The following is a 57,671-nucleotide window of genomic DNA, read 5'->3' as shown; positions in this document are numbered from 1 at the left end:
TCGAATGGTTTTGTTAAGTAATCATCTGTACCAAGTTCAAATCCCTTTACTTTTTGGGAAAGCTCACTTTTGGCGGTCAGCATTAAAATTGGCATATCCTCATAATATCTGCGTGCTTGTTTACAAAATTCATATCCATCCATTTGAGGCATCATAATATCAAGCACACAAAGATCAATTTTTTCCTCCCCAAGTTTTTCTAATGCATCCCTTCCATTTACGGCCTCAGCAACAGAAAATCCTTCATCTTTTAATACTGTACAAATAAGCTCTCGTATATAATAATCATCATCTATAACTAAAATTTTATTCAAATCTATCACCTTCCTCTTTTGAGTGTAGAATATAAATGTAAATACAATATAAATTGATTTGTTTTTTAGTTTATTATTTTTATATTAAATTACCACCCATCTAAAACAATGGGTGGCAAATAGCTTTCATATAAGATTTTGAAACATTGAAATTACTTTATTGCTTAATTAGCCTAACAACAGTTTCAGCGTGAGGCGTATTAGGAAACATATCCTTCACCTTAGTTTTTATAACTTTGTATCCCTTTTCCGTAAGCACTCTAAGATCATTAACTAATGTCTTTGGATTGCAGGAAACGTATATTATCTCTGGTGCATTAAATTTAATTACATAATCCAAAGCCTTAGGATGGACTCCAGTTCTTGGTGGATCTAATATTATTATATCTGGCTTAACCTTTACTGTTTTTATTATTTCTGCTACATCACCAGCTATAAATTCACAATTATTTAATCCATTTAATTTAGCATTTTCTCTTGCAGCTTCAACTGCTTCTTCAATAAGTTCTATTCCTATTACTTTCTTTGCATTTGGAGCTACTATTTGCCCTATTGTTCCTGTACCACAATAGAGATCAAATACAATTTTTTCTTCACTATCTCCCATAAACTCTTTAACAATAGAATATAGGCTTTCTGCACCTTTTGTATTGGTTTGAAAGAATGAAAACGGAGAAATATTAAATTGTAATCCTAGTAATGTTTCTCTAATATAATCTTTTCCAAATAACACATTTACCTTTTCTGGTATTACTGCATCTGATTTCGAATTATTTTCAGTATGGATTATAGATACTAAATTTCCTTTATAACTTTGTTCTCTTAGCAATTTAACATATTCGCTTAAATCAAAATCTATCTGAGTAGTAGTAACTAAATTAACTAATATCTCGCCAGTATTTTGAGCTTTTCTTATCACTAAGTGTCTTAAATAGCCTTCAGCTTTCATTATTCTATAATAAGGCAAATCTTTCTCTCTAAAGTAATCAGCAGTCAATCTAATAATTTTTCTATAATCCTCATCAACAAGTTTACATTCATCTACAGTTAATATTCCAAAGGATTTTCCTCTCATATGCATACCTAATGAAAGTGGCTCTCCCTTGGCTTCATCACCAAATGTAAATTCCATCTTATTTCTATATTCCCATTGGTTAGGGCTTCCTTGAATGCCTAAATACTCTCCTGTGTCAACATTTGCTTCTCTAAATAATTCTTTAACTTCTTCGCTTAAAAATTCTAATTGCTTTTCATATGGTATACTTTGTGATGAACATCCTCCACAAACTCCAAAATGAGAACATGGAGTTTCAATCTCATAATCAGCTCGTTCATCTACACTTATTAATTTTAACTCCGCATAGTCTTCTTTCTTCCTTTTTACCCTACCTGTAACTGTTTGACCCGGAAAAGCATTCTTAACATATATAGTCTTATCTTCTGCATAACCTATTCCTGTCGATGGAAATTGTAACTTTTCTATTTTAACGCTTAAATCGCTTCCTTTTTTCATCATATACTCCTAAGTACTTATATTTTAAAATTTTATCTCTAATAAAAATTAAGAATATAAAAAGTAATTTTTATATTCTTTAAATTATAATAGTAAATTCAGTTTATAAATTAATTCATATTTAATATCTTTTTCCCAAAAGTATTTTCTAGTTTACTCTTTTCCATTATTGGGCCATAAATACAATTTATAATAAAATATATCATTCCTCCTGCTAAAATTATAGATCCATTATCCCTTACGAACATGTATCCACATAATTTTAAAATTATATCACACAATAGCACTAATAAAGCTGAACAAGCAATCATTAATAACTGATCAAGTGCGTTAGCTAATATAATTTTAGAAGAAGATTGTTTATCTGATTCTTCATCGCTAGTTATTAAACTTTCAACCTCTTTATTAACATTGTTATCTGTTTCTTCTTCAGTATCCGAAATCTTTTTAATTTCGTTTTCTTCCACTTCATCGTTTATTTCATTTTCATTTAAGTTATCTTTTTCCAAGAAATTTTCCCCCTTGTAATCTACTTCATACTCATTTCACCATCAGCAAATTTGTACTTCTTTGTAGATAATTTATATATTATACACGTTTTGGTAGCTAAGATTTCTTCCTTTAAGCCATCAATTGTGTTATTAATCTGAACTTGGTTTTCACCACTTTTTAGTTTATCAATTATTTGTTTATTTATGTCTGAATAATCTCTACCTTCTTGGTCTGTAAATGCTTCTATGTACTTTTTAAAAGATGTCTTTCCTAAGTCAAAATTATTATTTTTTATTGCATTCTCACCATCAAAATTCAAACTCAACTTTAGACTTATATCACCAGTCTCTAAATTATCACCATATGTTTTCATTCCAAAATACATACTTTCAATTTTATTTACTTCTGGCTTTTGATTGTCAAAATATATGGAATTATCATTTACAGATTCATCTTTTTCTTTTCTTGTTTTCTCATCTTTTGTATATTTTACCCCTAAATCCTTGGTTATATTCTCCATCTTTGATAATTTATCTTTAAATAACTTTTGTGTTTGATCTAATGTATAATTTTTTGCCCATTTCCCCTCTAAACTGTCATCATTAGAGTTTGTGCTACTTTCCGTTGTTGTGTCCGTTTTCTTTGTTGAACTATCTGTAGCATTTTTACACCCAGCTAACGATGCTGCAACTATTATGCTCATAAGTATACTTATAACCTTTTTAGACACTAAATTTTCCCCCTTATTTAAATTAGATGTTATTTTTATGTCTAACTAATATACGGCAAATGAATAATACAATTTTACCATCAGTGTATTACAACTATGTGTCAATATTATACCTTTTTTCTTACCTAAATAATATTATGTTCTCTTTTCTAGACTGCTTTTACATTCATTTAATATAATTAGTTTTGATATACCACTGTTTATTATATATTTTTTTACTCTTTCATGCAATTATTATAACGTTAACAAGTATTAATGTAATATATTTGTAAGTTGTTCAAATTTCAATTTGTTCCTTTATTCGCTCAAACATGTTATCTCCTATTCCAGATACATTTTTTATTTCCTCAATTGATTTAAATCCACCGCTTTTTTCTCTATATTCAATTATGCCTTTTGCTTTTGAATCACCTATGCCATTTAATGTCTTTAATTGGTCTAATGTTGCACTATTTAAATTAATTTTTTTATTTGAAATATCTTTATTACTAGAATTTGAATTTACAGTTTGGATTTCCTTGTTTTCATCATTTTTATTTGAAATATAAATCAATTCATGATCTTGCAACTTTTTTGCTCTATTTATATTACTTAAATCTGCATTTTCAGTAAGCCCACCTGATATGTCTATGAGATCCTTTACTATTGAGTCTTCACTCATTGTATAAACATCTGGCTTTTTTACTTCTCCTTTTATTTCTACAACTATGTTCTTATTTTTAGCTACAACTATTTGTTTCTTGCTATCCTTATTATTTGATTTATTATTATTTTTAACATTAACTGATTCATCATTTGATGTATCAGCCTCAATACTATCATCTACAAAGATACTTTCAGTATCATTTTTCTTCAGCTCTTTAAACCCAGATTTCACATATAATCCTATAAGTACAATTACCACAATAAATAGCATACTTAATATGCCGATTTTTTTCTTATCTTTTAAGAACTCTTGTACCACTTCTTTTTCTCCTTTATAATTTCTCCTTAATTATTATTTCCACTTTTTTATTATTTAGACTCTTATTGGAATCTATTTGAACTTTGTATAGCGTAAATTCTTTTTTTTTGATAAAATGTATTTTGAGTACTATTAAAAATATTTAATATAAGTATGGAGAATTTTATGAAAAGAATTTTTAAAACATTTAATATATTATTCTTGTTTCTATTTTGCTTTACCTATAGTAGTGTGCAAGCAGAAACACAGCCTCCACAGATTAACGCTGAGGGTTGCGCTTTAATTGATGCATCTACTGGACAAGTGTTATATGGGAAAAATGAAGAAAAAGTTTTAGAGCCTGCTTCAACTACTAAGGTTATGACTGCAATTATAGCTTTAGAAAAGTGTAAACTAGATGATGAAGTGACAGTTCAAGAAGATTTCACCAAAATAGATGGAACTGCTGTTGGTTTATTAAAAGGTGATGTAGTAACTGTTCGCGATTTGCTTTTAGGGCTTCTTTTGGAATCAGGAAACGATTGTGCAAATGCTTTAGCTGATCACATATCAGGAAGCACAGAAGCATTTTCTAAACTTATGAATGAAAAAGCAAAAGAACTGGGAGCTTTACACACAAACTTTAAAAATCCAAGTGGATTACCAGATCCAGAACATACAACTACTGCTCACGATTTAGCGTTATTTTTAAGAGAAGCTATAAATAATAAAGATTACGTTCAACTATCTACCACACCAAATTACACAATAACGCTTAAGAATAATCCTTCAAAAACTATTGTACTTAACAATAAAAATTATATGATAAATAAGAATTCTAGATATTATTACCCTTTTGCTCTTTGCGGTAAAAATGGTTATACAACAAAATCAAATCATACTTACGTAGCTGCTGCAGAAAAGAACGGACATGTTCTTGTAGCTTCATTTTTAAATGCGCTTGACAAAGATCAAAACTTTCATGATATGCAAGCAGTCTTAAATTACGGCTTTGATAATTATTCTTTAGTTCACCTTTACAAAAAAGGCGATGAAGTTTCACAGTATAAAATAACTAACAATCTTACAATACCTGTTATTGCCTCAAAAGATATTGATTATGATGTTCCTAAGGGTCAGGAAGATTCAGTATCTTCTGAAATAAAAATACAGGATCAGGATTTAAGCAAACAATCATTTAATGAAGGTGATAATATACTAAAAGGTACTGTTTATGTCAATGACAAAGAATATACAACTATGGATTTAGCTGCTGGAACATCTAGAAAGTATGAATTTCCCCTTTCTATTAATTCATTGTCAAACAATGCAAATTCAGAACTCTATATAGGATCTGTCGCTATTGTTTTAGCAGGAGTATTTGGATTAAGGAAGCTTATAAATATAAAATTAAAGAAATAAAAATAAAGGAAGCAACAGATGACTTCCTTTATTTTTATTTAAATATATATTAATTATAAAAATTTACTTTGCATTTAAATATCCACAAGCTTTCAAATATTCAGCTGAAAGAACTCCGCCACCTGCTGCACCTCTTAATGTATTATGAGAAAGACACACAAATTTGTAATCAAATATCTTATCTTCTCGTAATCTTCCCATGGATATTCCCATTCCATTTTCATAATTTCTATCTAAATTAGTTTGAGGTCTATTATTCTCTGTGAAGTATTTCAAAAATTTCTTTGGAGCATTTGGAAGCCCTAGAACTATTTCTGGAACTTTGAAGTTTTCCCATCTACTAATTATCTCTTCCTTCGAAGGTTTGTTCTTAAAACTAACATAAACTGCTGCCAAATGTCCATTTGCTACAGGTACTCTTATACATTGAGTTGTAATAATCGGACTATTAGCATTTATAATTTTACCCGATTCTATTTGTCCCCATATTTTTAGTGGTTCCTTCTCACTTTTCTCTTCTTCACCATCAATAAATGGTATCACGTTATCAATAATTTCAGGACACTCATTAAAAGTTTTACCTGCTCCGGAAATGGCTTGATAGGTGCATGCTAGAATATTTTTAGGCTTGTATTCCATAAGGGCACTTATTGGGGGAACATAACTCTGAATTGAGCAATTAGGCTTTACTGCTATAAATCCTCTTTTAGTTCCTAAACGTTTCTTTTGGCTTTCAATAATCTGTGCATGTACTCCATTTATCTCTGGAATTAACATCGGTACATCATCCACATTTCTATTGGCTGAATTATTTGAAATAACTGGTGTTTCATGTTTCGCATAATCTTCTTCAAGTAACTTAGTTTGTTCCTTATTTAGAGAAATTGCACAAAATACGAAATCTACCATACCAGAGATTTCTTCAACTTTAAATGCATCCTTAACTACCATATCCTTATATTTTTCAGGTAATGGTGTTGTCATCTTCCATCTATTAGCTATTGCCTCTTTATAAGTTACTCCTGCTGAATTTTTACTTGCCGCTAGCACTGTAACTTCAAACCAAGGATGATTTTCTAATAAGCATAAAAACCTTTGTCCAACCATTCCTGTGGCACCTATTATACCAACCTTCAACTTATCTCCCATTAAAACCACCTCTTAAAATTAATTTTGCTTATCTATTATAAGTATGATATCATTTATGCATATATTAGTAAAATTGATAATTTCTATTAACATAATCAATTATTTTGATGGAGATGATTATATGGACTTTAAACAACTTAATGCTTTCTTAACGATAAGTAAACTTCAAAGTTTTACTAAAGCAGCCGATAACCTGGGCTATGCTCAATCTAGTATAACGACACAAATTAAGCTTTTGGAAAGTGAGCTTGGTGTAAAACTTTTTGAAAGAATAGGTAAAAACATAACTTTAACACATGAAGGAAAGAAACTTTTGCCATATGCAAAACAAATATTAAAACTATCAAGTGATGTAAAAAATGCTGTACTTAATACTGACGTTCCAAGTGGTACATTAACAATTGGTGCTGCTGAATCTTTATGTGTATTAAGACTTCCTGAAATCCTTAAAGAATACAAAAAGCTATATCCTGAAGTGGACATCTCTTTAAAATTTGGAAATTGTGCTGAATTTAAATATTTCTTAAATGATAATATTATTGATGTAGCATTTTCATTAGGTGTAAAAATTAATTCAGCAGAATTTATATCAGAAATCGAAATTCCAGAGCCAATGTTGCTTTTAGCATATCCAGGCCATCCCCTTATAAATAAAAAAGAAGTATTTCCAAAAGATATCGAGTCAGAACCACTTATATTAACAGAAATGGGATGTAGCTACAGAGCTACATTAGAAAATATATTAAACAGTTGCAATATAAAGCCAAATGTAGCTATAGAAACAGGAAGTGTTCAAGCTATTAAACAATTTACAATGAGTGGTCTTGGAATAACCTTACTTCCAAAGGTTGCTGTTGATGATGAAATAAATAGTGGTAAACTTGTTCCTCTAAATTGGGAAGGTCCTGACTTCGGAATAATATCTCAAGTACTTTATCACAAAAACAAATGGATTTCTCCTGCTCTAAAAGAATTCTTAAATTTATCAAGAAGTTTTATGGAATCATACTTACAATAGAATAATTCAAAAGTTCAAGCAACTTATTAAATTAGATGCTTGAGCTTTTTACATTGTTATTTATCATATTAAATTTATTTCAATTTACTAATTAAGTCTTTCATATCATCTGGAAGTTCTGCTCTTAATGAAAGTATTTCTCCACTCCTTGGAGATTTAAAATCTAATCCAAATGCATGGAGAGCCTGCCTTTTTATTAAATCTTCTTCATCCCCATCTCCATATAATGTATCACCGTAAATAGGATGACCCAAGTGACTCAAATGCACTCTAATTTGATGGGTTCTTCCAGTCTCAAGTTTGCATTCTACTAAACTTGATTCATTGTATTCTTCAACAACTTTATAGTGGGTTATGCTCCTTTGGCCTCTCTCATCAATAACTCTCCTAATGCCATTTTCAATTCCTTCAGGTTTATATATTGGTAGATCAATTGTCCCCTGTTTTTCTTTCATAATTCCATGAACTAATGCTAAATATTTTTTTTCTACCTTATTTTCACTCATTTCTTTAGATAGCATTCCATGAGAAAACTGATTTTTAGCAATTATAATAAGACCTGATGTATTCATATCTAATCTAGAAACTAATCTAACTATACAATTTTGACCGCTCTCCATAAAATAATTTATTACTCCATTTGCAAGAGTCCCACTTTGATAACTTTTAGTTGGATGCACCACCATAAAAGGTTTCTTGTTGACTACTAAAATATCTTCATCTTCATAAACTATATCTATATCCATTTTTTCTGGAGCTATATCCTGACTTTCATCTTTAGCCAGATCAATTTTAATAATTTCTCCCTCATTTAGAACTCTATTCATTTTTACAACTTCATCATTAACAAATATTCTTTTACCAAGAGATGCACTTCTAATTAATCTTGTTGATAATCCAAGTTCCACTTTCAAATATTCTCTTATTTTAGTGCCCTTCTCTATGTTAACAACCTGCTTTTCTAAAATACTCATATAATTTATCTTCTCCTCATATAGTATAATTTAGGAATATGTCAAATTGATGATGCACAATAACGATAATACTCCTTCTAATATCTTTGTATTTTTACTAACCATATACATCTATTAAGTTTATGTGCATCACTATACTAGAAATAAGCAACATACATTGAGCCACCACAAAACTCTAATTCACTTTACTTACCAAAGGTTTCAAAATCCTTACCTAAAATTATAATCACATCGTAATCTTTATATTCTTTCTTGTTCTCTTTTTCATCATTTTCTTTTATGTTTAAATCCTGTTTAATAGTCTTTAATTTATCAGCATCATTACTAAGTATTTCACTTTTATCACTAAGTTCAGTATTGCCAGTATCAACTTTTGTATACCCAGCATCATTTAATTCCTTTGCTACTTTTGCCGCCAATCCATTAATCTTTGTGGCATTTAAAACCTTAATTCTTATATCATCTTTTGCTGCTCCTTCTGCTGATTTATTAGATGCAGAAGATGAAGTAAGTGATGATAATATATCTTTATTTTCAATTTTATCAACTATTAAAAATGACTCTCCATTTATAGTTTTTGGTGTTCCACTTACAGTTGCCATTGTTACATTTTCCTTTTTTATACCAATAAATTTAAACCCATATCCTAAAATATCAGTTGGTGACAGATTAGTTTCTACATTATCTCCTAATGCTGTCATTATTTTAGGTGCTCTAAATATTACAAAAGGACTTGTACATTTTTCAATAACCTTAGAAATAAATTTTTGTTGATTTTCTATTCTATCTAAATCTCCATTAGCAAGTCCACTTCCATCATTATTTTTTCTCCACCTAAAAAATTCCTCTGCTTTCTTACCATCTAGAGTTACAGTTTCACCGGCTTTAAAATTTATATGAAGATTCTGACCTTCATCATCATAAATCATATTTCTATCGATTTTCATTTCAATTCCTCCGATAGCATCAATGATTTCACGAAAAGCATTGTAATCAACTTTAACTATATAATTTATATTTATATTCAGTAGATTTTCAACTTCTGATTTTATCTTCGGATATCCACCAATTGCATAAGCTGAATTTATTTTAACATTTCTATCATTTATACTTATTAGTGTATCTCTTGGAACAGACACAATACGAATACTTTTTGTTTGAGGATTATAATTAGCTACAATTATTGTATCCGTTCTCTTTATTGATTGATTATTTACCTGCTTCGGATCTCCTATATCCATACCAAGTAACAAGATATTTACTGGCTGATTAAATGATACACTTGCACCACTTGGCATTGACTTGCTCTCAACCTTCATTAAAGCATAAACCCCAGATACCATTGATACTATAACAAAAGTTATTATAAGAGATATAATACCTAAAACTAACTTTTCAAATACTGTTGTAGAATCATTATCCTTTTTAAAAATTTTTGAGAATGCTGTATCTCTCTTTTTATTAGTTTTCCTTCTCATGCACCCACCTCTTATAAATTTTCTTTACTTAATATAATATACATTAAGTAACCTCTCTAATCTCATTAAATAAGTCGAAATTTCTATTTATATCAATACTTATAATTTAAATTCAGGATTAAATAGAAAATAATTTCGTGCCTTTATAGTATTTTCATCAATTAATAAGTTCTTAGCCAATAATATTTTTATGCTACTAGTCAAACCAAAATAGACTCCTTTATCCAAGTTATCAAATGTAGCTCTTCTTATCTCATCAACCCCATCAAAATTTCTTCCAGGTTCTATCATATCTGCTATATAAATAATCTTTGTTAAAGTGGACATATCCTCTTTACCTGTAGTATGCCATCTTATGGCATCCAGTATTTCATCGTCATCAATTCCAAGTTTATCTTTTGCCTCTATTGGTGCAACAATACTGTGCCATAAATTCATATTCTTTTCTTCTATCTCAGAGATAATAACATTATTTTCTTTCATCATTTCTCTCATTTTATCTATAGATAAATTTTTAGCAACATCATGAGCAAGACCTGCAATTTCAGCCTTCTTTTCTGAAACTCCATTTAGTTTTGCTAACCTCTTTGCTGTGTCTGCAACCCCTAAAGTATGCATATAACGCTTTTCTAATAAATTAGATTTAAGATACAAATTCATTTCTTCTATGGATAACAATATAACTTCCTCCTAAAATTAAATATATTTCTAAATGAATCAACTTATATTTCTATAAGTCACCAGAGCATTAGCTTTATGAAATTCTATCTATATAGTCTATTTTTATAGATAATATCCGAAACTCTCTCTGGCACAAAAAAATCTATTCTCTTATTTTCATGTACTCTATTTCTTATATCAGTTGATGATATTTCAAGTTCTTTCAAATCTAAAACAATTATTTTTCCATTATACTTTTCTTCTATCATATGTTTCCTATTTATCATATCACTTTTGTTTATTCCTCCTCTTGAGAACACCACAAGAGTTGCTAGTGAAAAGATTTTTTTTACTTCTTTCCACTTTTCCATGCTAAACAAACAATCTGCTCCGGTTATAAAAAACAATTCATTATCTTTATCTCTATCACTAATCTTATTTTTGAAATACTCTAATGTTTCATGAGTAAAACTAAGTCCGCCCTTCTCTATTTCATAATCTGATACAGAAAACTCGCTAAAGTGCTCTATTGCTGCTTTAACCATACTATACCTTAATCCAGGATCTGTAATTATATTATTGGCCTTAAGCGGCTGTATTCCTGCCGGCATAAAGATCACTTCATCTAAGCTTAATTTTTCTTTAGCTTCATAGGCTATATATAAATGCGCATTATGAATAGGGTCAAAAGTACCACCTATTATACCAAAGCGTTTCATAAGATTTCCTCCAAAAGTAATATACTTATTATAATCATATTAAAAATTCCTTTTTTATTATATCATGAAGTAAACTTAAATATTATTTTTAATATCTTAATTTTTATAAAAAAAGAAGCTTCTATAAAAGCAGCTTCTCTATTAATTATTTCCTATATATAATTATTTATTAGGTAATTCAATTTTTCTCTTTTTCAAATTGCTAGATTGTTTATATAAAACTATCTTATTACCTATTGCTTGAATTCCTTCACATTTTGCAGCTTTACATATCATATCAGAAGTTTCTCTTGTTTCTAAACCACTGTTCTCTAAAACTTTTATTTTAATTAATTCTCGAGCTTCTAATGCTTGTGAAACTTGTATTAAAAAGTTTTCCTCAACACCATTTTTACCTATTTGAAATATTGGTGAAATATCATTAGCTAATCCTCTTAAATAAGCTCTTTGTTTTCCTGTTAACATATTATTTATTCCTCCTAAAATTTTTCAACATATTTGTTGCATTAATTATCCCTGGGGGTTATTTTTCAACTTATAACTTAAATTTCACTGCACTCAATTATAAGGAGAATATTTTTATATAGCAAATATATAATATTAAATTTAAATTAATTAAAGTATATATTCAAATTCAAAATCATTTAATCTAACCATATCACCGTCTTTTACTCCCATTTCTCTAAGTTCATCAAAAATACCTTTATTTCTAAGAACCTTATGGAAGTATCTTAAAGAATCTGCATCATTTACATTTACTGCACTTAGTAATCTATCTACAAATGTACCTTCAACTATATAAACATCATATCCCTCTTCTTTATTATGTTCAACAGTAATATCATAAGTAAATCTCTTTTCTTCTGGTATATACATTTCATCTTCTGAGATTTCTAATTCTTTAACTGGAATATCCTTAAGTATTCTTGCCGCTTCTTTCATAACAGCATCAACACCTTCATTAGTAGCTGCTGACATCTTAAATACTTTATCAAATCCCATTTCTTGAACTTTCTTTTTAAAATCTTCAAATATGCTTTCATCATAAAGCATATCAGATTTATTAGCCACAACAATTTGAGGTCTATCCCAAAGCTTTACAGAATACTTCTTTAATTCCTCATTGATTTTAATGAAATCTTCAAAAGGATCTCTTCCTTCAACACCAGATATATCGACTATATGAATTAAAAGTCTAGTTCTCTCGATATGTCTTAAAAATTGTATTCCAAGTCCAACACCTTCTGCTGCTCCTTCAATTATTCCTGGAATATCAGCCATTACAAAAGGATCAATTCCATCAACAGCAACAACACCTAGATTAGGTTTTAATGTAGTAAAATGATAATTTGCAATCTTCGGTTTTGCTTTTGTTGTCATTGATAACAATGTTGATTTACCTACATTAGGGAATCCTAATAATCCAACATCAGCGAGTAACTTTAATTCTAAAACTATATTTAACTCGTCTCCTGGCATCCCTGGTTCTGCATAATGAGGTGCTTGCTTAGTAGCAGTAGCAAATTTAACATTTCCCTTTCCACCTTTTCCACCTCTTAATAATACTAATTCTTGCCCCTTATGAGAAAGATCTGCAATTATCTTATTAGTTTCTGCTTCTCTTATAATGGTTCCCATAGGTACCTTTATATATAAACTTTCACCATCTTTACCGTAGCATTTTGAACCGCCGCCATTTTCACCAGATTCTGCAATAAACTTTTTCTTGTATTTAAAGTCTAATAACGTTGTTATTCCAGTTTCAACTTGAAAAATGATGCTACCACCCTTTCCTCCATCTCCACCATCTGGTCCGCCTAGAGGTACATACTTTTCTCTTCTAAATGAAATAGCACCATTACCACCGTTACCAGATTTAACGAAAACCTTCGCCGTATCTATAAACATAAAAATCACCTTTCCTTGTTTGTTTTACTTTATCATCTTAATATAAAATTTTTTAGTTCTATTATTACTTATTCTTTCCTAAAAAATATCGCTTTATTATATAATATTGGATTTAATGTCTAATCTCAATATATATTATCATAAAAATATTAAGGCATATCAAAGAAAATAACATCTAAAATGCTAGTCTATTTCTCTGATATCTGTCACTCTAGACATCGGCACCTTCTTAACTCATTATTTTCTTTCATATGCCTTAAAAAAGCACTCTTAAACTAAGAGTGCTTTATTTCTAAAATAATTATTCAGCTATTGCTTCAACGTCTACTGGGTAAACACTTGCTCTTTTCTTATCTCTACCAAGTCTTTCGAATTTAACAACTCCATCAACTTTAGCAAATAAAGTATCGTCCTTACCTTTTCCAACATTTTCACCTGGGTGAATTTTAGTTCCTCTTTGTCTTACAAGAATGTTTCCAGCAAGAACAAATTGTCCGTCAGCAGATTTAACTCCTAATCTTTTTGATTCAGAGTCTCTACCATTCTTAGAACTACCAACCCCTTTTTTATGAGCGAATAATTGAAGGTTCATAATTAGCATGTGACTACACCTCCTCTTTTATTAAAGTTATATATTCTCTACGTTTCTTTTTCCCTACTAATTGATCAAATCCTAAAATTACACTTTCCAAGCTTTTTTCAAAAGTTTTTAATAAAACTTGAGCTTGATTTAGTTCTTCTAGATTAAAATCTTGAAGGTCTAATTTCAAGTATCCATCTTGTATTTCGTATGTTGAATTAAGTTCTAAAACTTCATCCAAACCAATAATTACACTTTGAGATAAAACTGAAACTGAATTACATATCATATCAAATGCTTCACCTACTAAAGCAGGCTCATTTGAAAAATCTCTGTCATTACCTATAGCGTGACCATTTATTACGAATCCAACAATATCATTATTATGTTGTTTGATTTTTACTTTAACCATAATTTTATTATGCTTCGATCTTTTCGATTACTAGCTTAGTGTAAGGTTGTCTGTGTCCATTCTTTCTTCTATAGTCCTTTTTAGACTTATACTTGAAAACTACAACTTTCTTTGCCTTACCTTGTGCTGCAACCTTAGCTACAACTTTAGCTCCTTCAACTACTGGCGCACCAACTTTGATACCTTCCTCAGTTCCTACAGCTAAAACTTCGTTTAATTCAACTGTTGAGTCAACATCAGCGTTAAGTTTTTCAACGTATATTACGTCTCCTTCTTGAACTCTGTATTGTTTTCCTCCTGTTGCTAATACTGCGTACATTAAAACACCTCCTCATAACGGTCTCGCCACTTTTGGTACAAAGATTCAACTTTGTTTTACATAAAACCTTACGTGCGCGGTCTACAAAAGCCAGTTTATCATATTTCTATTACTTTGTAAAGTATAATCTATAATTTATCCATATAAACATAATTTAGCATGATTGTTAACTGATTTAATACTTTTCTATAACTGTAACTTTATAATCTTTTAAGTTATCTTTTTGCCCCTGAAATATCAGTGGTTCAATTTTATATCCTTCTATATTATCTACATAATTTAGATATATCTCTTTATCTAATCCATCTATTTCTTTCATAAACTCAAAAATATTTTCTCTTATTCTATCTTTATAAACGCTATCCATTTGTATATGAAAACAATTTATAGAACTTTCTTCCTGCATCCTTACTATATCATTTTTTATTAGCCCTTCAATATAAGATAACTTTAGAATTATTCCTCTTCCTTTACATAGGCTGCATTCTTCTTCCATATATTCATATATACTTTTTCCTTGCCTCTTTCTAGCTATTTGAACCAAATCTAGCTGGGTAAATGGGAATATCTTTACATTACCTTTATCTAACCTAAGACTTTCCTTAAGTGCATCCATTACAATATCTCTTTGACTTTTATCTCTCATATCAATAAAATCTATTACTATAATTCCACTTAAGTTTCTAAGCCTAATCTGTTTTCCTATTTCTCTAGCCGCTTCTAAATTAGTTTCCAAAATTGTTTTATTGAAACTTTTCTCCTTTATGTTTTTTCCACTATTAACATCAATAACATACATTGCTTCAGTTCTATCAATTACTATGTATCCTCCACATTGTAGGTTAACTTTATTATGCCTCAACCTTAATATTTCTTTCTCAATTCCATAAAAATCAAAAAGTTTTCTATATCCTTCATACTTCTCTATTTTTAAATTTTCCTGTCCTTTGGCAAAGCTTGATATCTTATCAAAATCAATGCTATTATCAACATAAATTTTTATAATTTCTTCTCCAGAAAAATTCATCAAAAGCTTAGTTAATGTTAAATCTTCACCATAAATCTTTCTTACTCCTAATGAATGTTTCATTTTTTTATCTATATTTTGAAATTCATCATAAAGCTTAGAAATCTCATTTTTAAGAATATTTATATCTACATTTGCACCTTCTGTCCTTACTGTTATGCAAACATCTTTTAACGGTTCAATATTCCTCAATAGTTCTATTTTCTTTTCTTTATCTTCTATTCTCTTAGAAAATTCTATTCCTTGTTCATAACAATTTAAGACAATATATTTCCCGGGAATTGACACCTTTGCAGTTAATTTGGCGCCTTTATCATTAAGAGGCTCTTTTAAAACTTCTACTAGTATATCGTCTCCCTTTTTTATTCCTTTTGCCTTTAATTCATCACTATAATATAGGTAACCTTCTTTATCTAAACCCAAATCAACAAACACTGAGTTTATAGCCGGAATTATATTTTTAATTCTTCCCTTATAAATTTCTCCTATTATCGGTTCATTCTTGCTTTCTTCAACAATGCTTTCTATTAATTCATTATTAGATTTAATAGCTACCCTTAAAATTCTTTCTCTTCTCTCAACAAAAATCTCTTTCATTCTATAACACATCCTAGTCAATGCACAATGCACAGTTCACAATGCACAATTAGTGAGCAATTTCCTTTGAAAATCTAATTATCATATAATTTGATACCTTAGTATTTTGCATTTATTATAATTTTTAAAATCTCTTAAGAGATTTATTCCTTAATTGTGTATTGCGCATTGTAAATTGTGAATTATATATTTATACACATTTATATAATGGTACAAGTTTATTATTCTTGTAAAAATACATTTCTTCTCTTTTGGTATTAACAAACGAATCTAAAATCGCATTTGAAGTTTTTTCTTGGATATAACTAACAAGTAAATCTGCACTTAAATGTTCCCTACTTCCTGTACTTATAACTGCATTAAGAATTAAGAACTCATCTTTAACCCAGAAACTAAACTCCTTAACAAAAGCCCTTATATTGACTTCTCTTTCACCTTTTTTGCTTTTCTTGACTGTATTCCACTCATTAATTTCTAAAAGTTTACCAACTTCCTCTTCTAAATTTGAGACATCAGAATACTTAATTTTTATAGTATATCTTGCTGCATCAATTAAAGCCATAGCTTGAGGAACTTTCTTTTCTCCTTCTTTATAAGGAATTGCAAGTGCACTTATATATTTTATTCCACTTGGCGCGGTCTCATTTAATTTATCCACAATTTCATTTTCATTCACCTCAGTTGTTAACACCATATCCATATACTCACCACTTGAATATACTCCTACTGATAAAGGCTGTGCTATTGATGTATTCATATGTGGATTAAATCCTTGAGAGTATTCTATAGGTAGCCCCGCTCTTCTAATATTTTTTTGAATAGTTTTAAGCACATCTAAATGAGATATAAACTTAATATTTTCCTCTTTAGTAAATTTAGTTAAGTATCGCACCTTCAAAACACTCCCCATCTTTAAAGTTCACATTAATTCCACATCCTGTACATCCTTCTCTACAGTTTTGTGTTAACTCTGCTCTTTTAGCTTTTTCATTTTCTATTTCTAAATATTTTCTATTTACTCCAATATCAATGAAATCCCATGGTAATACTTCATCATAGCTTCTTTCTCTGTATGCATAGAAATCTACATCTAAATTACACTCTTCTATAGCTTCCATCCATACGTCAAATTTAAAGTGTTGATCCCAACCGTCGAATCTAGCACCCTTTTCAAAAGCTTTAATTAAAACATCACATAATCTTCTATCCCCTCTTGCAAAAACAGATTCCATTACTGATGTCTTTTGCTCATGATAGTTATAAACTATACATTTTGATTTAATTGAAGATTTAACAGCCTTGATTTTTTCAGTAACCTCATCAAACTTCGCCATTGGTGACCATTGGAATGGAGTAAATGGTTTCGGTATAAGTATTGATGTACTTACTGTAAGTCTTAAACCTTTATTATTATTTATCTTATTAGGCACTTGTTTATATCTATATACTATTTTTTCTGCTAATTCCCCAATTCCTCTGCAATCTTCAAGCTCTTCATATGGAAGTCCGACCATAAAATAAAGCTTTAAAGTTTTCCACCCAGCTGCAAATGCACTTGTAGCTGCATCTAAAATTTTATCTTCAGTAAGACCCTTGTTGATTATGTCCCTCATTCTTTGAGAACCTGCTTCTGGAGCAAAAGTTAATCCTGTTTTTCTTACCTTTTGGATATCCTTAAGCAAATCTACTGAAAAAGCATCAACTCTTATAGACGGAAGTGCTATACCAACTCTGTCGTCTTCATGCTCATTAACTAAATCTGTAATTAATCCTTTTATATCAGAATAATCGCAAGTACTTAATGACGAAAGAGAAATTTCTTCGTATCCTGTACTTTTAACTAATTTTCTTGCTAAATCCTTTAAATCTTCCCTTGTCTTTTCTCTAACTGGTCTATAGAGCATGCCTGCCTGACAGAATCTACATCCATTTGTACATCCTCTGAATAACTCTAGAACTATTCTATCGTGAACAATTTCTGAATAGGGAACTATTATATCTGTAGGAAAATCTACCTTAGTATAATTATTTATAATTCTCTTTGTAATAGTTTTTGGTACGTCATCATACTTAGGTCTAAATTCTTTAATTGTATTTTCTTCATTGTAAATAACATCATATAAGGAAGGCACATAAATTCCTTGTATTTTAGATATTTCTCTTAGAAATTCTTTCTTCTTTCCTTTTCCTTTATACTTCTTATAAACATCTAAAACATCATTCATCATTTCTTCGCCTTCACCAATTTCAAAGAAATCAATGATATCATATAAAGGTTCTGGATTATATGCGCAAGGTCCACCAGCCATAACTATTGGCTCATCTTCTCCTCTTTCTGATGCTCTTATAGTAATACCAGACATATCAAGCATATTTAAAATATTTGTATAACTCATCTCATATTGAAGTGTGAATCCTAAAATATCAAACTCCTTTAGAGAATCTTTTGTCTCTAATGTAAATAACGGAATATTATTTTTTCTAAGCTGTTCTTCCATATCAGGCCATGGTGCAAATGATCTTTCACAATATGTATCACTTCTTTGATTTATAGTATGATAAAGTATTCTGCTTCCTAAATGTGACATTCCTACTTCATAAACATCAGGAAAGCAAAATGCAAATCTTATGTCAACTTCCTTTAGATCTTTAACAATCTCATTTAATTCTCCACCAGTGTATCTACTTGGTTTTTCAACTTTAAATAAGATATCATCTGAAATTTTATTCATTAATAAATTTCCTCCTTAAAACACACCATCATATGTGCAATTCTCCATAAATGCTTGCCTTTAAATTTTTGTCAAATTTAAAGAATTTAAAACCTTTAGTATTTCAAATACTAAAGGAACCCACTTTTTGCTTATGCATAAATAAAAGAAGTATAAACTCTAATTGCTATACTTCTTATTTGCTATCCCTATTCTAACATAATTAATTCTGAATGGGAATATTCTTATTGTTTCCAATACTATATACAATTTATTTTATTCTACATTTCCTTCAAAGCCTTTGAATTTTTATCATTGTATTTCTTACTATATCTCCAATCAATTATCCATAATATAAATGATAATCCGGCATTTATACCAAATACAAATCCAAACACTCCATAAAGGCGAAGCTTATTGAAAAAGTCTCCTGCAAAGGAATTGAACATTACATCAATTTCCTTTGGATTGAGCAGCTCAATTTGCTTATTGCTGATATTCTTTAGATTTATTTTCCTTAATATTGGCACAATATAATCACCAACTGAATTTAAACCTGTTTCAATAGTTTTACTTATAAGATAATCCTTAGATCTATCTGATATAAAGTAAAAGTTGTTATTAATTGCATTTTGAACTATAGCATCAATTGCAATCATAATTTTTTGGTTAAATTCTGCATTAGCGAAAATATATTTAATAACCCTATCAAGATCATTGCTTAGAGTACTTACATCAATAATTTGTTCTATCTTTAATTCCGATAATGTATTTTCATAGAAACTTTCCATAAACATAGATATCGATTTTTTTGATTCTTCGCTCTCAATAATTATGCTTAAAATATTACTTATACAATTTTCAATTTCATATCTATCAATTCCTTTTAATAATACAGAATTAAATTCAATGTTGAATAAATTTTTCAACATATTTTCATTAAAGAACTTTTCTATTGTTATAGATAATTTATCTTTATTAATATTTATGCTTCTATATATATCTTCTTTTATAATATTGACTTCCTCAAAAAACTTCTTATAAATCGAATCTAAATTGCTTAATCCAAATAATTCAAGATATTCTGAAAGTGGAGCCACAGCTAATGAATCTAAAATTAAATCACTTGCATTATAAATATATCCTTCAAAGTCAACATTCTTATCAAATTGTTCAAATAAATTATTTATTAATATTCGAATATTAAATTCTTCACCCTTTATATTTAATTCACTCAATCTAATAGGGTATATACTTTCATTTAATGCAGCTTTTGTAGTATTAATAAGTTTATCGTTCTCTTCTCTTAGCATTAAAGGAAGTTTTTTATTTAGTATAATATCAACAACTCTATATGCTATGTCATCTCCACCAAAAGTTGCGTAGGCTATCTTCTCAAAGAAATTAAGTTCACTCTTAATAGTTTCTTGTACATTTTCAGTTATAATATTCTGATTATTTTTTAAGTAAACAATTAATTTATTTGAAAAATAAGACGTTATAGGATGCAGATTATTATCAATTACATTCTTGACTCTACCATCAAACATTGATCCCACATCATTATTTTCATCTAAGCCATTACATAAATATTTACTTATCATATTTTCTAAATATATTTTAAAATCATTAGAAAAATATTCATATGCATATTTCCCTATATTAACTTTTGCTTTTTCTATAGAATCTTTACCTATAACCTCTTTACATGATTGTTTTATCGCTACAGAATAATAATCTTTGTATTCTTTTGTAATTAAATCTATAAAATCTACCTTTTCAATAGTACTAAGATTATCTTGTATAAGCTTATTGCCTTCCTCTTGAATATAACTTTGAATTTCAATAAGTATATCTTCTGAAATAACATCACCAATTTTGTAATTTGAAGATATTTTATTTTCTATAAACTTCGTTAAAGAACTTTTACTATTACTAATACTACTTATTATTTTAGGTATTCCATTCTGAATGTAACTTTCCTTGATAAAATTATCAAATTTGCTTTCTTTTAATCTGTTAGTAATTCCTTCGGATAAACCTGAACTACTATTACAATACTTTAAGATTATTTTATAGATATACTTTACAAAATCATTCTTTTTACTTCTAGCAAAGTCAACTAAAATTTGATAATTATTATTTTTAACTAAGGTAGTTAGTACTGAAGACATATTATCCTTATGAGAATTGAAACTTTTATTAATTTCCTCTTTGTTTAATAATTCTTCATCAATTAGTTTCGCCATTCCAATTGCGAACTCATTTTTATGTGCCGGTATATATCCTAATGCAAACTTCTTAAAAAATGGTATTTTAGATATAATTTTATTTTCTTTGTATGGATGGAAAATCATCCACAAGGCTACAACATTTGTTATGTATCCTATAAATGCCATAACTCCAAGTGACAACAATCCATTAAACATATTACTTGGAAATCCGTAAAGTCCAATAGAATTTGGAAATATTAATTGATATATTATCCCAACTACAGTACCTAAAACAGCACCAAAAACAGAAAGTGGTTTAAGTTGACTTCCCATAAAATCTTGAACTATATCGCATATTTCATCCTCGTCATATTTACTTAAACTATTTTTTGCAATTTTTTTAATATTTCCATTTAATAGACTTGGAAGCTTAGATATTAATGCTGGGTAACCTTTATTTATAAGAATATTTGATAATTGATCCTTATTAAATCCTTTATTAACTAATTCCTTAATCTGATAATTCTTATATTTATCCACAGCTTCTCTATAAATTGATACTGAATTATCCACAATATATTCCAATATGTTCACATTATAGTTTGATAATATATCTCCTATTTTAAGTTTTTTAACATTTGATAATATAACCTCTTCTAATTTCTCGCTATATGTATCTTTGTTCTTTCTGAGCAAATTATTAGCCCATATTGAAAATTTATTAGATAAACTAAATACACTTTTATCTTTAAATAATTCTGATAATTTTTTGTGGAATATTTCATCACTCTTTGAATTTATGAATTGTGCAATCAAAGTATTTATGTTTTTACATAATCTCGTTTTGTTTTTAAAAATACTTTCATATAACATTGGCTTAAGCTTTGTATTGAATAATTTTAACAAATCTAACTTAGCAATCTCATTTACTTTCTTTGAAAATTGAGATTTTATTAGTATCCTCAACGTATTCTTTCCATGAGCTGCAAATACTTTAGTAATAATTTCAGCAACATCATCAGATGTAGCTAAATTGTATTTTTCCAATGATTCTACTATGTTTTTAACCTTTGTGTCCTTCAAGTAATCTATAATAGAAGTTACTATTTTATCACTTGATTCATCATCAAAATTATTATTAATATAGCTTATAATTTTATTAACAATATTGTTTTTAGATGAAACATCTCCCATAAGTGCATTCCTAACCTTTGAGATTATAAGCTTCTTTATGCTTTCATCTATATCTTGTATCGCTTCATCAATTGCGGATTCAATCATTTCATCCAAAGATGATTTATTACTTGAAATCCACTCCAAAATATAAGGCATGACCTTAGGAATAGCTATTTTTATAAAATTCGTAAGTGATTTTTTCATCTCTTTAGGAAGTATTTCATAAATAGTAAAATCAATATTTTTCCCAATTGAAACAATCTCATTTGTAATTTTTAATATTAAATCCTTTCCTTCAGAAGAGTTAATAAATTCAGTAATTTTAATGAATAATCTTGAAATAACTTCTTCTTGCTGAGTTTCCGTAATAAAATGATTAATATCCCGACTTCCGATAGAGTCTTGTAATTTGACAAGCGTTGCATCTACATTTATATTTGAAAGCATATTGTCCAAAAACATCTTGCACGACTTTTCATCTGATAAAATATCGTTATTAAATATGTTTTCAACACACTCAATAATATTATCAGTTAATTTTTTCTGGACTTCTTTAGAAAAAATATCAGCTAAAGTAATATTAGAATTTTCCTTGTATAAATCAGAAATAAATCCATTCACTGCATCGGCATTTTCAAATTCGCAAATCAGTAGCTCATAGCATGAATTTATAACTTTTGATATCTGTTTTTCACTTAATATATCTTGTAGATCAACATTACGCATAAGACCATCTATTAATTCTGGTAAGAGTATATTTAGATTATTTCTTATAAATTCTTCACTTTTAAGTATGCTCTCTGAGAAACCATCTATTTCAGCTATTTTAGTATTTCCTAAACTATTGCTTAATTGTTTCTCAAAAAAAGTTTGAGCCATTTGTTTAATATATGTATTTATATTTATATTAGGCATTTCGGACCTTAATGTATCTGCATTTATTATATCTCTTTCTACTAATTCGCTAATCTCTTCAATAAATTTCTCCTTCTTCTTTTTAATTACCCCTCCTAGCTTTAAAGGTGTATATTCTTTAAAAAGCATATCAACTGCATATTTATTTGTGATATATCCAGCTACTCCACCTGAAAACCCCTGAAATGCTAGTAAAAAAATAAATGTTAACATCAGCTATTCTCCCCTTATGTAATATCAATTCTAAACAATAACTTTTTCACATATAAAATATGTTGTTTACATCATATTATACTAATTTATTGACTTTATTTCCACATTTCATACTACACCAACAAAAAGTGCTAATCCTCATAAAAAGATTAGCACTTTCATTAAATCTATTTTCTGTTATTCTTTATTAGGTTATATACAATTACAGCTGCTTCTGCATTGCTTATATTGTGTGACCCATTAAAGTTCCCATTAGTATCCCCTTTAATGATATTAAGAGCATAACACATTGATGCATATCCTTTATATGCGTCTTCTATATTATCTTTAAAAGGACTATTAAATATTTCAGAATGTCCAGCCAATTTCTCATATCCTAGGTATCTTATAATAAATTTTGCGGCATCATTATATGATACTACTGAATTTGGAGCTTTTTCTTCATCTTTAATTACTCCATTTTGAATTAACATATCATAAAATTCATCATCGCTATAGTTATTTTTTACTGGCGAATATATATATTTAAAGAAATTCATTTGAGTAATATTCATATTTGGATTAAATTTTTCTCCATCTATATAATACCCATTATCTAAAAGCTCTTTTACCGTCTTTTCACACCAATGCCCATTTATATCTGTATATTCTGGTAATTTATTTTCTCTATATGCTTTTCCACTATAATCTATCCTTATACCATTTATAGGATCAATAATATAGCTATCATTCTTGTTTATAAAGTCATACACTATTCCAACTTTATTTGGATCTAACATTGTATATTGTAATGAGAATCCTGCTAAATCTTTAATTTTATTAAATGCAGCTTCCTTACTTATAATATTACTAATGTCAGGAAAAGAGGCATTATCATACCAGTTATTATCATAACCAATGATTTTCCCTGTATTCTTATCTACTTCAACATTTAAGTAATTTCCAGAAAACTCTATTCCATTCACTTGACGTACATAGTTAAACATAAACGTATTTTCTTCTATTGGTCTATCAGTAATCTTTAAAATTGGATTATTTATATCCTTAAACTTTGTTTGTGTAAACTTATTAGGTGCTACTTTTTTCAAAAAGTTTTCTACTGTGTTTTGCGCATCTGCCTTAGAAGTATTACCACTTGTTCCAAGTTTATTATAATTATAAGAATGTAACGATATTACTTCTCCAGATTTTGCATTCACTCTTCCATATACACCGTCAAAAGAAATATTCCATGAATATTCATCATCAAGATAGTTTTTATTTAATGATGCATCACTAACTTTCATATCAGCCGTTATTAAATCAGATGTTTCTCTAAGTATACTTTCTGCCTTTTCTTTACTTATAAGATTTGCAACATTCCGAATCGCATCCATCTCTTCTTGTGTCAACTCTTGATTTGCTTTATCCAAATTATTTGCAGAAGCATTTACTAATGAATGATCCTTATTTCTATCATCTAATTTATTATCACTTGAATATGATACTACTTGTCCAGTTTTAGCATCAATAAATTCACTTATATTACTTGGAGCATATCCTGCAAATATATTCATTTTCTTCTTCTCATAATCATAATAAGAATAATATTTTAAATCTATACCTATTTTATCTATATATGCTTTTTCTGCAGTAACAGAATCAATTATCCCACTTAAATTAGGATATTCAGCTCCCTTTACTTCTAAATTGTCATTGCTAAATGATGTCACTTTCCCACTGTATTTATTTACACCAACATTTATATAAATATAGTTAACCGGAATTTCATTTACAAACTTTTGATAAGTAAAGTTATACTCATCTCCTTGAAAAGAAGCTGAATCATTTTTTACTAACTTTATTTCTCCAATATATTCTGGAATTACATTTTTCAAAAAATCTTCTGCTGAAACTTGGGCCTGATCTTTCGTAATATTTGCTAAACCGTCTTTGCTCTCCTTGCTATCCCCATAATAATTACTATATTGATATAAGAATCCATCTTCACCTATTGATGCAGATATTGATCCTTTCTTATCTTCTTTTTCTGCCCAATTTAAATCCCAAATTCTAACTTTTGTCCCCCTAACTTCACGTTCGCTTGAATTATGTGTAAACTCTGTATAATCATCTGGAACTGTTATAATTTTCTTTGCTGATATGATAGCTTGCTCTAAGTTTTTGCTATCTTCATCCGCAGCAAATGTCGGAATAGAAATAGTAGACAATATTAAACATAATGTTAATATCCCGCTTATAATACCTTTCTTTTTCATAAATATCCTCCAATCTTTAATAATGAGTTATTTTTTATACTATCTAAATATAATACGATTCTTCATATGAAAATTTTGCATTAAATTATAATTTTTTCACAAATTTTTATACAGTTACTTTTAAATACCTGTGTTAAAGCAATAAATTAATATTTTAAATTTTGGTAATTCATAAAAAATCTAAAATTTTCTATATAAGAAATGGAGTTAATAATTAATTTTAATTATTAACTCCACACTACTAACTATTATCATACTATGCATCTATTAATACTTTCTTCTACTTTATATTCATCTATATTTTGTTTTATTTTTAATATAGATGACAAAACTACTCTCACTAAAATATTACTAAAAAAAATATCTCGCCTTTTATCTCCTAAATTTCTAATATAAATACTGTGCATATCTTCAATATAATCTACTATATCATTTATAGACTTTAATTCTATTCTGGATTCCTCTGTGCATTCATTCCACACTTCAGATAGCTTTTTCCACCATAAAATTCTTTGAGTTTGCTCATATAATTCATGCCTAATAATATTTCCTTCAAAAGCTTTATTATGTGGAAAAGTAAAAAAATCACATAGGTAATGACTCAATATTCCTAGCTTAATTGAAATATCCTTATTTCTTTTAATTTCACCATAAATTATTTCATCAATAATCCCTATAACCTTCTCCCAATCCTCATTTTTACTATGCATAGTCATTCTATATTTGAGCTTTAAATCAGGTAACACATTTCCATAAATAAAAAAGTTACTATCAATAATATTTGAGTAGCCTCTCTCAATTAATTCCTTGCTAAGAAAATAGCCTATTTTCCCATGAAGTAAAGTATCCATATTAACGCTCCTACCCTTTTTAATCACATTTAGAGAGTAATAAACAAGTAATTGTCTGAATCACAATACAAAAGTGCATTTTCACACATAGAAGATACATTTTTATTATGGTACTAGTTATTACTCTTCATCACATGCTTAAATTATAAAAAAAGTAAGTTAAATCACCATTACGTTTCTGTTATTTTTTAACGAGCTTAATTATTTTTCTTTTTTAATTGTACATACTCTTCTAGTGTTATATTTCCATAATCCTTTAATGCTTTTATAAGCTCATCTTCATGTATTATACTAATGAGTTCCATGTCATCATTAAGAATATAAAAACTGTTAAATTTGTTTTTATCAACTAAAGATAAAACATTAACTAAACCTTTTTTATAATACACAGAAATTGATTTATTCTCTATATAGTTATGCTTTTTTAACTTTCTTATTTTCTTGATCATATCTCCCATTATTATATACATAGTTTTTTCTTTTTCTATAAATGTTGCATATGTGATTAATATGACTGCAAGAAATAAACTTATATTAACTTTATGTAATATCATTATTATAATAAATATTAAAAATAATGTTCCTGAAATAATAAAGCTAAAGATTTCTGTAATTTTCTTTGATCTTTTATATAATAGCTTCTTTGATAATAGTATTTCACATACCCTTGAACCATCAAGAGGATAAGCAGGCAATAAATTGAATGCTCCTAAAAAGAAATTAACTTTTATACTATCTTCAATAATTTGATACTTAAAATATCCATATAAATAGCACATAACCACAGCCATAAAAATATTGAAAAATGGTCCAGCTAAATATAAAATCATTTTTTTTCTTTCAGTTAACTCATCGATGTCACTTAATTCGACTTTAGCACCAAATATGCTAATATTAACATTATTAAATTTGCACCCAAATTTACTTGCAACTATCATATGTGCAAATTCATGCAATATTACCCACAGAAAACTAATAACAATGTAACCTTCATAATCTCCAAGCCACATTAATATCGACAGTTCTAAAATCAATACCATATACCATTTCTTCATTTCTAACCCCTATAATATTGCTATATCAAAATAATTTGCAATGCACAAGTAAAAAATGGAACTTAATCAAATATTAAAATATATTTTATATTCATAATAATATGTTATTTCCTATAAATTTAATTGTTCATATTACTGTTGCTTCTTATATATTCCATAAAATTAAAAGTCCTTAACTTTAAATTTTCAATTTTCAAATCATCTACAGTAAAATTTCCAATCTTTAAATCCTTACCTTTTATATTTCCTATCTGCATTGTACTAAAAGTATCTATATACTCGTTATAATTAAAATTTCGGTTTAATGCTTGTTTACATTTAATGTGCATTTCTTGTACTTGTGCGTAAGGGGTATACTTCAATCCAACAAAAAATAGCAATAAAAGTGTAGCTCCAGTTAGTTCCTTAGTTATTCTCTTAATCAAAACATTTATCATCTTATCGTTACTTTTCATATTACTCCCATATCTTGAACCAATGATAGCATTATTAGCTTTCTTGCCTGAAGTCAAATGGTTCCTTTTATCCTTTCTTCCTTTCGTTGTATTATTAATGTTCTTATAGTAATCCTCATAAGCTGATCTATAGCTGCCCATGATACACTCCTTTCAAATTCATTCACATTAAAGTATATTTACTACTTCATAAAATTATGAGAACAAAATTGTTGCAGAATCTTTGTATTTGCTACATTCCGCAATATTTAGATATCATTTAGGCTGCTTAATTAAAAAAATACACCGCCTAGAATTTTTATGCCACTAATACCTACTCTTCGAAAATCATCTATTTTATAATAAATAATCCTTAAAAATTAAAATAAGATTAATAATTTTATACTGTACTCAAAATTCTTATTTGCAATTTCTACTGTACTGGATAAAATTATTAATCCTATTATTTTATAAATAATTTTGGTATATTCACTATAATTATTTTTTACATTTCCCTCCAAATTGAGCACTCAACTTATTGAAATTATAGCATAAATTTATTATAGCAACATGCATATTCTAAAAGTGTATCTTTTTTCTTCTCATTCCTACATTTATTACTAGTGCTATTGAAATTACTGTTGTAAGCAATGAACTTCCTCCATAGCTAACAAGCGGCAGGGTTATTCCTGTAATTGGTAGTAATCCTATTGTCATCCCTATATTCTGCAATATAGCAAATAAAAAATATGACACTATTCCAACACATATAACTGAGCCAAATATATCTTTAGATGTTCGTGCTACTGAAATCATCTTATATATAAGAAATCCGTAAAGCATTAACAAAACAATTGCACCTAAAAAGCCCCATTGATCTGCTATTGCAGCAAAAATAAAGTCCGTCTGAACTTCTGGTACATTTTGTGCAGCATATGTTGTAACCCCATCTTGAGCCAGCGACGGACTACTTCCAAGTAATCCACCTGAACCAATTGCAATCAACGACTGATTTAAATGATACGTACTTGCATCATCGATGCTTGGATTCAAAAATGCTGTAAATCTTGCTTTTTGATATGTTTCTATGAGTCCTGAATTCCACACAATCACTATTCCAAGTACTAAGCAGGCTAATCCTCCAGCAATAATTCTCGTATCAAACCCCATTGTATAAAATATTCCTAAAACTATAAAGAAACATACCATACTCATTCCCATATCAGGTTGGATTACAATAAATATTACTGGTACTATGCAATAAAATGCTAGTGTTAAAAAATTCTTAACATCATTTATTTTTCCGTCCATCTCATCTAACTTCTTACCCAGCATAAGTATAATTACAAACTTTGCAAATTCTGACGGCTGAAGGTTACCTACTCCTAAACGGATCCATCCTCTAGCACCATTAACTACTATTCCAATCCCTGGAACCATGGTTAATATAAGAAGAACTACAACTCCCCAATATAATATAGGTACATAGTTAAATATTATCTTATAATCTACTGCCACAAAAATATATAACGCTACAAGTGATATTGCAAACCAACCCAGCTGTTGCTTTACAAAACTCAATCCAAATTGTCCTTTTGTGCATAGATATATATTAAATGTTCCGTATAAAATTAAAAGAATTAAAGAAATTAATATAGTCTTATCAATTTCTTTAATTAATTTCATATCTAATTTTAATAGTCTAAACAATATCTCACCTCCTAGTTATATTAATCTTATATAACTCAATCAATCTTAATTATACATTATTATTACCGCATTCTCCATAATAATTATATTGGGTATAAAAAACATAATAATTTTGTAATAATTTAAAGATAATATCTTGTTAAATACCCAAAGTCATCCATATTTAACAAACTTAATTATTATAAAAAAATGAGATGACTTGTTTTAAAGAATTAGCCATACAATTCTTTAAAACAAACATCTCTTATAATTTAAACAAAACAAGTTACTTATCTTCCCTTTATACTTTTAATTGGAATGTTAGCTATTAATGCAGAAGTATTTTCACCTTCTTCATCTCCATTCTTATTTACGGATATTTCAACATCCTCAACTTGTATATCAATATACTTAGAAATTACTTCTAAAATCTCTTCTCTTATTTTCTCAATAATATCTGGGGCAATTTCTCCTCTATCATGTATAAGAATTAGCTTTAGTCTGTCTTTTGCAACTTCTTTAGGTGTTGGCTTACTATTTAAACTCTTAAAAAAACCCATTCTCTCAACCTCCCTTAATTTCGCTTAAATAGCTTCTTTAAGGAGCTAAAAAATCCCTGATGCTCTTCTGTATGTAAATCAATAATAGGAACTTCTTCACCTGTAATTCTTCTAGCTATGTTTCTGAATGCTTGTCCAGCAATCGCACCTTCTTCTAACACAATAGGTTCACCTTTATTAGTTGAAATAGTTATATTCTTATCATCCGGAACTACTCCAAGTAACTCTACTGATAATGTTTCAATAATATCAGCTACATCAAGCATGTCTCCATTCTTAGTCATTTCATAGTTCAATCTATTTACAATAACAGAATGGTCTTCCAATCCCTTTGAATCAAGCTTACCAATAACCCTATCAGCATCTCTAACAGATGTTATTTCTGGATTTACAACAATAATTGCTTTTTCTGCACCTATTACAGCATTTTCAAAACCTTGTTCTATTCCTGCTGGAGAATCTATTAAGACATAATCAAACTCTTCTTTTAATTCATTTACTATTTTTAACATTTCCTGTGGACTTATATCATCTTTATCCTTAGTTTGCGCTGTTGGTAAAAGAAATAAATTTGCAAATCTCTTGTCTTTTATAAGCCCTTGTTTTAATCTGCATCTTCCTTCTATAACATCAATTATTGTATATACTATTCTGTTTTCTAATCCTAGCAATACATCTAAATTTCTAAGCCCTGTATCTCCATCTATAACAACTACTTTCTTACCAAGTGATGCTAAAGCAGTTCCTATATTGGCTGTAGTTGTTGTTTTTCCAACTCCACCTTTACCTGAAGTTATTACAATAGATACTCCCATTAAAAAATCCCTCCGACGTTTTAGTATATATATTTATTTGGTAAATATGGCTCCACTATTATCAACCCATCCCTAATTCTTGCTAATTCTGGATAGCTTGGCTTTTCGATATCATCTGGAGACATAGCTATAACATTTGCAATTTTTAATAGTTCAGGTTGTAGTAGGAATGCTGCTATTACCGCTTTTATATTTCCATTAGTCCCAGCGCTCACTTTACCCCTTATACGTCCTAAAACAATTACATTCCCTGCTGCATATACTTCTGCACCACTATTTATGTCTCCTACTATAACTATGTTTCCTTGGTAATTAATACATTCTCCGCTTCTAACTGTCTTTCTTATAAATTTAGTTTTCCCTTCGTATACACCGGAAAATACCTTAACCTCTTTTTCGTTCACCTGCTCAATTTCCTTTTCTATATCCTCTAGAACAATATCTTTTAATTCAATTTGAGTTAATAATTTTTCTTTAAGAATGCCTACTTCCTTTTTATTAACCAATTTTAAATCTATTCTTAATATTAGAGTTGTCCCTTTATAAAAATGCTTTCCTTTAGAAAGTTTCTTTATTAGTAATACAAGCATATCATCAAAACAAGCAAATTTATTCATATTGATAGTTGTATTTATTCCATCTTTATTTCCCTTTATTAAAATACCATCATTATTATACATTCATTCCCTCCAATGAATTTTGCAGGTTAAAATAGTTAAATTGTTTTGAAAATGGCAACCTCTCTAAAATTATATCATTATACTGACTATTTTTGTATATATGTTTCACTAATTTTTGATTAAATTTTACAAAAGCATATAAAACATCAAAATTTGATAATATGCATTGTATATACCAAAGCATTGAACAGCTATCACACTATAATATTACATCAACATAATCCCTTATATTAATACTGTCTTCATCTACTAAACAGTCTACTGCAACTATATTTACACCATTCTCTTTTGCATATTTTAGTGTATCTCCAAATTCCTTATGAGTCTCTACATTAGGTTCAAAATGAACAACATCTTTCATTTGTATTACAAATATTACGTAAGCATCATACCCTTCTCTAACGCAATCAATGAGCTCTCTAAGATGTTTAACACCTCTTTCTGTAGGTGCATCAGGAAACTTTACAATTCCATTATTCTCTAAAGTCACCCCTTTTACCTCTATAAAAATTTTCTGATGCTTTGTCTCAACATAAAAGTCAAACCTTGAATTCTTATATTTAGTTTCTGGTTTTATTAAAGTCACATCTTTTAAGAGGTTCCCTTTTAATATCCATTCATGAACAACCTTATTAGTTACTTGAGAATCCATATTGATCATTCTGTCTCCTTTTATAACGCCTATAAGAGAAAACTTGGTTTTCCTTTTTGGATTATCATTTTTTTGAATAAATACTGTCGCATTAGATGTCAAAAGTTCCTTGCATCTTCCAGTATTTTTTACATGGCAGACTTCTTCATTGCCATCAATTTCAACATAAGCTATAAATCTATTTGGTCTTGAGATAAATTTTCCTTTCAGAATATTATTATATTTCATTTTTCCCTCACTAAATCTAAATTTTTATAAAAAGGTATCTATAATTAGGTATGCAATTTTTATAATTGCATACCTAATATAGATACCTTACAAATTAATTAATTTTTATCAATTTATATTTAAATACAAAGTCTCTATTATAAATTTTTATTAATGAGTTTTATTTGTATTCGCCTGTGAAGCATTTGCTTCTTGGTTATACGGATTACCTAAAACATATTTTTTCCATGTCTCTGATGATGAAGTATACTGTGTGTCATTCTTTAATTGATCCTTGAAATAAGCATCATAAACCGCCCTTACCACTGGCGCAATACTACTTCCATGGCCTCCATCAAATACTACTGCTGCTACAGCTATCTGTGGATCATTTGCTGGTGCAAAACTGACATATGTTGCGTAAGGTTCCCTTCCTTTTTCTAATTGATCATCTGAAACATCGGCTGTACCAGTCTTACCAGCTGTTGGTATTGGATATCCTAAAAATGTAGAACTACCTGTACCATCTGCTTCTTGGTTAACCGCTGTCATTCCTTGTTTAACGGCATCCTGAGTCTCTTTTGATATTTTAACTGTATTTAAAACTTCTGGTTTAAACTCTTGAACTACATTTCCATCACCATCTGTAATCTTATCTACTAAATGAATCTTATATCTTGTTCCCCCATTTGCAAAAGTTGAGATATACGATGCCAATTGTAATGGAGTAAAGTTATTCATACCCTGACCTATTGATGCTGAAACAAGGGATCCTGGTGACCTTACTTGTCCTGGCTGATCATTAGCTGCAAATTGAGCTAAGGCTTGAGATATTGACGTTGCTTGAGCATCTAAATTTATATTTCTTCCTGCAATACTCGCTTTGTACTCATCTGAATTATTCATCAAATTTAATACATCTTTCCTAATATCTTTAGCAAATGCATCATGACCAACCGCTGTTGGATCATCAACATCTTTATTTATTGTATCTTTAACTTTATCTTTTATAGCTTTCTTAGACTTCCTAACTTCATCATTGTCATCTTCTTTATCCCTTATATTAATTGGAGTAAAATATATTGTATTATTATAATTTCCGCTATCTAGAAAATTAATTATATTATCTGTAGACATCTGTAGCACAGTATTTCTCCATGATGTAAAATTATAAGTTTGACCAAAGTTTTCTCCTATTTCTATTCCTGTCGATTGCTTAGCATTACTATTAGGATCAATCCCCAATCCAAACTGCCAAGCATAGTTTGCTATGGAATTTAAAGCTCTAGCTTTATCTTCAACATTTTTGCTCAAACCACCTGCATTTATATACATCTGAGTAGCAGTTTCATAAAAATAAAAGTTAATCGATTGTGCAATAGCTTTCGTTAAACCTATTGGTCCTTGTGCAGCTTCTAGTCCTCCTGGGTTAAAAGCCGAACCAAAAATTTCTGGGTGAGTATTAAAACTTCCAGTATCATTTATAATTGTACCTGGACTAATTGCTCCCGACTCTAAACCTGCAATAGCTGTAAGTGGCTTAAATGTAGAACCAGGTGGAATTAGTGACTGAGTTGCATAATTAAACGTTGCTTTTGGATATAAATCAAATTTATCCCATCTAGTTCCATTATTTAATTTAGGAAATAAATAATCAACAGTTTTATTAATACCCATTCTTTTAATAAATTCCTGTCCAAACTTTTCCAAATCAGGATTAAAATAATCCTGATACTGCTCAGGAGTTAACTGTCCTGGAACTGTAAATAAATTTGGATTCAAATTAGGATAACTTGTTAAAGCTAATACCCTTCCAGTTTTAACTTCAACTGCTACCAATGCACCTCTGGTTGCATTCAATAGTCTATTTCCTTTATCATCTCTTCCGGTAGCCTGCATATCAGCAATTTTATCTGCTAATGCTTGATCTGCTGCATATTGAATATCTCTATCTATTGTAAGATGCACATCATTTCCTGGATACGGTTCAAGTTTAAATAGCTCTTGCGAAACGCTTCCTTTAGAGTTAACTTTAACAGTTGTTCCACCCTTAACTCCTTTTAATTGTTCTTCGAAAGCCGATTCTATTCCAGACTTTCCTACATAATCTGATGAAACATCATACCCTTTAAGTTCATACGCTGATTTTTGTGTATCATTAATTGAAGATACATATCCTAAAACTGAAGATGCTAAATTATTATATGGATATGATCTTATGGGTGCCGAACTCACATTTATTCCTGGCAAATCATATTTCTTTTGCATTACTACTAATGAAGTATCTTTCTTAATATTCTCTGCAATAGTTACTGATTTATATCCTTTAAAACTTTGCATTTTTATAGCATCTTTTACAAGCATAAATTTTCTAATATCATTTAAAGAATACCCTTCTTTTAAAATCATATCTGTTAAATCCTTGCCTTCCATTTTAGAATAGACATTCTTCTTTTCTTTTGAGTCATAATCTGGGTCTACAAGGCCAATTAAATTATACGATTTAACTAATGCATAAAATGCATCGTCAGGAGTTATTTTCAGAAGTTCTTCATCTAGTTTTGCATTTTGTTCATCCGATAATTCTTCAACATCCTTGAACATTTTGTTTTTTAGAGTGTCATTCAGTCCCCTATCCTTTTTAAATCTCAATTCCTCTATATTTTGGGATTGTTTCTCATTAGTTTTATACTCAAAATATATATTATTATTACCATCAATTTTTAAAGGTAACGAATCCTGAATGCTTTCTCCATTTTCATCCAATATTTTAAAAAGTTCTTTCATAGTTATATAAAACTGTTTATCAGCATCTTTTGTTTCCGTATATGTAATAGTGTATGTTTGAATATTAGTTGCTAAAACATTTCCTTTGTCATCATATATTTTACCCCTTGGGGCTTTTTCTGATATAAATCTTGTTGATGTTACATCTGCTTTATCCTTATATTCATCATAATTAAATACTTGAATATATAACAATTTTAGAATGATCACTGAAAATATAGCTATCATAATTATAGATAAAACTGTATATCTAGAAATCTTCTTTTTCTTTTTATTAGTTGGTTTATTTACTATCATCTAAACCTCCATCTTTGCTTTGAATACTCATCATCATAAACATTCATTACTAATTTATACACAAAAAACATTATTACTCCGTTGTATACCCCCATAATGATACTTTTAGAAAATTGTATTTCAATATTAAAAAAATTAAATATCAACATAACTCCTGCGTATTTAATTATTGTTATAAAAAAAGCCGAGATCACAGGTATCAGTCTCTTAGTCTTTATTATTCCTGCTCCAATAAAACTTGCCAGAAGACATAGAAATAAATTCAATAATGAATTTACACCAAAACCATTAAAAAAGAAAATATCTTGAAGTATCCCACTCATAACACCCATAAATACAGCTCGTTCTTTCTTATTGACTAATGAATAAGCTATAGCGAAAGTAAACAGCAAACTGGGATATGCTCCTTTTATTGAAAAAAACGGAATTAGTGAGTTATCTAATATAACCAATCCTATAGAAATCAAAATAATAATTAATTTTTCCATTATAAACCTCTAATTATATTTAATTTCTCTCGTATCCTTTGGAGAGACAATAAATAATTCTTCTAACTTATTAAAATCTACATATGGTTTTACAACTGCATTCTTCATTACTTTTACTTTATCTTCTTCTACTGAAATTACTTCACCAATTCTAATTTCCTTTGGATAAAGCATTCCTACTCCAGATGTCATTATTACATCGCCTTCCTTAACATCTGAATTCATTGGAAGATCATATACCTTAGCTAAGTTTTCTCCCGTACTATCTTTGAAACCTTTTATATAACCTGTAGCATCTCTAGTACTTTGATCCATAACACTTACTGCTATATTTTCATTAATCAGAGATTGAACTATGCACCAATTACTCCCAACACTGGTTACTTGTCCCACTAGCCCTTGAGCCGCTATAACAATCATACCCTTTTGTATATTGTCATTTTTTCCTTTATTTACCACATAACCATCTAAAAAGTTTCCACCACTATATCCTATAATATCACATGCTACATAGTTATAATTGTTTCTTTCTTCCTGAAAATTCAACACTTGTCTTAATCTATCATTTTCTTCTTTTAAATCTGAATAACTAGCCAACTCATTTTCAAGTTCTTGATTTTCTTTAATTAATTCTTTATTTTGCGCTTTTACTTCTGAAAAATTCAAGAAAAAATCTAAGGTCTCTTTAATCCTACTAGTTCCTGAATATAAGAGACTTTGCACTGGATTTAAAGTACTACCGGCACCACTTTCAATAATACTTCTATTTTCCTTTCTAACTGTATAAACTATTAACCCTAAAAAGCTAACTGACAGTACTATAATAGTTACTGCCAGTTTATTCTTAAGAAGCTTCATATTTAACCTCTTTGATCTCTGCTAATTTTATCAAAATCTTCTAGTGCCTTCCCTGCTCCAAGTACTACGCAATCAAGAGGTGCCTCCGCAATATGTACAGGCATGTTTGTTTCTTTATTTATAAGTATATCTAATCCTTTTAGATATGCCCCGCCACCTGCTAACATTATACCTTTTTCCATAATATCTGCTGAAAGTTCTGGTGGAGTCTTTTCCAATGTTGTCTTAATTGATTCTATAATAGCATATACTGGTTCTTTTAAAGCTTCTCTAACTTGAGTTTCTGAAATTTCAACAATCTTTGGAAGCCCAGTAATCATATCTCTTCCTTTAATCTCCATGACTGTTTCTTCATCTGAAGTCCTATAAGCTGAACCTATTTCCATTTTAACTTGTTCAGCTGTTCTTTCTCCAACCATTAAGTTAAATTCTTTTTTAATATAAGATATTATTGATTGATCTAACTCATCACCAGCTATTCTAAGTGACTTACTAGTTACTATACCACCTAATGAAATAATAGCAACTTCTGTTGTTCCACCGCCAATATCAACTATCATACTTCCTGTTGGTTCGCTTACTGGAAGCCCTGCTCCAATTGCTGCTGCCATTGGTTCTTCCATTAAAATAACATCTCTAGCTCCTGAAAGTTTTGTAGCTTCTTCGATAGCTCTTTTCTCAACTTCTGTAACTCCTGATGGATAACAAACTATTATTCTTGGATTTTTAAATGCATTCTTAGTTGATACTTTTTCTATTAGACTTTTCATCATTGTTTGAGCTGTATCAAAATCTGCAATTACTCCATCTTTTAATGGTCTTATAGCTACTATATTTCCTGGGGTTCTACCAATCATAAGCTTAGCTTCTGATCCAACCGCTAATGTCTTTTTAGTCATAGTGTTCATTGCAACAACAGATGGTTCTCTTAAAACTATTCCTTTACCTTTTACAAATACTAGGGTGTTTGCAGTTCCCAAATCTATCCCCATATCTTTTCCTGATCCAAAAAATCCCATTTATTTTTCCCCTTCCAATTCTATATTAGTCCTCTTTCTTTGAGGCTAACAAATTTATTATTTCCTATTATAATATGGTCTACTAATTGAATTCCTATAATATTTCCACATTCTTTAATTCTTAGTGTTATATTTATGTCTTCTCTGCTAGGCGTCGGATCGCCTGACGGATGATTATGACATATAATTATCGATGCGCTATTCTTACTTATAGCTTGCTTAAAAATTTCTCTCGGATGCACAACCGACGTATTTAAACTACCCTTAAAAACATCTTTAATACCAACAACTATATTCTTGGTATTTAATAAGACAACTTTTAATACTTCTTGATTTAATTCGTTCATTTCTCCCATGAGAAGACTTGATAAGTCTTTTGGTGAAGTTATTTTGATGTCATTATTTATTGCTTTCAATGTTCTAAATCTCTTAAAAAGCTCAGCTAAAGCTAAAATTTGTGAAGCTTTTCCTTGTTTAATACCTTTTATAGATACTATATCATCAAAACTTGCATCTAAAATACCATTTAGCCCTTCTAGCTCAGATAAAAGCCTGCTACACAATTGAAGAACATTCTCTCCTTGTGTTCCAGTCCTAATTATTATTGCTAATAATTCCGAATTACTTAAAGATTCTGCTCCATAAGTTAATAATTTCTCTTTAGGTCGTTCATTTTGTGGTATATCTTTGATTTTAAGGCTACTTTCCATATAATATATTACCTCCAAATATATGATTTCCCCTCTATCCCTAAAATATAATTATTGTATCTCTTTAAGCATAAACTTTAGCTTATTCAGTGGCAGTCCAACAACGTTGTAATAACATCCTCTTATCTCTTCAACAAATATTCCACCTATCCCCTGGATTCCATAAGCGCCAGCTTTATCTAAAGGCTCACCAGTTTTTATGTATTCTAATATTTCATCGTCGCTTATTTCAGAAAAAGTAACTTCAGTAGATAAACTCTCTTGAATCGTCAAATTTTTAGCTGTATTAATCACAACAACACCAGAATAAACCAAATGTTTTCTACCTTGAAGTGATTTTATAATATTAAAAGCATCTTCTTCATCTCTTGGTTTTCCTAGTATCATATTGTCTATGGTGACTACAGTATCAGCTGAAATTATAATCGCATCCTCATCTAGCTTATTCTTAACATTCAGTGCCTTTCCTAAAGCTATGTCTTTAACATATCTATCTATAGAGCCCTCAAAAATAACTTTACTCTCATCAAAATTACTGACAATAACATCAAAATTCTTAATTAATCTACTTAAGAGTTCTTGTCGTCTTTCTGAAGCAGAAGCTAATATTACTTTCATATATTCACATCCTAAAATAAAGAATTTTGGCACATGAAAAATAATAGGCGAGCATAATGATCTCCCATTCTTTGAATGTACCTTATTATATATCATTGACAAATAATATATATTGTAGACATGTTAATTTTTTAACCAAAAACTATTAAATTTTAAAGGTGTAGAAATGATATTCTACCATTTCTACACCTTATAGTTTATCATTTAAGATGTTCTTAAACAAGTGTGTTATATTAAGTTATAAGTTTTTTTATATAAATGTAATTTTGTTGTAATAATTATTAACTAAATCTTTCAGTTTTTAATAAGTTTATATAACTCCTGCATATCATTGCTACTGTTCGTTTTATCCATTTCATCAGGCAGATTTTTTACATAATCATATAATTGGCTTATCTTATTTGATTTGGCTGTGCTTCCTTCATTTACAATTCCATCCGTCCAGGCTTTAAATTCTGCTGTTTTTATACTTTTCACCTGATTATCTTGTAACTTATTCACAATTGTCAAAAATCCATTCATAATTTCTATGAGCTTTTTATTTTCCAAGTCATCACTAGAAGCACCTAAACTAATTTTAGCGACATCAATATTATTGGACTTGAATTCTTCTATCTTTTTTAAGCCATCTTCCTCATTATATATTCCTGCTAAAACTCTATATTTACCATCATCTTCTACTATAAATGGCTGACAGTATTTTGATATTGCAGATAGCGACTCTTTTGCATTCTCCTCTTTTGAATAATAACCACATTGCAGTGCGATGATATTTTTTATTGTACCGTTATAGTCACCTTGAGTTGAAGATTTTGAACTATTTATGCCTACGTTTTGTACACTCTTCCCATCAAAGATAACATTGCTAATAAACACTCCTCCAACTATAGATATCCCAACGATAACGACAACACTACATAAGAATTTCATCCTGCCTGATTTTTTATATTCATATCTTGTGTATCTCATAGTCTCCCCCCTTTTGAACATTCTAAAAATAGCGTGTCAAAAGTTAAGTTTTATATGTCATCAAAACTTATAGAAAACATTATAAAACAGAATAATATTATATATATTTGACCTGCTATTTTTTCAGATTTCTTATATATTAATATTTATTCTGTAAGTTACACATATATGAATTATGTTAAATAAAAAAATATTATATAGGGCATATTTTAAAAATCTAAACTTATATATTTGCAATATTAAGGCTATAGAAAGTCATATTCCTACACTCCTAAGCATACTTATATATCATTTCTAACTATATTATATTTACATTTAGCATCTTAAGTTAACTATATCCATTAGCAAAAAATTCTTCTTGCAGTAGCATATCTTTCTGAATAGTATCCATCACACAATGAACTTACCATTACTGGTTTTCCAGACCTTGGCGCATGTATAAATTCTCCGTTTCCAATATAAATTCCCACATGACTAATTGATCCTTCTGTATTAAAAAAAACTAAATCTCCAGCTCTTAAATTACTTTTATCCACTTTAGTCCCTACATTTACTTGTGTATATGTAGTTCTTGATATATCTACACCAAATTTATTATAAACATATTGTGTTAATCCTGAACAATCAAAAGCATTTGGACCAACCGCTCCATAAACATATGGCTTTCCTAAAAACTTATATGCATAATTTACGACTTCATTTCCCTTACTAATTGCTCCTCTTGATACTGAATCTTCACCATTTGATACTGTTTCTGAATCTGATGGTGCTTTTATCACTTTAGCCGTTTTAAGTTCACTAGTCTTAATTGTAATTCCTCTATTATGTGTTAATGTAGTATCAGCTTTGGCATGTTGCATATTAATAAGAAAAACTCCCGAAAAAATAAAAGTTGTAATTACACATTTCATAAGCCTATTATTTTTAATTTTCATCTTAAATTCCTCTCCATACCTAATCTATATTACCATAAAAGGCATCTTGGTTATCGTTTACACTTTACTGCAAATTTTAAAACATGTTTCTAGTATAGTGATAAGCTAGGTAAAGGTCAAACCTTTTATACTTTTATATTCTTATTTATACCGAAATATCTCTAATTTCCTCAATATTACTATCAATAATGGTCATTTACTGTAAATTTATAATTTTCTGACTTTTGTTTTACATTTTGTTATTTCTTACTCATTATCTTTTTTATAAATAAACTTAAAACTCAAAATTGTGAGAGTAATAAAAAAACAGTAAGTTATCCAATAAATTTTCTGGTTAACTTACTGTTCTAATTAATTTTTTATACTAATTTCTAATTTCTTTGAGAACTTCTAATAAATATTCAAAGCATCTACAAGCAGATGATATACTTAAATGTTCATTTGGAGTGTGTATATCAATGATATTAGGCCCAAAACTAATCATATCTAAATCTCCAAGTCTTTCCTTAAGTATCCCACATTCTAATCCAGCGTGGATAGCTACAACTTCTGCTTCTTTTCCATACATTCTAAGGTATACATCTTTGCATATATCCCTTATTTTTGAATCACTTTTATATGGCCATTCTGGATATCCTGCGGCAGACTCAAATGTACCTCCCATAATTTCAGTTAAACATTTATTTCTTTCAACTATTTCTTCTTTCAATGAAAACACAGAACTTCTAACAGCACTATGATATTTTATATCACTTTCATTGGTTGTTACCACTCCAAGATTTGATGAACTTTCCACTAATCCTTCTATTTCAGAACTCATTGTGTTTACACCATTTGGATACAAATATGATAAACTAATTGCTTTAGTTGTAGTATCATCTGAAAATACTTTTTCTATTTTATCTTTACTTTCAGATAATGTTATCTTAAGTCCTGGATCTTTTGTGCTCAATTCTTTAGAAATATCACTATCTATCTTTGTTTTAGCTTCAATCAGTTCTTTTTCCTTTGATTGATCAATTGAAATAACCGCCATAGCTTCTCTTGGTATTGCATTATCTTTTGCTCCACCTTTTAATGAAACTAAATTAAAAGATACCTTATTTAAGATTTCCCTTAATACTCTTGCCATTAATTTATTTGCATTTCCTCTTTCTAAATGAATTTCAGCTCCTGAATGTCCTCCAGCTAATCCTTTAACTTCAATCACATATTCTTTTGTATTTTCTTTTTTATTTGTCCATTCAATAGGCAAAGTAGATTCAGTTCTAATTCCACCAGCACAGCTGACCCAAAGTTTTCCCTCTTCTTCTGAATCTAAATTCAAAACAATTTTTCCATCTAAATCTTTTGATCGTACAGCTTTAGCTCCAGTCATTCCTGTTTCTTCATCTGTTGTTATTAATACCTCTATAGCAGGATGTTCTATCGATGTGTCCTCCAATATTGCCATCGCATAAGCAACAGCAATTCCATCATCTCCTCCAAGAGTTGTATTATCTGCATATATATAATCATCTTTGACCACTAAACTTATTGGATCTTTTTCAAAATCATGAATTTTATCGTTATTTTTCTCACACACCATATCCATATGACCTTGGATTATAACTGTTGGAGCTTTCTCATACCCTTTTGATGCAGGTTTTTTAATAATAACATTTAGGGCATCATCTTGAATACATTCTAATCCTAAACTCTTTCCAAAGCTCAATAAATAATCACTTATTTGCTTCTCATTTCCAGAACCTCTTGGTATCTTACTTATTTCATTAAAATGATAAAAAATTCTTTTCCCCGTAATATTCTCTAAATTTTTCATTCTACTCTCTTCCTTTCATCAATTATATGATAGAATATGATTATACATATCTTTTCTTAGTTTATCATAAAATATTGCTATATTATGTATATTTTTATTATTTTATGATTAATTATTTCACACACTATAATATATATACAAAATTTTAATGTGAGGTGTTTATATGCAAAAAACAAAAATGATTTTTACTATTGGTCCAGCAAGCGATAATGAGGAGACTTTAAGAAAGTTCATTGAAATTGGGATGAGCGCTGCAAGATTAAACTTTTCTCATGGTACACATGAAACACACAAAGAAAAAATCGAACTAATCCAACGTCTAAGTAAAGAAATGAATTCTGCAACAGCTATAGTTCTTGATATTAAAGGTCCGAAAATCAGAACTCATAACTTTGTAAACGATGGTGTAACTCTTAATGACGGTGACGATTTCGATTTCATATGTGGCGAAGAAATTCTTGGTGATGAGAAAAGATGCTCAATCTCATATGATGTACTTTATCAAGATATAAAAGTTGGCGGAAAAATTCTTGTTGATGATGGTCTTCTAAAATTTAAAGTTACTGGTGTTGAAGGTAAAACAATTCATACAAAAGTTGTTGTAGGTGGTGAAATTAAAAATCATAAGGGTGTAAATGTACCTAATGTAGTTATTAAATTACCATCAATTACAGAAAAAGATATAGAAGATATAAAATTCGGATGTAAAATGGGCGTTGATTTTATTGCTGCATCTTTCATAAGAAAAGCCAGTGATATCTTAGATGTAAAGAAAGTTCTAAAAGAAAACCATGGGGAACATATAAAGGTAATAGCTAAAATCGAAAACCAAGAAGGTGTAGATAATATAGATTCTATCATCGAAGTAACTGACGCTGTAATGGTTGCCAGAGGAGATATGGGTGTTGAAATTCCAATTCAAAAAGTGCCTATAATACAAAAAATGATAATCAGAAAATGTAATGAAGCTGGTAAAGTTGTTATAACTGCAACTCAAATGCTTGATTCAATGATTAGAAATTCACTTCCAACTAGAGCTGAAGCAAGTGATATTTGTAACGCTATTTTTGATGGAACTGATGCAATTATGTTAAGTGGTGAAAGTGCTTCTGGTTGTTTCCCTATAGAAGCAGCAAAGACAATGTCAAAAATTGCTCAAGAAGCTGAAGAATACTTAGATTATAATCACTTAACTGCAAGACTTAGAGAACCATCACTTACTGACTACGCAGCTGCAATAAGTTATTCAGCATGTAGAACAGCTAACATCTTACATGCAAAAGCTATAGTGGCAGCAACTAAGAGCGGTGCTACTGCAAGACTACTTTCAAGGTACAGATCAAAGGCTCCAATCATAGCTATAACACCTTACGAACAAGTAAGAAAAGGATTAAGCTTAAATTTTGGAATCTTCCCAATGCCTTGTAAAATGTTTAACTCAACAGATGAAATATTAACAGAAGCTAAAAACACAGTATTTAGTCTAAATTTCACACAACCTGGAGATGATATAATAGTTGCTGCTGGAATGCCAACAACTCAAACTGGTGGAACTAATATGTTAAAAATAGAAAAGATTTAATTAAAATACTCCAAATAAAATAAGTATGGATGATTATCCATACTTATTTTTCATATTTATACTTCTGTAAATCTACTCAAATTTAAATCCTTTAAGTAAATCCCCCAAAGAGGTTCCACTTTCATCACTATTGTCAATATAATCAAGATATTCTTTATTATTTTCTACAGCTTCTTTTATACTTAATGCTATTCTTTTTTCTTCTCTATTGATACTTAATACCTTGACCTTTACTTTTTGATTAACTTCCAACACATCTGAAGGCTTTGCAATATGTTCATCTGTAATCTCTGTTATATGAACCAAACCTTCTATTCCATCAAATAACTCAACAAATGCGCCAAATGCAGTAAGACGTACAACTTTTCCTTCAAGTATATCTCCTTCATTAATGTCATTGCTATGAACTGTCCATGGCTCTTTAGTTACATCTTTTAATATTAATGATAATCTTTCATTTTTTCTATCCACACTACCTATAAATACTTCTACCTTATCTCCCTCTTTAACTATATCTTCAGGCCTATTTACTCTCTCCCATGATAAATCTGAAATATGAATTAATCCTTCTACTCCTCCAATGTCAACAAATGCTCCGAACTTAACTATTTTCTTAACAACACCGTTTCTTTTCTCTCCATCTTTTAAGTCATCCCATATATTTTTCTTATTTTTGTTATATTCTTCTTCTTCAAGAATTCTTCTTGAAGCTATAACTCTTTTATTGTTAAAGTCTAATTCAGTGATTCTAACATCTAAATCTCTTCCTACCAAATTACTAAGCTGGATTCTTTCTCTACTTGCAAGGGAGCCTGGGATAAAGACTTTTATGTTGCCATAATATGCAATCACTCCACCTTTAGTTTCTTCTTTCACATGTACTTTAACATTCTTTTCTTCTTTAAAGCATTCACTTAATTCTTCTCTATCCTTTATTTCTAAAGCTTTTATTAAAGAAAGTTCAACATACCCCTCACCATCATTTGGAGATATGACATAAACATAAATTTCATCATCTTTACTGACTACTTCCATTGGATCCCTGTCATCTATAGATACCTCTTCTTTAGCTATTAATCCATCGAAAGCATAATCTATATTAACCGAAACCTCCTTATCGTTTACATCTATAACCTTACCTTTTAATACATCTCCTCTATTTAGTCTTTTTACATCATATTGATTTAAAAGTTCGCTCATATTGCTTTCTAATTCTTCATTGGACATAGTATAATTCACTCCTCATTATAATTTTTCTTACTTACAATAATAGTCTAATAGAATCTTTTACACAAGTACGGTTTACTGTGCTACAAATATAATTATAATATAATCATTTTAAATTTAATCCTCATATTATCTTAATATAAAAATCCATATTGTTTTAATCTAATTATTCCCAAAATTATTTGCAATTTCATTATACAGTATCAAATACCATTTAAAAAGATATGAAATAACTATTATAAGAGAGAGATAATAACCTTTATTACGATATACAATTATAATCATCCTTTTTAGTCTTTTTTCATCGCTTTTCCATATTGTGTATAAGGAATCTTTTTTATATAATAAGTACATAATCTTTTAAGGGGTGATCACTATTCGTAAGATTAAAAAAAAATATGTTTTAACTATATTTTTAACATTCATATTTATATTTTCTAATTTATCTTTAGATGCTATGTCATTTATAGGTATAAATACATCTAACAATACTACAGTCGCCTTTGCTAAATCAACTGGTAGTAGCAGTCGGTCAAGCTCCAGCGGCAGCAAATTTAGTTCTGGCAGTTCAAAATCAAGTAATGGATTTAGTTCGGGATCTTTTAGTGGATCAAGTTCTTCTAGTAAATCCTCAACAAACACAAGTGGTGATTCAAGTAGTTCAAAGAGTGGTGAAGGATTTAAATCTGGTAATTTTTCGAATAGTGATTCTTCAAACTCAAATTCAAAGAATTCTTCTTCATCTTCAAGTAGTGGTGGATCACAAGGATTTAGTAGCGGTTCTTATTCTACAACTGATAAAAGTAGAACCACTGACCCTTCAACTTCTTCTAATACAAATGATAATAAAAATACTAATACTCAAACATATAATAGTGGTTCCAACAGACATTCATTCTGGCCATTCTTTGGTGGAGGATACTTTTATAGACCATTTTATTTTGGTTCACCATCAAGTTCATTAATTAACACCTTAGTTTTAGCTGGAGTATTCGTACTAGCTATTATATTAATAAAAAAATATTTAAATAATAAAAGAAAATAAAAATTATTTGGAGGTATAGGCATGGGAATTTTTTCAAGGATGTCAAATATGATTAAGGCAAAAGTAAACAACTCATTAGATGAAATGGAAAATCCAGTTGAATTATTAGACCAAAAACTAAGAGATATGGATGAACAATTCAATAAAGCAAAATTAAGTTCAGCTCAAATTTTAGGTAATGTTCATGAAATTGAGAAAAAACTAGATTCTGCTAAAAAGGAATCTGAAGATTATGATCAAAAGGTTAGATTAGCACTAAGTAAAGGAAATGAGGAATTAGCTAAAAGAGCATTAGCTAAAAAAGTTGAAACAGATAAAAAGGCTGCTTCTCTACAAGCAAGCTATGATAATGCTAAAATACAAGCAGATACTTTAAAGGCAAACTTACGTGCTTTAGAAGAAGAAATAACAAAAACTAGGAGTTACAGAGATGAGGCAGCTGCAAGATTTGCAAATGCTGAAGCTTCTCAAAAAGTTAATGAAGTTCTTGCTAATGTTCAAACTAAAAATAACTCAATACAAATTGATAGTATAGAAAGAAAAATTCAACGTAAAGAATCTCTTGCTCAAGGTTTAGGTGAATTAAGAGACCTAGATGATTTTGATAGCGAATTTAAGAAATTAGATGAAGTTGATTTGGATCTTGAATTAGCAAAATATAAATCTAATTAGGTGATAAGACATGGATAATGATAAGGACCTAAATTTTATCAACGAAGAACGAAGGTATTGGGGCAAAATTTATACAGATATAACTTATGCTATAAGTGAAATATCCCCATTTATTTCAGAAAGAGATTCAAGGATAAGAAAATATTTCTCTAAGTCACCTATTCTTAAGGACTATATGAAGCTTTTAGATTCTGCTGAAGCTGACTGCAAGAAAAAATCCTTATTTTCAATGTTTAAATCTAGTCCTAGCATAAACTTACTTCAAGATTTTAAAGCTAAAAATAGAGAAAACTTTAAACAGTTAGAAAAATGCTCTCATTGTGAATGCTTGAGTTGTGCATTTGATTGTAATTTCAAAAAATGTTCAAGCTGTAGAAGCAGTTCTCTAATTTGCTCCTGTGATAAAGAAAGAGTCAATGTAAGAAAATTTGATAATTTTATGCTAGAACTTACTAACAACGATACTGGTATCTCTTCAAAATATAATGTTTTAGCTGTCGTTGAAGACTGTACTTTAGATAATTTGTATATTCTTCTAGAAAATTCCAACAACTCTAATGATAAGCTAGTACTATACTATTACCCTGGAATAAAAGAAGATAGTTACGGAGAGATAACTGATCCCAACGAATTTGATTTTGTAGTAGAAACTTATCAAAATGCAGAGTAGTACTATTAAAAATCTATTATCTAATAATATAAAAGTTATAGTTCGAAGTTGATTTATAAAAGCAAATCTTTCTCAGAATAAAATGGAGATACGTATCTTTATAATAAAGATACGTATCTCCATTTTTACTAGTTACTCATAAGTTTAAATTTTCAAAATCAATATGATTCTTATATCTATAATACTTTAACCTTCATCATACATTGAAAATTGTTGTATTTCTAATTCTTTTCTCTTTTCCATCTCATTGAAACAATAATTTATTATATCGCTTCTTTTTATTATCCCTATAAAAGTACCATCATCATCTGTTACAGGCACAAAATTTTGACTTACAGCTAACGATATTAAGCTTTCTATATTTGAAGTTATAGAAACAGACCTATGAGTTGTTTTTCTATAAATGTCTTTAACTTTAACAGATTCTATGTTTTTAAAATTCAAATTATGTGTATTTTTTAGCTTCCACAATAGATCTCCTTCTGTTAGCGTTCCAACATATTTTCCTTCTCTATCTATAATAGGAATAGCTGTATATCCGTAGCATTCCATTTTCTCCATAACTTGTTTCATAGTTGCATCTTGATTTTCACATATAACTTCATTTTTTGGTGTAAGAAAAAAGGCTATATTCATAAATAAAATCCTTTCATTCAATGTATTCGTTTTGTTCTTCTTCACAAAACTATTTTATCATATCTCGGATTAAATTTCTTTAACTAAATTCTTACTTATTTCTGAATATATACTGAAATCACCTTTTTTTCTCACTATTCTCTAACTTATAGATATAATTTAAGTACGCTTCATCTTTCAATACACTATTAACTTCGTTATATCCATTCTCTCCTTGAAGAGTCTTTTTAACCAGAACTTCGCATAAAACATTGCACTTACATTTCGGACAAGTGCCTACAGCTGCAAATCTCCAATTTAAAAGCTTTATAGGAGTTTGTAAATCAATTTTTTTTCCACATTTAGGACACTTTAGCATTAATTTTTCTTCTTTTATTTTTATACTCTCAAGATCTGATACCTGTATGGCAGGCATATTATATATATCTTTAACTATATAATTTTTTATCACTCTAGAATTATATACTCTTCTAAATACCTCTACGGTATATTTTGCATCATTTAAAGCATCATGTAATTTTGTATCATCTACTTTAATTTTTAATTCATCTAAAGCTGACTTAAGCCCCAATGCTTTTTTATGAGCTAAAATTTTAGTAACATATTCTTGAATATCGAGATATTCGTTTAACCATCTTAAATCATTATAATTATAATGATGGGCATTAATAATTAATTCTGCAACGTCATCCTTTGCCCATGAACATAAAACATCTCCATCTTCAAACATATCCTTTAATTTACTTATAGCTTCTTCAAAAGATACTCCTTTTTCATTAAGTATATCCATATCTATTTTAGTGATTTCTGTTACTATTGGATTAATTACCGGAAATATTTTAGGCTTAATATATTCCCTAATTTCTTTTATAGGTTTCATATATTTATCTACTTTTACTGCACCTATTTCTATAATTTCATTTTCCAAACTTATTGAATCAAACTCGCCATATTTTTCAAAAAAATCTTTTTGATAATTAGTTATATTTTTTAAATTATTAAATTCTAAGTCAATAATAATGTACCCCATGCTTAATCCTTTCTAATGCTAATTTTTAATTCTTTAAACTCAATTATTTATACTTCTATCCCCGCAAGCTTCATTAAATGAATTGCATTTTGTGTTGTACTTCTTCCTTCTCTAAGAATATAGTCAAATTTGATTTTATTATTTTCATAAAATTCTCTAAAATTATAATTTATTATCTCTTCACTTTCATTTTCTAAATCACATAATTCAAAGTCATGAGTAGAAACAAGCCCAACCCCTCCGTATTTAATTAATTGTTTAATCAATACAGATGCACCAGTATGCCTATCTCTTGAATTAGTTCCCTTAAATATTTCGTCTAGTAGAAAAAATACACTTTCTCCTCTTTTGCACGCCTCTATTAATATTTTTATTCTTAAAATTTCTGCATAAAATGATGAAATATTCTCTTCTAAATTATCTTTTGTTCTCATGCAAGTGTATATCTTCATAATTCCACAAGAAAATTTATCCGCATGCACTGGTGCTCCGATGTAACTTAAAACCAGATTAGTACCAAGTGTTCTTAAAAATGTACTTTTCCCAGACATATTGGAACCCGTGATTAAAGAAACCTTTTGATTACCCGTCATCGAAAATGTATTTTCAACTGCTTTTTCTCCTAATAAAGGATGACCTATATTCACTGCAGTTATTTCATTTTTATCTAAAATAACAGGATACGTCCAATTTTCATTTTCAAATGGCAAATTACATACACTAACTAATGCATCTATTTTATGCATTACTTCTAACCAGCCTTTAAGTTTATTCCCATTCTTTTCTCTCCATTTTTCTAAACTTCTTAATAGAAATACATCAGAAAATAATAGTATATTAAATAACAGATAATATGCATTATATGAACTATTTCCTATCCAATCCAAGATATCAGAAAAAGCTTTCATCTCTTCCTTACAACTTAATTTATCACTTTTCAACTTTCCTTGTAAATTCTTTAAATATTGTGAATCAAAATTTTCTTCTTCTATTAGAAATAAAATTTTACTATACCCATATATGCTATTTTTTATGGATTCAAATAATTTAATCTCTGTACCCATGCTTTTAGATAACACTTTAACAACGATAAAGTTCACCATAAGATTTAAAAGTAGAAATGATTGTGGTATTACCTTTACTATTGCTAAATATATCGAGAAAATTGTTACTAAAATAAAAGTACATGCGATAACAATTCTCAGCGGACTTGATGATTCTGTCCCTTCACTCCAATTAATTAAGTTATCTAAGTCTATATCTTTTGATTTTTTCAAACTGCCCTCAAGAACTAAATTTTGCCTCCAGACAGCTTTACTACTCAATTCCTTTACAGCTTCTTGTCTTTCAGCAATATCAAGCTTATTCAAATTCCCTTCATTTTTTAATAATTTTACTAGTTCTTCTCTTCCTCCTTTAGTTACTGTATCATTAATATATTGAAAAATCGAGTTATTGCCAAATACGTCCAAATCATCTACAAATGGATGCTTATAGTCCAAATACTCTGAACCAGAATCCTCGAAACTCGTAAAATCACCACTTAATCTTTTTATTCCCTTCTCATTAATTTTCATTATCGTATTTATCTTTTCTCTGTATTGAATTATATTATTGTGATAAAATATCAAAACAATAAATATACCAATAAAAAATATAGTTGAGATCAATATTAGATTTAATTTATTCTGACTATATAATATATAATCAGTTAATACCCCTAAAATCACTACAAACAACCTGCTCCATCCAATAATTTTCACCTTATAGTTCAGGTCTTTTGTTTGTCTTAAACATCGTTGTATGTTCTCTTTATAAAATTCTTCTGCTAAACTCATAATTCCTCCTAACATAATAATTTTATTTTTATAAGCAATCTTTTTGTTGACTATAAACTAAACTTCGTAATTTAAATTTAAACAAAACTCAAATGATTAATATAAATTAAACTATTGTTCCAATTCTATATCACAAATAAAATAAAGCACATTAAGATATCTTATTTTTAATTCAGGATATTTTAATCTACCTTGTTATCTTGTGCAATCTATTTTATTATTACCTCATATCCATTTTAGCTTTATGTAGTGAGTAATTCATATATAAAATACATATTCTATAAGTATAATATTACCATAATAAATTCGATTTATATTCCTTTGTTTAAATTATTTTTTCATTAAACTTATAGATATTATTAAAACACTAAGATAATTTTTTTATTTAAGTCAGAGACATCTACCTAATATGTGATTTTATTAACTCCAAGGATTAAAATTAAAAGGATTATTTCCAATATAACCTTGAAAATAATCCTCAATCTCTATTAAAGTTAATCTAGTCTATTCTTTAGATAAGCACTTGTATATCTCATCCAAATTGTATCTCATAGCTTCTATATAATTTTTGTCATCTTCTTTTGATTCTAATGTAAGTATTGGAACTACATCAGCTTGAACTTCTTTTGCTAAAGTTTCCGAAACTTTAGGGCTCGCTAACGACTCTGAAAAAACAGTCTTTATATTATTATCTTTACAAAAACTTACTAAGTCTTTTAATTGCTTAGGAGTTGGCTCACCCTCTGCAAATAAATTTTCTACTGATTTTTGAGTCAATCCGAAGTCTCTGCATAAATATCCAAATGCAGCGTGACCTGTTATGAAATTTTTCTTACTTAATGTATCAAATTTGGGTTTATATTCACTATATAAACTCTCTAATTCCTCTTTAAACTTATTGTAGTTTTCTTCATAATAATCCTTATTTTTCTCATCTAACTTTACTAGTGTATCTTTTATATTACTTGATTGGATTTCAGCATTTTTTAAACTTAGCCAAGCATGTGGATCAACCGCATCCCCCTCTTGCCTGGTTTCTATACCAGTACTTGAATCTACAACAATTACATTAGTATTCTTAATAGCTTCATTTACTTGACCTACCCATTCTTCCATGCCTAAGCCATTATAAATAAACGCATTACTCTTTGTTAATTCCTGAAAATCTTTGGTTTTAGGCTCATAATCATGTGGCTCCATATTATCAGGAACTAGACATATAACATCGGCTTTATCACCAGCTATCTTCTCTGCGAATTCTTTTAATGGATATATTGAAACTGCAATTTTTAATTTATCTTCAGTTTTGTTTTGTATTCCAGTATTTGCATTAGCTCCACATCCGATTAGCATAAAACTTACTAATACCGCTAACGCTCCCGAAATTATTTTCTTCTTCATATTATACCTCCAGTTTGCATCTGATTTGCATTTGCAACTCTGTTTATAATATTACTGTTAAAGTTTAAATATGTCAAGATTAGTTAAATATTAATTTAGGATAGTATTATCAATTCAAATTAATTAAGTTATAATCATACTTATTTCTATCAAGAATAATCTTTTCTATTTTTTGACATGTAAAGAAAATAACTTGCTCAAAATTTTCATCCATAAGAAGATTTAGTGCCCGCTCTCTTCTCTCATCATCATATTGGACAAGAGCATCATCTAAAAATATTGGGATTCTTTTATTTTTAAACAACATATTTATAAATGATAACCTTAATGCTAGATACAGTTGATCCTTAGCACCATTGCTTAGTATTTCCCCTTCGAATAGTATTCCTTTATTTCTAATCTTTAACTTATAGTCTTCTGATATCTTAGCTTCTTCGTAATCATCATTTGTTAAGAAATTAAATTTCTTTATAATTTTCTTATTCATATCTGGTCCAATATTCTTTTTTATCTCATCAAATGCTTCTTGAATCAAATTACTAGCTAACTCTAATGCTTTAAATTCTTTCTCCAACTTTTTAGTTTTTTCTTCATTCATTAATATTTCTTCTTCTATCTCTGAAATTTCCCTTTTACCTAAATACCTTTTTTCTATAAGATGTTCTAAATCCTTTATCTCCTTCTCGATTTTCAACAATTCATTAGACTTCGCTCTAATCTCTGAGTCTATTTCTTCTTCAGATTCATAAGAATAGTTTATGTCCTGACTAATAATTTGTTTCATTTCTTCCTTTATTTCATCTATATTTCTATCTTTTATTAAAACCTTATATGTTTCCTCTACACTTTTCAATGCACTTTTAATTTCATTCATTTTATTTATTTTTTCTTTATACTCTCTCAACTTAACATGCATATCTACTATTTCTATATTTTCTAATCCAAGTACATGAGTTTTTTTTCTTATCTCATCATCTTTATCGGCTAATTGTTCATTTATATTTTCTATATCCTGATTAATTGTATTAATCTCGTATTCCTTTATAAGTATTTCTTCTTTTTGTTTTTCATAGAATTCCAATTGTTCTAGCACCTCATCTAAAGACTTGCATCCTAAAACATTATACAAAGATGCTATCACACCTTTATTTCTATTATAATTTGATTTTAATTTAGTAATATCGTATCTGTTAATCTCCTCTTCCTTATTTTTTATTAATAAAATCATATTATCTTTATAATCTATATACTTATCATATTGATTTATCTTACTAATAAAATCTTCATAAGATACTGAATTAGTTTTCTTTATATAAACATCTAATCTTTTTTCATATTCTTCTATTCTTTCTTTTAGCTCATCAATTGATATATTATTTTTCCTAAAAATCTCTGAACTTTTAATTAATAAGGAATATTTGAAATATACTATTCCTATTATGATAAATATAGGTATAAATATAATCATAATGGGAATTATTTGCTTCAATATACTGTATATAAAAGCAGAAATGCAAATTGCTCCAATAAAATAAATACAATTTATTTTTTTATTTAAGCTATTTAAGTCTCCTTCCGACTTACTATAATCCTGATTCTCCATTTTATATTTTAATTCCTTTAATCCCTCTTTATAAGAATTAAGTAATCTCTCTATTTCTTCTCTATTATTTTTTATAAAATCTAAGTTACTAATGCTAGAAGCCTGCTTGCTTATATCCATCTTGAATCCAGCTATTGAATTTTTTATATTTATGATATCATTAAGTTTTTCTTCTAAATTCCTCTGGTCAACTTTTAATGTATATATTTTTTCTTTTACATTACTTCCCATCGAAGAAAAAACTTTATAATTTATCATTTTTTCGTTTTTTACTCTTAATTCTTCTTCTGATTTATAAAGTTTATTTAACTTTTCTTGTTTTACGTCTAATAGACTTAGATATCTAGCACACCTTTCATTAATTTCATCCAAATATTCAGCTGTTATATATTCCTCACCCTTTTTAAGTTCTTCGATTATTGCATCCTGTTTTCTTTTAAGCTGCTCCCCTTTAACTAAATAGCTACTTATTTCTTTGTAGTCTTTTTGAAGTTTTATCTTCTTAATGTACTTTTTATATAAATCTAGCTTTTGAATTTGTTCTTTTATGTTGCTTTTAACATCTTTCTTCCTTAATAAGTTTTCCTCATTTTGCACGTTTTCTTCAGCTAATTTATATGCTTCCCATAACTCTGTTTTTAGTGAATTATTTTTCTCTTTTAATAAATCAATCTCTCCACCTTTTCTTATTCCTAGCAATTGCTTCTTCTTCTTTTCTAATTTCTCAATTACTTTTTTTACAGAAGTATTTTCATCTCCAACATTGTAAACATTGGTTAGCTTCTCCATTATTTCTTCTTCTTTATCTTTGGATATAACTACTCCTAATTGTCCTATAAATAACGTCTTCATAAAAGTAGATAAATTTATATCGAAGAAATACCTTCCCGGCTCATTTTTATATTCTATTTGTAAGCTCTCTCCCGTTATTTCATCTAAGATTTCGCATTCATCTTCTTTTTTTGTTATACCAAATCTTCTTTTTATAATGTAGCTTTTTCCTTCATTTTCTATTATTAATTCTCCGGAAATATTCTCTCCAGATAGAGGCATGTATCTTTTTCTATCGTTTAGTTTACTTCTAGAATTTTCAATCCCATACAGCCATATCTTGATAAAATTCTCAATTGAACTTTTTCCCTTTTCGTTTTTTCCATAAATTAAATTGAATCCTCTGCTTAAATCTAGGCTTTTATCTTTAATCCCTGCAAAAGCTTTTATATTTATTTTTTTAACTATCAAAAGCTTTCACCTCTTTCATAAAATTTACTTGAATACAATTTCTTTCGATACTATTTTCGAATGTATTAATTCTATAATTTATAAATCTCTCTTTAATCAATTTACATCTCATTAATTCTTACCTCTTCACCTGAGATGCTTTGAATTCCTATCTTTAAAGCCAAAGAAATAATTTCTCTATCTTCCTCCGTTGTAACATTCTGTAGCTCTTCATATATTTTTTTTGCAAATATGCTTTTTAATGAGTACCCTTTTATCAATTCGGTTATATCTAACTTAATTTCACTTTTGTCAATAATCTTCACAAAATAGAATTCATCTTTAAGTAGTTCTTCAAGTAATTCTTCACTTAATGAAAATTCATCAGATATTTGCCCTTTTAAAATAACCTTATAAAAATTATTCTTTCTACCATCCTTAGGTATTTCTGATATAATTCTATTTTTTACTTCGTTATATCCAAAGCACCCGTCAATATTTATTCCCTTCTCATAGTAATTTCTTACTGATGTTCTAATAAACCGGCTTTCTACAAATCTATTCTTAATCTCTAAGAATACTATTCCTTTCTCTTCAAGCTCATCAAACCCCCTTCCTTGAGGGCATCCGCTATAACTGTAATATGTGTTACCTATCTTCTTAACTTCCGAAAACTTATGTCTGTGTCCTAGTGCTATATAATCCAAATCGCTTTTAATTATATCTTCTTCCATAATTGGATTGTAATTATTTCCTTCCTTTACACTAGAAACTTCTCCATGTATAACCATTATGTTGTTATATCCGTTGATTCTTTCAACATCTTTTAACAAGGATTTACTGACATGTGTGGTATTAAACCCAGCTCCCCAAACAACAGTCTTTAAATCCTCTAATATTACTTTTTCAACACTTCCTTTAAAAATATGAACATTACTTGGCCAATCTACAATGCTATAGAAAGATTTTTCATTAAAAGGATCATGATTTCCAGGACTTATAAAAACTTTTACCTTGCTAATATTTTCAAAACAGCTTTTTATAAAATGAAGTGTAGTTTTCTTTACAGATAAATTATCAAATACATCTCCTGCTATTAGTAAAATATCTATTTCTTCATTTAAAGTTATTAGCATTATGTTCTCAAAAACTTGTTTTAATTCTTCTTTACTCTTTAGTGCTAGCTTTGGTGTCATTCCACTAAAAGGAGTATCAAAATGTATATCTGCTATATGTAAAATTTTAATTTTTCTCATACTATCACACCTAAACTTTTTTATATAACGAACTTTTGTTCTAATTTTACCACGAAATTTGCGAACAGTCCAAAATGATTATTATGCACGTTTATAATTCAAACCTCTATATAATATTTACTCAAAAAACAGGAGATGTATTATACCTTTGTATAATACATCTCCCATTTTTTAGAATATGATTAGATTATCCTAACATACATAGAAACAATATTAAATTATAAAATTTCATTAGATTCTATGTTCATATTCTTCTACCATTCTTTTTACCATTTCTCCGCCTACTGAACCACATTGTCTAGA

General features: G+C 28.8%; 52 protein-coding genes (2 of these 52 running past the window's edge). 6 read left to right on the top strand and 46 right to left on the bottom strand.

Annotated elements, in window-relative coordinates; all coding sequences use genetic code 11:
- The 5 genes from KEC93_RS02910 to KEC93_RS02890 all read right to left on the bottom strand — a co-directional run.
- Positions 1-314 carry the beginning of a response regulator transcription factor gene (locus tag KEC93_RS02910; protein WP_077304182.1) on the bottom strand. It extends 364 nt beyond the left edge of the window, so only the first 314 of its 678 coding nucleotides appear in the window; the start codon lies at positions 312-314; the stop codon falls past the left edge of the window.
- A 157-nt stretch (positions 315-471) separates the two neighbouring features.
- Positions 472-1,827, bottom strand: coding sequence for a 23S rRNA (uracil(1939)-C(5))-methyltransferase RlmD (rlmD, locus tag KEC93_RS02905; protein WP_077867728.1), 1,356 nt, complete (start codon positions 1,825-1,827; stop codon positions 472-474).
- 110 nt (positions 1,828-1,937) lie between these two features.
- Positions 1,938-2,336 carry an RDD family protein gene (locus KEC93_RS02900; RefSeq protein WP_065415998.1) on the bottom strand — a complete coding sequence of 133 codons (399 nt, stop codon included), beginning with the start codon at positions 2,334-2,336 and terminating at the stop codon, positions 1,938-1,940.
- A gap of 20 nt (positions 2,337-2,356) precedes the next feature.
- Positions 2,357-3,049, bottom strand: a complete 693-nt coding sequence (locus KEC93_RS02895) for a hypothetical protein (RefSeq protein ID WP_017209722.1) — start codon at positions 3,047-3,049, stop codon at positions 2,357-2,359.
- A 277-nt stretch (positions 3,050-3,326) separates the two neighbouring features.
- Complete coding sequence (locus KEC93_RS02890) at positions 3,327-4,013, bottom strand: helix-hairpin-helix domain-containing protein (RefSeq protein ID WP_039770309.1); 687 nt, start codon at positions 4,011-4,013, stop codon at positions 3,327-3,329.
- A gap of 165 nt (positions 4,014-4,178) precedes the next feature.
- On the opposite strand from KEC93_RS02890, the gene KEC93_RS02885 reads away from it, so the two are divergent.
- Entirely contained in the window at positions 4,179-5,414 is a 1,236-nt protein-coding gene (locus tag KEC93_RS02885) for a D-alanyl-D-alanine carboxypeptidase family protein (protein ID WP_077867727.1), read from the top strand.
- 63 nt (positions 5,415-5,477) lie between these two features.
- Here the strand turns inward: KEC93_RS02885 and asd are convergent, their stop codons facing one another.
- Complete coding sequence (gene asd, locus KEC93_RS02880) at positions 5,478-6,563, bottom strand: aspartate-semialdehyde dehydrogenase (protein WP_077867726.1); 1,086 nt, start codon at positions 6,561-6,563, stop codon at positions 5,478-5,480.
- 121 nt (positions 6,564-6,684) lie between these two features.
- On the opposite strand from asd, the gene KEC93_RS02875 reads away from it, so the two are divergent.
- On the top strand, positions 6,685-7,581 hold the full coding sequence (locus KEC93_RS02875) for a LysR family transcriptional regulator (protein ID WP_023973709.1): 897 nt from the start codon (positions 6,685-6,687) through the stop codon (positions 7,579-7,581).
- Positions 7,582-7,655: 74 nt separating this feature from the next.
- Here KEC93_RS02875 and KEC93_RS02870 read toward each other — a convergent pair whose 3' ends face one another.
- The 31 genes from KEC93_RS02870 to KEC93_RS02720 all read right to left on the bottom strand — a co-directional run bounded on the left by KEC93_RS02870 (position 7,656) and on the right by KEC93_RS02720 (position 43,187).
- Positions 7,656-8,555, bottom strand: coding sequence for an RluA family pseudouridine synthase (locus KEC93_RS02870; RefSeq protein ID WP_023973710.1), 900 nt, complete (start codon positions 8,553-8,555; stop codon positions 7,656-7,658).
- A 185-nt stretch (positions 8,556-8,740) separates the two neighbouring features.
- Positions 8,741-10,033 carry an LCP family protein gene (locus KEC93_RS02865; RefSeq protein ID WP_077867725.1) on the bottom strand — a complete coding sequence of 431 codons (1,293 nt, stop codon included), beginning with the start codon at positions 10,031-10,033 and terminating at the stop codon, positions 8,741-8,743.
- Between the two features lie 99 nt (positions 10,034-10,132).
- A complete protein-coding gene (gene yqeK, locus KEC93_RS02860) occupies positions 10,133-10,711 on the bottom strand; it encodes a bis(5'-nucleosyl)-tetraphosphatase (symmetrical) YqeK (RefSeq protein WP_041893953.1) in 579 nt (192 codons plus the stop codon).
- A gap of 86 nt (positions 10,712-10,797) precedes the next feature.
- Positions 10,798-11,412, bottom strand: a complete 615-nt coding sequence (gene nadD / locus KEC93_RS02855) for a nicotinate-nucleotide adenylyltransferase (RefSeq protein WP_011967862.1) — start codon at positions 11,410-11,412, stop codon at positions 10,798-10,800.
- A gap of 162 nt (positions 11,413-11,574) precedes the next feature.
- Positions 11,575-11,877 carry a ribosome assembly RNA-binding protein YhbY gene (yhbY, locus tag KEC93_RS02850; protein ID WP_077867724.1) on the bottom strand — a complete coding sequence of 101 codons (303 nt, stop codon included), beginning with the start codon at positions 11,875-11,877 and terminating at the stop codon, positions 11,575-11,577.
- Between the two features lie 150 nt (positions 11,878-12,027).
- Positions 12,028-13,320, bottom strand: a complete 1,293-nt coding sequence (gene obgE, locus KEC93_RS02845; RefSeq protein WP_023973713.1) for a GTPase ObgE — start codon at positions 13,318-13,320, stop codon at positions 12,028-12,030.
- 301 nt (positions 13,321-13,621) lie between these two features.
- Complete coding sequence (gene rpmA, locus KEC93_RS02840) at positions 13,622-13,921, bottom strand: 50S ribosomal protein L27 (protein ID WP_011967859.1); 300 nt, start codon at positions 13,919-13,921, stop codon at positions 13,622-13,624.
- 4 nt (positions 13,922-13,925) lie between these two features.
- Positions 13,926-14,312, bottom strand: coding sequence for a ribosomal-processing cysteine protease Prp (locus tag KEC93_RS02835; protein ID WP_011967858.1), 387 nt, complete (start codon positions 14,310-14,312; stop codon positions 13,926-13,928).
- 7 nt (positions 14,313-14,319) lie between these two features.
- Positions 14,320-14,631 carry a 50S ribosomal protein L21 gene (gene rplU, locus KEC93_RS02830; RefSeq protein WP_011967857.1) on the bottom strand — a complete coding sequence of 104 codons (312 nt, stop codon included), beginning with the start codon at positions 14,629-14,631 and terminating at the stop codon, positions 14,320-14,322.
- A 175-nt stretch (positions 14,632-14,806) separates the two neighbouring features.
- Positions 14,807-16,255: an Rne/Rng family ribonuclease gene (locus KEC93_RS02825; RefSeq protein WP_039770318.1), complete on the bottom strand. Its 1,449-nt coding sequence runs from the start codon at positions 16,253-16,255 to the stop codon at positions 14,807-14,809.
- A 190-nt stretch (positions 16,256-16,445) separates the two neighbouring features.
- Positions 16,446-17,147 carry a TIGR03936 family radical SAM-associated protein gene (locus tag KEC93_RS02820; protein WP_017209731.1) on the bottom strand — a complete coding sequence of 234 codons (702 nt, stop codon included), beginning with the start codon at positions 17,145-17,147 and terminating at the stop codon, positions 16,446-16,448.
- Entirely contained in the window at positions 17,131-18,987 is a 1,857-nt protein-coding gene (locus KEC93_RS02815) for a TIGR03960 family B12-binding radical SAM protein (protein WP_077867723.1), read from the bottom strand. Before KEC93_RS02815 ends, KEC93_RS02820 begins: the two co-directional genes overlap by 17 nt.
- Positions 18,988-19,247: 260 nt before the next feature.
- On the bottom strand, positions 19,248-23,483 hold the full coding sequence (locus KEC93_RS02810; protein WP_077867722.1) for a DUF445 family protein: 4,236 nt from the start codon (positions 23,481-23,483) through the stop codon (positions 19,248-19,250).
- A gap of 167 nt (positions 23,484-23,650) precedes the next feature.
- Positions 23,651-25,741, bottom strand: a complete 2,091-nt coding sequence (locus KEC93_RS02805) for an S-layer homology domain-containing protein (protein WP_077867721.1) — start codon at positions 25,739-25,741, stop codon at positions 23,651-23,653.
- 251 nt (positions 25,742-25,992) lie between these two features.
- Positions 25,993-26,592: a zinc dependent phospholipase C family protein gene (locus tag KEC93_RS02800; RefSeq protein ID WP_078115862.1), complete on the bottom strand. Its 600-nt coding sequence runs from the start codon at positions 26,590-26,592 to the stop codon at positions 25,993-25,995.
- Between the two features lie 197 nt (positions 26,593-26,789).
- Positions 26,790-27,647 (bottom strand): M50 family metallopeptidase, encoded by an 858-nt coding sequence (locus KEC93_RS02795; protein WP_011967850.1) that lies wholly within the window; start codon positions 27,645-27,647, stop codon positions 26,790-26,792.
- Between the two features lie 119 nt (positions 27,648-27,766).
- Positions 27,767-28,243 (bottom strand): hypothetical protein, encoded by a 477-nt coding sequence (locus KEC93_RS02790; RefSeq protein WP_011967849.1) that lies wholly within the window; start codon positions 28,241-28,243, stop codon positions 27,767-27,769.
- Positions 28,244-28,660: 417 nt separating this feature from the next.
- Complete coding sequence (locus tag KEC93_RS02785) at positions 28,661-29,791, bottom strand: FtsW/RodA/SpoVE family cell cycle protein (RefSeq protein ID WP_077868985.1); 1,131 nt, start codon at positions 29,789-29,791, stop codon at positions 28,661-28,663.
- A gap of 269 nt (positions 29,792-30,060) precedes the next feature.
- Positions 30,061-30,330, bottom strand: coding sequence for a cell division topological specificity factor MinE (gene minE / locus KEC93_RS02780; protein ID WP_011967847.1), 270 nt, complete (start codon positions 30,328-30,330; stop codon positions 30,061-30,063).
- Between the two features lie 14 nt (positions 30,331-30,344).
- The gene (gene minD / locus KEC93_RS02775) at positions 30,345-31,145 is read right to left on the bottom strand and encodes a septum site-determining protein MinD (RefSeq protein WP_011967846.1); all 801 of its coding nucleotides are present in this window, start codon (positions 31,143-31,145) and stop codon (positions 30,345-30,347) included.
- 20 nt (positions 31,146-31,165) lie between these two features.
- The gene (gene minC / locus KEC93_RS02770) at positions 31,166-31,825 is read right to left on the bottom strand and encodes a septum site-determining protein MinC (RefSeq protein WP_011967845.1); all 660 of its coding nucleotides are present in this window, start codon (positions 31,823-31,825) and stop codon (positions 31,166-31,168) included.
- 199 nt (positions 31,826-32,024) lie between these two features.
- Positions 32,025-32,705 carry a DNA/RNA nuclease SfsA gene (gene sfsA / locus KEC93_RS02765; RefSeq protein ID WP_077868986.1) on the bottom strand — a complete coding sequence of 227 codons (681 nt, stop codon included), beginning with the start codon at positions 32,703-32,705 and terminating at the stop codon, positions 32,025-32,027.
- A gap of 150 nt (positions 32,706-32,855) precedes the next feature.
- Entirely contained in the window at positions 32,856-35,768 is a 2,913-nt protein-coding gene (locus tag KEC93_RS02760) for a penicillin-binding transpeptidase domain-containing protein (RefSeq protein ID WP_077868987.1), read from the bottom strand.
- Positions 35,765-36,256 (bottom strand): rod shape-determining protein MreD, encoded by a 492-nt coding sequence (gene mreD / locus KEC93_RS02755; RefSeq protein WP_077868988.1) that lies wholly within the window; start codon positions 36,254-36,256, stop codon positions 35,765-35,767. The genes KEC93_RS02760 and mreD overlap by 4 nt, the downstream gene beginning before the upstream one ends.
- Before the next feature lie 9 nt (positions 36,257-36,265).
- Positions 36,266-37,114 (bottom strand): rod shape-determining protein MreC, encoded by an 849-nt coding sequence (gene mreC, locus KEC93_RS02750; protein WP_077868989.1) that lies wholly within the window; start codon positions 37,112-37,114, stop codon positions 36,266-36,268.
- Positions 37,115-37,116: 2 nt separating this feature from the next.
- Positions 37,117-38,133 carry a rod shape-determining protein gene (locus KEC93_RS02745; protein WP_011967840.1) on the bottom strand — a complete coding sequence of 339 codons (1,017 nt, stop codon included), beginning with the start codon at positions 38,131-38,133 and terminating at the stop codon, positions 37,117-37,119.
- Positions 38,134-38,153: 20 nt separating this feature from the next.
- The gene (radC, locus tag KEC93_RS02740) at positions 38,154-38,843 is read right to left on the bottom strand and encodes a RadC family protein (protein WP_077868990.1); all 690 of its coding nucleotides are present in this window, start codon (positions 38,841-38,843) and stop codon (positions 38,154-38,156) included.
- 51 nt (positions 38,844-38,894) lie between these two features.
- The gene (locus tag KEC93_RS02735) at positions 38,895-39,461 is read right to left on the bottom strand and encodes a Maf-like protein (protein ID WP_077868991.1); all 567 of its coding nucleotides are present in this window, start codon (positions 39,459-39,461) and stop codon (positions 38,895-38,897) included.
- Positions 39,462-39,755: 294 nt separating this feature from the next.
- Entirely contained in the window at positions 39,756-40,430 is a 675-nt protein-coding gene (locus KEC93_RS02730) for an RNA-dependent RNA polymerase family protein (protein WP_077868992.1), read from the bottom strand.
- A gap of 341 nt (positions 40,431-40,771) precedes the next feature.
- The gene (locus KEC93_RS02725; protein WP_011967836.1) at positions 40,772-41,365 is read right to left on the bottom strand and encodes a C40 family peptidase; all 594 of its coding nucleotides are present in this window, start codon (positions 41,363-41,365) and stop codon (positions 40,772-40,774) included.
- A gap of 364 nt (positions 41,366-41,729) precedes the next feature.
- Positions 41,730-43,187, bottom strand: coding sequence for an aminoacyl-histidine dipeptidase (locus KEC93_RS02720; RefSeq protein WP_077868993.1), 1,458 nt, complete (start codon positions 43,185-43,187; stop codon positions 41,730-41,732).
- A gap of 163 nt (positions 43,188-43,350) precedes the next feature.
- Between KEC93_RS02720 and pyk the strand changes: the two genes are divergently transcribed.
- Entirely contained in the window at positions 43,351-44,769 is a 1,419-nt protein-coding gene (gene pyk, locus KEC93_RS02715) for a pyruvate kinase (RefSeq protein WP_011967834.1), read from the top strand.
- Between the two features lie 72 nt (positions 44,770-44,841).
- Here the strand turns inward: pyk and rpsA are convergent, their stop codons facing one another.
- On the bottom strand, positions 44,842-45,996 hold the full coding sequence (gene rpsA, locus KEC93_RS02710) for a 30S ribosomal protein S1 (RefSeq protein ID WP_077868994.1): 1,155 nt from the start codon (positions 45,994-45,996) through the stop codon (positions 44,842-44,844).
- Positions 45,997-46,453: 457 nt separating this feature from the next.
- Here rpsA and KEC93_RS02705 point away from each other — a divergent pair, with 457 nt between their 5' ends.
- Genes KEC93_RS02705 through KEC93_RS02695 form a run of 3 tightly spaced genes read left to right on the top strand, consistent with a single transcriptional unit; the run spans position 46,454 to position 48,383 of the window.
- Complete coding sequence (locus tag KEC93_RS02705) at positions 46,454-47,041, top strand: hypothetical protein (protein ID WP_207717933.1); 588 nt, start codon at positions 46,454-46,456, stop codon at positions 47,039-47,041.
- A 21-nt stretch (positions 47,042-47,062) separates the two neighbouring features.
- Positions 47,063-47,713 (top strand): PspA/IM30 family protein, encoded by a 651-nt coding sequence (locus tag KEC93_RS02700; protein ID WP_011967831.1) that lies wholly within the window; start codon positions 47,063-47,065, stop codon positions 47,711-47,713.
- A gap of 10 nt (positions 47,714-47,723) precedes the next feature.
- On the top strand, positions 47,724-48,383 hold the full coding sequence (locus KEC93_RS02695) for a DUF1292 domain-containing protein (RefSeq protein ID WP_077868996.1): 660 nt from the start codon (positions 47,724-47,726) through the stop codon (positions 48,381-48,383).
- A gap of 186 nt (positions 48,384-48,569) precedes the next feature.
- Here KEC93_RS02695 and KEC93_RS02690 read toward each other — a convergent pair whose 3' ends face one another.
- The 8 genes from KEC93_RS02690 to KEC93_RS02660 all read right to left on the bottom strand — a co-directional run.
- Entirely contained in the window at positions 48,570-49,019 is a 450-nt protein-coding gene (locus KEC93_RS02690; protein ID WP_011967829.1) for a CBS domain-containing protein, read from the bottom strand.
- 118 nt (positions 49,020-49,137) lie between these two features.
- Positions 49,138-50,049, bottom strand: a complete 912-nt coding sequence (locus KEC93_RS02685) for a 3'-5' exonuclease (RefSeq protein WP_011967828.1) — start codon at positions 50,047-50,049, stop codon at positions 49,138-49,140.
- A gap of 47 nt (positions 50,050-50,096) precedes the next feature.
- Positions 50,097-51,887 (bottom strand): MutS family DNA mismatch repair protein, encoded by a 1,791-nt coding sequence (locus KEC93_RS02680; protein ID WP_077868997.1) that lies wholly within the window; start codon positions 51,885-51,887, stop codon positions 50,097-50,099.
- Positions 51,888-52,391: 504 nt separating this feature from the next.
- A complete protein-coding gene (locus KEC93_RS02675) occupies positions 52,392-53,288 on the bottom strand; it encodes a metal ABC transporter solute-binding protein, Zn/Mn family (protein WP_011967826.1) in 897 nt (298 codons plus the stop codon).
- Positions 53,289-53,397: 109 nt separating this feature from the next.
- Positions 53,398-56,133, bottom strand: a complete 2,736-nt coding sequence (locus tag KEC93_RS02670; protein WP_077868998.1) for an AAA family ATPase — start codon at positions 56,131-56,133, stop codon at positions 53,398-53,400.
- On the bottom strand, positions 56,123-56,245 hold the full coding sequence (locus KEC93_RS26645; protein WP_023974886.1) for a hypothetical protein: 123 nt from the start codon (positions 56,243-56,245) through the stop codon (positions 56,123-56,125). The genes KEC93_RS02670 and KEC93_RS26645 overlap by 11 nt, the downstream gene beginning before the upstream one ends.
- Positions 56,235-57,368, bottom strand: coding sequence for a metallophosphoesterase family protein (locus tag KEC93_RS02665; protein WP_077868999.1), 1,134 nt, complete (start codon positions 57,366-57,368; stop codon positions 56,235-56,237). The genes KEC93_RS26645 and KEC93_RS02665 overlap by 11 nt, the downstream gene beginning before the upstream one ends.
- Positions 57,369-57,599: 231 nt before the next feature.
- A protein-coding gene (locus KEC93_RS02660) for an alpha/beta-type small acid-soluble spore protein (protein ID WP_011967823.1) crosses the window boundary here: on the bottom strand, positions 57,600-57,671 show its 3' end. The gene runs 120 nt beyond the window's last position; only the last 72 of its 192 coding nucleotides appear in the window; its start codon lies beyond the right edge, outside the window; the stop codon is at positions 57,600-57,602.

The sequence above is a fragment of the Clostridium beijerinckii genome, from assembly GCF_018223745.1.
Classification (GTDB): domain Bacteria; phylum Bacillota; class Clostridia; order Clostridiales; family Clostridiaceae; genus Clostridium; species Clostridium beijerinckii.
The sequence above is the reverse complement of the archived record's forward strand: the minus strand, read 5'-3'. Positions and strand labels throughout refer to the sequence as shown.

Excerpts from the sequence above, each read along its gene's own strand:
- rlmD (WP_077867728.1), bottom strand. The coding sequence starts at position 1,827 with ATGAAAAAAGGAAGCGATTTAAGCGTTAAAATAGAAAAGTTACAATTT.
- KEC93_RS02885 (WP_077867727.1), top strand. The coding sequence starts at position 4,179 with ATGAAAAGAATTTTTAAAACATTTAATATATTATTCTTGTTTCTATTT.
- asd (WP_077867726.1), bottom strand. The coding sequence starts at position 6,563 with ATGGGAGATAAGTTGAAGGTTGGTATAATAGGTGCCACAGGAATGGTT.
- KEC93_RS02875 (WP_023973709.1), top strand. The coding sequence starts at position 6,685 with ATGGACTTTAAACAACTTAATGCTTTCTTAACGATAAGTAAACTTCAA.
- KEC93_RS02870 (WP_023973710.1), bottom strand. The coding sequence starts at position 8,555 with ATGAGTATTTTAGAAAAGCAGGTTGTTAACATAGAGAAGGGCACTAAA.
- KEC93_RS02865 (WP_077867725.1), bottom strand. The coding sequence starts at position 10,033 with ATGAGAAGGAAAACTAATAAAAAGAGAGATACAGCATTCTCAAAAATT.
- nadD (WP_011967862.1), bottom strand. The coding sequence starts at position 11,412 with ATGAAACGCTTTGGTATAATAGGTGGTACTTTTGACCCTATTCATAAT.
- yhbY (WP_077867724.1), bottom strand. The coding sequence starts at position 11,877 with ATGTTAACAGGAAAACAAAGAGCTTATTTAAGAGGATTAGCTAATGAT.
- obgE (WP_023973713.1), bottom strand. The coding sequence starts at position 13,320 with ATGTTTATAGATACGGCGAAGGTTTTCGTTAAATCTGGTAACGGTGGT.
- rpmA (WP_011967859.1), bottom strand. The coding sequence starts at position 13,921 with ATGCTAATTATGAACCTTCAATTATTCGCTCATAAAAAAGGGGTTGGT.
- KEC93_RS02835 (WP_011967858.1), bottom strand. The coding sequence starts at position 14,312 with ATGGTTAAAGTAAAAATCAAACAACATAATAATGATATTGTTGGATTC.
- rplU (WP_011967857.1), bottom strand. The coding sequence starts at position 14,631 with ATGTACGCAGTATTAGCAACAGGAGGAAAACAATACAGAGTTCAAGAA.
- KEC93_RS02825 (WP_039770318.1), bottom strand. The coding sequence starts at position 16,255 with ATGAAAGAGATTTTTGTTGAGAGAAGAGAAAGAATTTTAAGGGTAGCT.
- KEC93_RS02815 (WP_077867723.1), bottom strand. The coding sequence starts at position 18,987 with ATGAATAAAATTTCAGATGATATCTTATTTAAAGTTGAAAAACCAAGT.
- KEC93_RS02810 (WP_077867722.1), bottom strand. The coding sequence starts at position 23,483 with ATGTTAACATTTATTTTTTTACTAGCATTTCAGGGGTTTTCAGGTGGA.
- KEC93_RS02805 (WP_077867721.1), bottom strand. The coding sequence starts at position 25,741 with ATGAAAAAGAAAGGTATTATAAGCGGGATATTAACATTATGTTTAATA.
- KEC93_RS02800 (WP_078115862.1), bottom strand. The coding sequence starts at position 26,592 with ATGGATACTTTACTTCATGGGAAAATAGGCTATTTTCTTAGCAAGGAA.
- KEC93_RS02795 (WP_011967850.1), bottom strand. The coding sequence starts at position 27,647 with ATGAAGAAATGGTATATGGTATTGATTTTAGAACTGTCGATATTAATG.
- KEC93_RS02790 (WP_011967849.1), bottom strand. The coding sequence starts at position 28,243 with ATGGGCAGCTATAGATCAGCTTATGAGGATTACTATAAGAACATTAAT.
- minE (WP_011967847.1), bottom strand. The coding sequence starts at position 30,330 with ATGGGTTTTTTTAAGAGTTTAAATAGTAAGCCAACACCTAAAGAAGTT.
- minD (WP_011967846.1), bottom strand. The coding sequence starts at position 31,145 with ATGGGAGTATCTATTGTAATAACTTCAGGTAAAGGTGGAGTTGGAAAA.
- minC (WP_011967845.1), bottom strand. The coding sequence starts at position 31,825 with ATGTATAATAATGATGGTATTTTAATAAAGGGAAATAAAGATGGAATA.
- sfsA (WP_077868986.1), bottom strand. The coding sequence starts at position 32,705 with ATGAAATATAATAATATTCTGAAAGGAAAATTTATCTCAAGACCAAAT.
- KEC93_RS02760 (WP_077868987.1), bottom strand. The coding sequence starts at position 35,768 with ATGATAGTAAATAAACCAACTAATAAAAAGAAAAAGAAGATTTCTAGA.
- mreD (WP_077868988.1), bottom strand. The coding sequence starts at position 36,256 with ATGGAAAAATTAATTATTATTTTGATTTCTATAGGATTGGTTATATTA.
- mreC (WP_077868989.1), bottom strand. The coding sequence starts at position 37,114 with ATGAAGCTTCTTAAGAATAAACTGGCAGTAACTATTATAGTACTGTCA.
- KEC93_RS02745 (WP_011967840.1), bottom strand. The coding sequence starts at position 38,133 with ATGGGATTTTTTGGATCAGGAAAAGATATGGGGATAGATTTGGGAACT.
- radC (WP_077868990.1), bottom strand. The coding sequence starts at position 38,843 with ATGGAAAGTAGCCTTAAAATCAAAGATATACCACAAAATGAACGACCT.
- KEC93_RS02735 (WP_077868991.1), bottom strand. The coding sequence starts at position 39,461 with ATGAAAGTAATATTAGCTTCTGCTTCAGAAAGACGACAAGAACTCTTA.
- KEC93_RS02730 (WP_077868992.1), bottom strand. The coding sequence starts at position 40,430 with ATGAGATACACAAGATATGAATATAAAAAATCAGGCAGGATGAAATTC.
- KEC93_RS02725 (WP_011967836.1), bottom strand. The coding sequence starts at position 41,365 with ATGAAAATTAAAAATAATAGGCTTATGAAATGTGTAATTACAACTTTT.
- KEC93_RS02720 (WP_077868993.1), bottom strand. The coding sequence starts at position 43,187 with ATGAAAAATTTAGAGAATATTACGGGGAAAAGAATTTTTTATCATTTT.
- pyk (WP_011967834.1), top strand. The coding sequence starts at position 43,351 with ATGCAAAAAACAAAAATGATTTTTACTATTGGTCCAGCAAGCGATAAT.
- rpsA (WP_077868994.1), bottom strand. The coding sequence starts at position 45,996 with ATGTCCAATGAAGAATTAGAAAGCAATATGAGCGAACTTTTAAATCAA.
- KEC93_RS02705 (WP_207717933.1), top strand. The coding sequence starts at position 46,454 with ATGTCATTTATAGGTATAAATACATCTAACAATACTACAGTCGCCTTT.
- KEC93_RS02700 (WP_011967831.1), top strand. The coding sequence starts at position 47,063 with ATGGGAATTTTTTCAAGGATGTCAAATATGATTAAGGCAAAAGTAAAC.
- KEC93_RS02695 (WP_077868996.1), top strand. The coding sequence starts at position 47,724 with ATGGATAATGATAAGGACCTAAATTTTATCAACGAAGAACGAAGGTAT.
- KEC93_RS02690 (WP_011967829.1), bottom strand. The coding sequence starts at position 49,019 with ATGAATATAGCCTTTTTTCTTACACCAAAAAATGAAGTTATATGTGAA.
- KEC93_RS02685 (WP_011967828.1), bottom strand. The coding sequence starts at position 50,049 with ATGGGGTACATTATTATTGACTTAGAATTTAATAATTTAAAAAATATA.
- KEC93_RS02680 (WP_077868997.1), bottom strand. The coding sequence starts at position 51,887 with ATGAGTTTAGCAGAAGAATTTTATAAAGAGAACATACAACGATGTTTA.
- KEC93_RS02675 (WP_011967826.1), bottom strand. The coding sequence starts at position 53,288 with ATGAAGAAGAAAATAATTTCGGGAGCGTTAGCGGTATTAGTAAGTTTT.
- KEC93_RS26645 (WP_023974886.1), bottom strand. The coding sequence starts at position 56,245 with ATGAGATGTAAATTGATTAAAGAGAGATTTATAAATTATAGAATTAAT.
- KEC93_RS02665 (WP_077868999.1), bottom strand. The coding sequence starts at position 57,368 with ATGAGAAAAATTAAAATTTTACATATAGCAGATATACATTTTGATACT.